This window comes from Cytobacillus sp. (assembly GCF_964223445.1).
Classification (GTDB): domain Bacteria; phylum Bacillota; class Bacilli; order Bacillales; family Cytobacillaceae; genus Cytobacillus.
On record NZ_CAXQGS010000021.1, the window covers coordinates 1 to 56792 of the forward strand.

Below are 56792 nucleotides of genomic sequence, written 5' to 3' on the forward strand. Positions count from 1 at the left end.
GCAAAAGTAACCCTTTATGTAAACGATCAAGCAAAGAGCCTTCTGGAGTCAATTCAGGAAAATCTTCAGCAGATCTTTATCGTTTCTGGATTTGAAGTAGCAGGCGGCCTGTCAGATGCTCCTAAAAATGCTGTGAAATTTGAAAACACTGCAATAGTTGTTTCTAAAGCAGAAGGGGAAACTTGCGATCGCTGCTGGACAGTTACTCCAGACGTCGGCCAGATAGAAGGCTATGACACTCTTTGCCCTCGCTGTGCTGAGGTTGTAAAAAATAATTATAGCCACTTGGCTTAAATACTGGCAGTCCCTCAAAAATTGGGGGACTGTTTTTTAATTGGACTTCTTCAAATCCTTTTTATAAGGGCTGTATTCGCAAGGTTTGTTGCTTTTGTATTATATTTACTGAGTTGATTGTAGCGGAAGGTGCGAGATCCTCGAAAATGCTGGCGCATTTCCTTCGTGCGGTGCTTATTCGAGGATGCTTATTCAAAGTCCTGCGGGAGTAGCGGGACAGGTGAGACCACGCAGGCGCGCAACGTCGAGGAGGCTCACCGCCGCCCCGCGGAAAGCGAGCAGCCTGGAGCGGAAATCAACGGACAACATTGATAAGCGAAAAACAACAATTTATACGAAAAGAGTCTTAATAAATAATTCCACCTTCACTAAATGTTGTGCCGTTTGCTAAAAGTTTATCCGTGTCTGAAATCCGTTCCGAGAAAATAATAAAGTAAACATCAGAGAACGGAGGAAAAAGCATGGATGCAAAAGCAGAAGGGCTATATACAGAACTCCGTAATACAAGACAGGAAATACTGGAAAGGCTAATGGAAGGCAATAGTTCCGCTTTGATAAAACCGATTTTATTGGAAGAGCTGCATGATATTGAACAAACACTCAGCAAAATTGAATCTGGAAGTTTTGGCAAATGTGAAATTTCAGGTGAACTGCTTCCGCAAGATTTGCTGCAGGTGATCCCTACTTTAAAAACAATGGAGGACTGCAGCAGGCTGGGGAAATTCTACAGAAAATCTATTTTCCACTGAGTTTAGGCGTGTGCTGTGTTTTTTATTCAGTTTGTGCTAAAATGCAAAGGTAATGATATGAGATATGGGATATGGGGGTTGCCTTTGTGTTTTATTACATAATTGCATTGTTCGTGATTGCACTTGATCAGTTTACGAAGTGGCTGATTGTAAAGAACTTTGAATTAGGGGAAAGTGTTAAAGTTATTGAGGACTTTCTTTATATTACATCGCACCGCAACCGTGGCGCTGCCTGGGGCATCCTGCAGGGGCAAATGTGGTTTTTCTACGTAATAACCGTTATTGTCATAATTGGTATCATTTATTACATTCAAAAAGCTGCCAAAGGCAAATTGCTGCTTGGAGTCTCTTTGGGCCTGATGCTGGGCGGAGCGATTGGAAACTTTATTGACAGGGTATTTAGAAAAGAAGTGGTGGATTTCATTAACACTTATATTTTTGGATATGACTTCCCCGTTTTCAATATTGCTGACTCGGCTCTGGTTAGTGGTGTAGGGCTACTGATGATTCAGATGCTGCTTGAAGAGAGAGAAGCAAAGAAGAAGGAGAAATCTTATGGAGAAAATGGAACACATCATTCCTGAAGAACAGGCAGGAGAAAGAATAGATAAAGTGTTATCCACATTGAATGCGGATTGGTCAAGAACGCAGGTTCAGCAATGGATTAAAGACGGCAATGTTCTTGTAAACGGGCAGAAGCCGAAAACCAATTACAAATGTACGGCAAATGATAAAATTGAAATAACAATACCTGAACCTGAAGAATTGGATGTTGTGCCGGAAAAAATGGAGCTGGATATTTATTATGAAGATAAAGATGTCCTGGTGATAAATAAACCAAAAGGAATGGTGGTCCATCCGGCAGCCGGGCATGGCACTGGCACTCTTGTAAATGGACTTATGGCACATTGCACAGATCTTTCAGGAATAAATGGGGTCATGAGGCCAGGAATTGTTCACAGAATCGATAAGGATACATCGGGACTTCTTATGGTTGCAAAGAATGATATGGCACATGAAAGTCTTGTGAACCAGCTGATGAATAAAACCGTTACACGTAAGTACCGTGCCATTGTCCATGGAGTCATTCCCCACGATTATGGTACGATTGATGCCCCAATTGCCCGCGATCCCAAAGACCGTCAAAGCATGACCGTTGTTGACAATGGAAAACATGCGGTTACGCATTTTCAGGTCCTTGAGCGTTTCAGGGATTTTACACTGGTGGAATGCCAGCTTGAAACGGGAAGAACCCATCAAATCCGTGTTCATATGAAATACATTGGCTATCCTCTGGCAGGAGATCCTAAATACGGTCCAAGAAAGACTCTTGATCTTGGAGGACAAGCACTGCATGCAGGTGTTCTTGGATTTAATCATCCAAGAACAGGTGAGTACCTGGAATTTGAAGCACCTATGCCTGCTTATTTCGAAGAGCTATTAGGTAAACTGGCAAATAATCGTTGACAACTGTCCAACTGTGCTATATGATGACTATAGTTGAATAAGTCCTTTAAAACAGTCCCGTGAGGCTGGGAAGGAAACGGATTGAATAAGGAGCATGGTATCCTTATTCTGCAGCAATAAAATCGTTTACCCTCTCGCCAGATCGGTGAGAGGTTTTTTGTATATAACATTAACTGAAGAGAATCAGATAATAGAGGTGATCAGAATGCCGCAGCAAAAGGCAATAGTTTTGGATGACCAGGCAATCAGGAGAGCGCTGACAAGGATTGCTCATGAAATTATAGAGAAAAATAAAGGGATCGAAAATTGCATCCTGATTGGAATCCGTACCAGGGGGATATACCTTGCGAACCGCCTGGCGGAGCGGATCGAACAAATCGAAGGTGCCAAAATTGATGTAGGCGAACTTGATATTACTCTATATAGAGATGATCTTACGAAAAAGACTGAAAATCAGGAGCCGCTTGTCAAAGGCTCAGATGTTCCAAAAGATATAAATGAACAGAAAGTGATACTGGTCGATGATGTTCTTTATACAGGAAGAACAGTTAGAGCCGCCCTTGATGCGCTGATTGATATCGGACTGCCATCGAAGATTCAGCTGGCAGTCCTCGTGGACCGGGGCCATAGAGAGCTTCCGATAAGAGCTGATTATGTTGGAAAAAACATTCCAACCTCCAGTTCGGAAAAAATTGTTGTCGAGCTGAAGGAAGTGGATGAAAGCGATCAAGTTAGCATTTTTGAAAATTAAATAGCCCTTTTAAATACAGTCCAGAGAGGCTGGCAAAGGGGGACTCAGCAAAATCAGTCTATCTTTTGCTGTGCTCTTTTACCCTCTTTGCGACTCTGGCAAAGAGGGTTTTTTAATAAATTGAAGAGGAGAGATTGGCATGCATAAGCCTATTCTAGATATAAAAGATGTTCCAAAACCAGCCCATTGGCTGACATTAAGTTTACAGCACTTATTCGCAATGTTCGGAGCCACTATACTTGTACCTTTCTTAGTAGGATTAAATCCTGCCATAGCTTTAATCTCAAGCGGACTTGCAACCATAGCTTTCCTCATCATAACAAAATGGCAGGTGCCGGCATATTTAGGGTCATCTTTCGCTTTCATTGCTCCAATCATCGCAGCAAAAGCTGCTGGCGGACCAGGTGCTGCCATGATCGGAAGCTTTATGGCAGGACTAGTATATGGAGCCGTAGCGTTGATCATCAAAAAAGCGGGCTACCGCTGGATTATGAATCTGCTTCCGCCAATCGTGGTCGGCCCGGTAATCATTGTAATCGGATTGGCATTAGCAGGCACAGCAGTCGGAATGGCCATGAACAACCCTGAAACGGGTGAATACAGCATGGTGCATTTCTCAGCAGCGCTCATCACTTTAGGTGCAACAATCATCTTCTCCATCTATGCAAAAGGAATGCTCAGCATGGTGCCGATTCTTGCAGGTATCATAATCGGCTATGTATACTCACTGGCAGTGGGCCTGATAGACTTCTCGCTTGTACAGCAGGCATCCTGGTTCGAGATGCCGGAATTCTTAATCCCCTTCGCTGATTATGAAGTGAGGGTAACCCTTGATCTGGCTCTTTTAATGATACCAGTAGCTGTTGTGACAATCTCTGAACATATCGGCCATCAGCTTGTCCTTGGAAAAGTAGTTGGGAGAGATTATATTAAAGAACCGGGACTTCACCGCTCCATCCTTGCTGATGGAACAGGAACAATGATCTCGGCATTAATCGGGGGTCCGCCAAAGACAACTTACGGTGAAAACATAGGCGTACTGGCCATCACGAAAATATACAGTGTCTATGTACTGGCAGGTGCTGCAGTCATCGCCATCATCTTCGGATTCATTGGTAAGGTAACTGCACTAATCAGCTCGATCCCAACTCCAGTAATGGGCGGCGTGTCGATCCTTCTGTTCGGGATCATCGCTTCATCAGGATTAAGAATGCTTGTTGACAGCAAAGTGGATTTTGGAAACAACCGTAACCTGGTTATTGCTTCGGTCATCCTAGTACTCGGAATTGGCGGAGCCCATATCGAAATTTGGGCATTTAAACTGGAAGGAATGGCACTGGCAGCGATCAGCGGCGTTCTCCTGAACCTGATTCTTCCTGGCAGAGAAGAGGCCAAGGAAGATATGTTTGAAGCTGAAAACGAAAAAAAAAATAATGTAGCTTAACGCTTTTTAACTAAGTTCAGAGAGACTTAAAAGGGTGTTGGCGGCAAGCAGGCTATACGGGAACAGTGTATCCGTATATCTGGCTGCCTCAACTATGCAGCACCCTGACCAAATTGTCAGGGTGTTTTTTTACTGAAAGAGGAGGGATAATCTTGAAACATTTGCTCACTACCTCAGAGTTAGAAATTAATGAAATCAATAAAATCCTGGAGGATGCACAATACTTTTTAAACGGCGGGACATGGAGTCCTGAACAAAAGGTGTTTGTCGCAAATCTTTTTTTTGAAAACAGCACAAGGACAAAATGCAGCTTTGAAGTGGCGGAAAGACGGCTTGGACTGGACATAATCCCATTTGAAGTCAGCACATCAAGTGTATCCAAGGGCGAATCATTATACGATACGGTAAAAACGCTTGAAGCAATCGGTGTTCATGCAGTCGTCATCCGCCATAGCCTGGATCGATACTTTGACGAATTGGCAGGTAAAAGCGGTGTTTCCATCCTGAATGCAGGGGACGGCTGCGGCCATCATCCAACACAATCACTGCTTGACCTGCTGACAATTAAACAGGAATTCGGTTCCTTTGTAGGATTAAAAGTAGCCATCATCGGTGATATTGCCCATAGCCGTGTCGCAAGATCCAATGCAGATGCACTTGTACGGCTCGGTGCGAAGGTTGTTTTTTCAGGTCCAAAAGAATGGTTCAATGAAGAATTGCTTGAAAATGGCATGTATGAAGATGTTGACACAGCAATTGAAACTTCTGATGTTGTCATGCTGCTGAGAATTCAGCATGAGAGACACGAATCGAAAGCCAATCAAACGGCTGAAGAATACCACCTGGCATACGGCCTTACAGATGAGCGTGAAAGAAAAATGAAGCCAAACAGCATTATCATGCATCCGGCCCCTGTAAATCGGGGTGTAGAAATAGCAGATTGCTTGGTGGAATGCGAGCGCTCCAGAATCTTCAAACAAATGCAAAATGGTGTGTACATTCGAATGGCTGTACTAAAAAGATCAATTGAACATATTGAAGGGGGAGCTAATCATGTCAACATTAATCAAAAATGGCCAGTTGCTTACTAAGGAAGGGAATTTTGTAAAGACCGACATTTACATAGAGTCAGGAAAAATCACCGGGATAGGTGCAGGTATCGAGAAAAAGGCACAGGAAGTGATTGATGCAGAAGGCTTATTGATTGCACCAGGCTTTATAGATCTGCATGTACACTTGCGTGAGCCTGGCGGTGAAAAGAAGGAAACCATTGAAACTGGCACAAAGGCAGCAGCCAAAGGCGGTTTCACAACGGTTGCGGCGATGCCGAATACCCGGCCTGTACCTGATACGAAGGAACAGCTTGAAAAATTGAACAGCCGAATTGAAGAGACTGCGTTGGTCAAGGTTCTGCCGTATGCATCGATTACAATCCGTGAGCTTGGCCAGGAATTAACAGATTTTAAAGCACTGAAAGAAGCTGGAGCGTTTGCTTTTACTGATGATGGAGTTGGGGTGCAATCAGCTGCCATGATGCTGCAGGCAATGAGGAACGCCGCAGAGATCAGCATGCCGATTGTTGCGCACTGCGAAGAAAATACCCTCATTAACAAAGGCTCCGTACATGATGGAGTTTTTGCTAAAGAGAATGGTTTAAATGGTATTCCTTCCGTCTGTGAATCAGTGCAAATCGCAAGGGATGTACTCCTTGCCGAAGCTTCTGGCTGCCATTATCATGTCTGCCACATCAGTACGAAAGAGTCTGTCAGGGTGGTAAGAGATGCAAAGCGTGCAGGCATCAAGGTAACGGCCGAGGTGACACCTCATCACCTCCTTCTATGTGAAGAGGATATCCCGGGTTTGGATGCAAACTTTAAAATGAATCCTCCACTTAGAGGTGCAGATGACAGAGCTGCCTTAATAGAAGGGTTGCTGGACGGTACGATTGATTTTATCGCGACCGACCATGCACCTCATACTGCAGCAGAAAAAGAAGAGGGGATGGAGCTGGCGCCTTTTGGAATTGTTGGACTTGAAACAGCCTTTCCGCTCCTTTACACACACTTCGTCGAGAAGGGAATATTCACACTAAAACAGCTGATTGATTTTTTAACAATCAAGCCAGCTGAGGCATTCGGCTTACAATCAGGAAGAGTGGAAGAAGGTAATATAGCAGATCTTGTCCTGCTTGATCTAAACCGCCAGGAAAAAATTGATCCATCCCAGTTCTTATCAAAAGGGAAAAATACGCCATTTACTGGCTGGGATTGTAAAGGGTGGCCGGTTATGACAATAGCAGGCGGAAAAATTGTTTGGAACAGAGGGAGTGTAAGAGCATGAAAAAACAGCTGATTCTGGAAGACGGGACAATTTTTATTGGAAAAGGGTTTGGAAGCGATACGAATTCGATTGGAGAGGTCGTATTCAATACAGGAATGACGGGTTATCAGGAAATCCTCTCTGACCCTTCCTACTGCGGACAAATTGTAACATTGACATACCCTTTAATCGGAAATTATGGAATTAATCGAGATGATTTTGAATCAATCTCTCCTGCAATCTCCGGGTTCATTGTTAAAGAAGCAAGCGAGTTTCCTTCAAACTGGAGAAATGAACAAACAATTGATGAATACTTTAAGATGAAAAACATCCCCGGAATTGCTGGGATTGATACTAGAAAATTAACAAGGATTATCAGGCAGCATGGTACGCTGAAAGGTGCTATATGCAGCATAAATGAAAGCCCGGAATTAATCATCGAAAAACTGCGTGCAACAAAGCTTCGGAACGATCAGGTTAAGCAAGTTTCCACTAAGACACCTTATCCGAGCCCTGGCCGCGGCAGAAGGGTAGTCCTTGTGGATTTTGGCATGAAACACGGTATTTTAAGAGAACTGAACAAACGGGATTGTGATGTGATTGTGGTACCTTATAATACAACAGCTGAAGAAATACTCAGCATGAGCCCGGATGGGGTTATGCTTTCAAATGGACCTGGAGACCCGAAGGATGTTCCGGAAGCTATCACAATGATTAAAGGTCTGTTAGGAAATGTGCCGATTTTTGGGATTTGCCTGGGACATCAGCTGTTTGCCCTTGCATGCGGTGCCAATACAGAAAAAATGAAATTCGGCCATCGCGGTTCAAACCATCCGGTTAAAGATCTGCAAACCGGAAAAGTAGCTTTAACATCTCAAAATCATGGATATTCAGTGGAAGAAAACTCAGTTTCGGGTACTCTTCTGGAAGTAACACATATTGCATTAAACGATGGAACGATTGAAGGCTTAAAACATAAAGAAGTCCCTGCGTTCACTGTGCAATATCACCCTGAGGCTTCACCGGGACCAGAGGATGCAAATGGATTATTTGAACAATTCCTGCAAATGATTGAATCACATAAAGAGGAAGGTGCTGCAGCATGCCAAAGCGTACAGATATAAAAAGCATTTTAGTAATCGGATCAGGACCAATTGTTATCGGGCAGGCAGCAGAGTTTGATTATGCTGGAACACAGGCCTGCATTGCATTGAAAGAGGAAGGTTATCGCGTCATTCTTGTAAACTCAAATCCTGCTACCATCATGACAGATACTGAAATTGCTGACGCAGTATATATAGAGCCGCTTACGCTGGAATTCGTCAGCCGCATCATCCGAAAAGAACGCCCTGATGCCCTTGTGCCTACTCTTGGGGGGCAGACAGGATTAAACCTGGCAGTAGAGCTTGCTGAATCAGGAGTTTTGGATGAATGCGGGGTTGAAATCCTAGGTACAAAATTATCTGCTATTCAAAAAGCGGAAGACCGGGATCTTTTCAGAAATCTGATGAATGAACTTGGCGAGCCGGTGCCTGACAGTGAAATTATCCATAACCTGGAGGAAGCGTATAAGTTTGTAAATAGGATTGGCTATCCGGTCATCGTACGCCCTGCTTTCACATTGGGGGGAACAGGCGGGGGAATCTGCCATGATGAAGAGGAGTTAATCGAAATTGTGACTAGCGGCTTGAAGAACAGCCCTGTAACACAGTGCCTGCTGGAAAAGAGCATTGCGGGCTTCAAAGAAATTGAGTATGAAGTGATGCGTGACTCCAATGACAATGCGATTGTTGTCTGCAATATGGAAAACTTCGATCCTGTAGGTGTCCACACAGGTGATTCCATTGTAGTAGCTCCAAGCCAAACTTTGAGTGATCGTGAGTATCAGCTGCTAAGAAACACTTCATTAAAAATTATCCGGGCTCTTCAGATCGAAGGAGGATGCAATGTCCAGCTGGCACTTGATCCGGATAGTTTCAATTATTACATCATCGAAGTTAACCCGCGTGTCAGCCGTTCATCAGCACTTGCATCAAAGGCAACAGGCTATCCGATTGCCAAATTGGCAGCCAAGATAGCGGTGGGGCTGACACTTGATGAAATGATGAATCCTGTCACAGGAAAAACATATGCCTGTTTTGAACCGGCGTTGGATTATATTGTCTCAAAAATCCCGCGCTGGCCGTTTGATAAATTCGAATCGGCTAACCGTTCGCTTGGAACCCAAATGAAGGCTACAGGTGAAGTAATGGCTATAGGGCGCACATTTGAAGAATCTCTTCTGAAAGCAGTCCGTTCACTTGAAGCAAACATTTATCATCTTGAGCTGAAGGACGCTGACCAAATTTCTAATGAACTGATCGAAAAGCGGATTCGAAAAGCAGGCGATGAACGTTTGTTTTATATCGGAGAAGCCATCAGAAGGGGAGTTACCATCGAGTTGATCCATGAATGGAGCAGGATTGATCTATTCTTCCTTCATAAGATTAAGAAAATCGTAGATTTTGAGAGTGTATTAACAGAAAATCCTTTTGACCCTGAAACAGGGAAAGCTGCAAAGGAAATGGGATTTGCCGACCTGGTAATTGCGAGGTTCTGGGATTCAAGTGAAATGGCAGTTTACAGCTGGAGAAAAGAACAGGATATTGTACCGGTTTATAAAATGGTTGATACGTGTGCGGCAGAATTTGAATCTGAAACACCGTATTTCTATGGAACATACGAGGAAGAGAACGAATCGGAGGTAACTGGCCGCAAAAGTGTTGTTGTCCTGGGCTCAGGTCCAATCCGGATTGGCCAGGGAGTGGAGTTTGACTACTCAACTGTCCATGCAGTATGGGCAATCAAGGAAGCAGGCTATGAAGCAATCATCATTAATAATAATCCGGAAACTGTCTCTACTGACTTTAGCATCTCCGATAAGCTTTATTTTGAGCCGCTTACGATTGAAGATGTTATGCACATCATTGACCTTGAGAAGCCGGAAGGTGTAGTTGTGCAATTTGGCGGACAAACAGCTATTAATCTTGCAGCGGATCTTGTAAAGAGAGGTGTCGAAATTCTCGGGACTTCTCTTGAAAACTTAGACCGGGCAGAAGACCGTGATAAATTTGAGCATGCCCTTGCAGAGCTGGGCATTCCGATGCCAAAAGGAAAAACTGCCCTATCTGTGGAGCAGGCAGTAGCGATTGCCGGTGAAATCGGTTACCCCGTGGTTGTCCGACCATCATATGTACTTGGCGGAAGAGCCATGGAGATAGTTTATAAAGAAGAAGAGCTTCTGCATTATATGGAAAACGCTGTAAAAGTGAATCCGGAGCACCCAGTATTAATCGACCGGTATCTGACTGGGAAGGAGATTGAAGTGGACGCCATTTCGGATGGAGAAAATGTGCTCATTCCAGGCATCATGGAGCATATTGAAAGAGCTGGAGTGCACTCAGGAGATTCCATAGCAGTCTATCCTCCGCAAAACATTTCCGAGGCAATCAAAGACAAGCTCGTTGAGTATACCGAGAAGATGGCTAAGGGCCTTGGCATTATAGGACTCCTGAATATCCAGTATGTAGTGGCAAAAGGGGAAGTATTTGTCCTTGAAGTCAACCCGCGTTCAAGCCGGACCGTTCCTTTCTTGAGCAAGATTACAAATGTGCCAATGGCCAAAATCGCCACGAAGGTTATCATGGGCCAAACTTTGGCTCAGCAGGGCTGCGGTTCCGGACTTCTGCCGGAGAGAAAAGGCGTGTTTGTAAAAGTACCGGTGTTCTCATTTGCGAAATTAAGAAGAGTAGACATCACTTTAGGGCCTGAAATGAAGTCAACTGGAGAAGTTATGGGGAAAGATTCAACGCTTGAAAAAGCCCTTTATAAAGGCCTTGTTGCTTCCGGCATGAAAATCCAGCCGTTTGGAACAGTATTAATGACTGTCGCAGATAAGGATAAAGAAGAAGCTCTGCAGCTGGCAAAGAGATTTGTATCCATCGGCTACAGGCTAATGGCGACAAGCGGAACAGCTTTATTCCTTAAAACTGCGGGCATTCCTGTAAAAGTGACTGGAAAAATAGGGTCAGAAGGGCCAAACCTTCTGGATGTGATTAGAAATGGCGAAGCCCAATTTGTGATAAATACTCTAACAAAAGGAAAACAGCCTGCCAGAGATGGCTTCCGCATCCGCCGTGAATCTGTGGAAAATGGGGTGCCATGCCTTACTTCTCTAGATACGGCAGAAGCAATCCTTCAAGTAATCGAATCAATGAATTTCTCAGCAGATGCGATGGATAAATCAGAACAAGTCCGGGAGGCGGTTTTATCTTGATCAGACAGGAACAATGCACTGTAATATCGCAAAAAAAACTAGCAGAAAACATTTTCGAGCTCACCCTACAAGGTGAGCTTGTTCATGAAATGAAGGAGCCCGGGCAATTTGTACATTTGAAAATTTCCGGGGGGTATGACCCGATGCTAAGAAGGCCGATCAGCATTGCTGAGATTTTACCTGATGAAAGCCAGTTTAAGATGATATACCGTGCTGAAGGCAGAGGAACGAATATGCTTTCAGAAAAAAAACCTGGCGATTACGCAGATGTACTGGGGCCGCTGGGAAATGGGTTTCCTATCAGTGAAGCAGGCCGGGGGGATACAGCACTTCTTGTGGGAGGAGGAATCGGAGTACCCCCTCTATATGAGTTGTCAAAACAGCTTGTAAGCCGTGGTGTTAATGTGATTCATATCCTTGGCTTTCAGTCAGCAAGTGCCGTTTTCTATGAAGAAAAGTTTGCACAGCTGGGCGGGACCTATGTGGCTACAGCTGATGGAAGTGCAGGAACAAAAGGCTTTGTTACAGATGTTATTAAAAGATTTAATATTAATTTCGATGTTTTATATTCCTGCGGCCCGACTCCGATGCTGAAGGCGCTTGAAAATCAATACTCTCATAAAAACGTATACCTGTCATTAGAAGAACGGATGGGCTGCGGCATAGGGGCGTGCTTTGCATGCGTTTGCCATACAGGGGATGACCCTGATGGATACAGTTATAAAAAAGTCTGCAGTGACGGACCAGTCTTTAAAGCAGGGGAGGTAGTTCTATGAACTCGATAAATGTCAGTCTGCCTGGACTGGAATTAAAAAATCCAATCATGCCTGCATCTGGATGCTTTGGCTTCGGCAGAGAATTCAGCCAGCTGTATGATTTGAGCCAATTGGGTGCGATCATGATCAAGGCGACAACCTTTGAGCCCCGTTTTGGAAATTCAACACCAAGAGTGGCTGAGACCTCTGCAGGGATGCTGAATGCAATTGGGCTGCAGAATCCAGGCCTGGAAAAAGTGGTGAATGATGAGCTGGTCTGGCTTGAGCAATTTGATGTACCGATTATTGCCAATGTAGCCGGTTCGCAGGAAGAAGATTATGTTGCAGTTGCCAAAAAAATTTCTGCAAGCCCTAATGTACATGCACTTGAACTCAACATTTCCTGTCCGAATGTAAAAACAGGCGGAATTGCATTTGGCACTATTCCTGAAATTGCTAAAAACTTAACGAAAAAAGTAAAAGAGGTTTCAGAGGTACCTGTTTATGTGAAGCTTTCACCAAATGTCACAAATATTGTAGAAATGGCAAAAGCAGTGGAAGACGGCGGAGCTGACGGTTTAACGATGATTAACACGCTTGTTGGCATGAGAATAGATCTAAAAACAGGCAATCCGATTTTGGCAAATAAAACTGGGGGACTTTCAGGGCCAGCCATTAAGCCTGTCGCGCTCCGGATGATATATGAAGTGAGCCAGCGGGTGTCCCTTCCGATCATCGGAATGGGCGGCATTGAATCAGCAGAGGATGTCATTGAATACTTTTATGCAGGTGCAAGTGCAGTAGCGGTTGGTACAGCTAACTTCGTTGATCCTTTTGTGTGTCCAAAAATTATCGATGGGCTGCCAGAGCTTATTGGGAAGCTGGGATATGAACATATTTCAGAATGTGTAGGAAGGAGCTGGAAGAAACATGAAAAAGCCGCTCATTATTGCTCTTGATTTTCCGGGAAAAATGGAAGTTAATCATTTTCTGAAAAACTTTGAAAATGAAAAATTATTTCTAAAGGTCGGCATGGAGTTATTTTATCAGGAGGGGCCTTCTATCGTTCACGATTTAAAAGAACAAGGACATGAGATTTTCCTTGATCTCAAGCTTCATGATATTCCTAATACCGTTAAAAGTGCCATGAAGCGACTTGCGGGGCTTGGCTGCGATATGGTTAATGTACATGCCTCAGGTGGGAAAGCCATGATGGAAGCAGCATGTGAAGGACTTGAAGCCGGGAGCTCAGGGAAAAGGCCGTCTTGTATTGCTGTGACGCAGCTGACAAGCACATCCGAACAGCAAATGAAATCAGAGCAATTAATTCCTGCTTCATTAAACGAATCTGTTCTTCATTATGCCAATCTTGCCAAAGAAGCAGGACTTGACGGAGTAGTATGTTCAAGCTTTGAGGCAAGGGAAATAAGTTCGCGAATAGGATCTTCTTTTTTGACTGTAACACCGGGAATACGCCTTTCATCTGACGACTCCGGAGATCAGAAAAGAGTAGCCACACCTGAATTCGCCAGAAATGAAGGGGCTTCCGCAATAGTAGTAGGCCGATCGATTACCAGAGCGGAAAATCCTTTTGAAAAGTATATGCTATGCAAGCAATCTTGGGAGGGCGTTCTAAATGAAGCGTAAAATAGCAGAAAAATTATTAGATATAAAAGCAGTTGCATTAAACCCAAACGATCCATTTACATGGTCTTCGGGATTGCGTGCTCCAATTTATTGTGATAACCGTCTCACATTGTCTTATCCTGAAGTTAGAAAAGAAATTGCTGCCGGCCTTCAGGCAATCATTCAGGATAAATTTCCTGAGGCAGAACTAATTGCAGGAACAGCAACAGCGGGTATTCCGCATGCTGCCTGGGTAAGTGACATTATGGAACTGCCAATGTGCTATGTCCGATCCAAGGCAAAGGGCCATGGGAAAGGGAAGCAAATTGAAGGAAAAGCTGACAGAGGCCAGAAGGTTGTTGTTGTTGAAGACTTAATTTCAACAGGAGGAAGTGCCATTACTGCTGTCAAGGCTTTAAGAGAAGCAGGCTGTGAAGTGCTGGGTGTTGCGGCTATCTTTACATACCAGCTGGAAAAAGGAAAGGAAATGCTGGACGAAGAGAAAATCGAAGCATATACTTTGACTGATATTGAAGCTCTGACAGAAGTAGCCGTTAAAAATGGCTATATCCAGGAAAAGGATATGAAGAAGCTGATTGAATGGCGAAAAGATCCTGCTGAGTGGGGAAAAGTAACTCAATAAAGCAGTTTTTGACAAATAAAAAAAGCAAGCGTCTGAGCTTGCTTTTTTTATTTGTTTACATACGTTGTTTTAATGACAGAACAGTTTCATCATCAGGCGTAACGTAAACGGTTTGCTGTTGGTCATATATGACAAATCCAGGTTTCGCACCACTTGGTTTTTTTACATGACGGACTTGGGTGAAGTCAACAGGAACCGAACTGGAATGGCGTGCTTTGCTGAAGTATGCTGCTAGGGATGCAGCTTCAAGAATTGTATTTTCTGCTGGTTCCTTGCTTCGGATAACCACATGTGAACCGGGGATATCCTTTGTGTGCAGCCATATCTCATCCCTTGCGGCCAATTTGTTCGTTAAATAATCATTCTGCTTATTGTTTTTTCCAACCAGAATTTCCGTTCCATCTGAGGCGGTATAGCGGTCAAGTACAGGCTTAAGGTTCTGCTGTTTCTTGTTGCCCCGTTTTTGCCTTTCTCTAATATAACCTCCTTCAACAAGCTCCTCTCTTATTTCAGCAATGTCTCTTGTTGATGCAGTTTCCACTTGCTGCAGAAGAGAATCAAAGTATGACGCTTCCTCTTCTGCTTTCTTTATTTGCTCTTTTACTGCGATTACGGCATTTTTTGCTTTTTGGTATCTTATAAAATATTTTTGTGCATTCTCTGATGGGGTCATCAGGGGATCCAAAGGAATGGTAACTGTCCCGCCATTTTCATCGTAATAATTGATGACTTCGGTTTCCTTCATTCCCTTGTGAATCGCATAAATATTGGCTGTGATCAATTCTCCATACAATTGATGTTTATCAGCATTTTCCGCTTCATGCAGGGTTTTTTTCAGCTTCTCAATTTTTTTCTCATTCTTTTCTTTCTCATTTACTATGAAACGTTCAAGGTCATTGGACTGCTGTTTGACCCGGTCTCTTTCCGCTTTACCAAAATAAAAGCGGTCCAGCATTTCGCTCAAGGTATTAAATTCCCGGCTTTCCCCTTTTATATGCTGGAGGGGCAATAAATAAAAGCTTTCTTTTTGTTCGCCAGCTGTTATGGCCGGTCTTATAGCATGGTCTTTTAGGGAGCTTAATAAATGCTGGAAGCTATTTGGAACAGTTGTCCTGTTAACAAGGCCAGCCTGGTGTATAACTTCTTTTGCAAGTAGCGGTGAGATTCCTGCGAAGTTCGCTACTAGCTGTTTATCAACTTTCCCGCTGTTAAAATCGATCTTTCGCAATAAATCGTTTTTATCTGCCTCAAAAGGATTCATTTTATCCTGAGAAGGGGGGAGAATGTACTCCTGCCCGGGCAAAATCGCACGATGGCTATTAACAGCAAAAGAAACATGTTTGATGCTGTCGAGAATAATATTGCGGGATTTATCCACCAGCGTAATATTGCTGTGCCTGCCCATTATCTCAACAATCAGCTGTTTATAGGATATATCACCAATCTCATTCCTGCCTTTAACTTCAAACACGATTATACGGTCAAGCCCGATTTGATGGACATCTTCAAGTATGTAGCCTTCCAGATGCTTTCTTAAAAGCATGCAGAACATCGGCGGCTCTGAAGGGTTATCGTGTGCTTCATTAGTAAGCTGGACTCTCGCATAACTTGGATGAGCTGATAGCAAAAGCCTGTGATTCCTCCCATTTGACCGCACAACTAAAATAATTTCATTCTTATAAGGCTGCTGAATCTTATTAATTCTGCCGCCCTTTAAAGTATCTATAAGCTCTTTCGTCATAGCTCTTGTAAACAAACCATCAAATGACATATTGGAACATCCTCTTCTATTAAAAATAACAGCCTATCACTTGCTGCAGATATACATTATTCTTTCATTTAAATAATATAAATCAAGTTTTAAGGCTTGGCTTCAAGTCTGCACAAGGCGCTTCCGCTTTTCTAATACTGTCTAGCTCCAGGCGCCATCGGCTCGAGGTCATAAGCTTGGCTAGTTTCGGCTCCTAGGGACTCGAGGCATAAGCTGTTCCCTTCCAGAAGGAAAGAACACCTTCTTACAGGAACCGTCTTTTGCTAGTCGTCCCTGGGCAGTCGCCTCCACATTTCTTTCAATCCGTTCAAAAGGTTAAAGAACAACCTTTCAGCCGGCTCGTCTTATGCTTGAGGCCCGCAGGACAAGGAAGGCTTCGTCAGCATAAACATCGCACGACCGAAAGCGTCAGCTTTTGGGAGGATGTGGGTCATGCAGACGTTGCCACAGGACGTGGCGTTTTTAGTCTGCGTGCCTTCATTAAGCGGGCGCCTTCCGCTTTTCTAATAATAATAGCATTTTTTTGGACAGGGCTGAATATGCTTTCTTTAGAGTGAGATTGGACAACTCTGCTTCACTTGATTTACCAGAAGAAGCAGGACGGTCTGCCATCTGGCGGATTCTCTTAAAGTCTGGCTGTGAGTGCTGATGAATTTCTTTACTATTGTATCCCTTCTCCATGCAGCTCATGGCTTTTCTCAAACTACAAAGGAGGAAGTGTGATGTCCGGATGAAGTTCCATGAAATGAATGAAAGGGAGGTTGAGCAAGCCTTAAATACAGATATTAAGGCGGGCTTAACAGAGGATGATGTAAAAAAACGGCATAAACAATATGGGTATAACGAGTTGAAAGAGGGAGAAAAGCAGTCGGCTTTACTCTTATTTTTTAGTCAATTTAAAGATTTCATGGTTCTTGTCCTATTAGCAGCAACCTTAATATCGGGGCTGCTTGGTGAATATATTGATGCAATTGCCATTATTGCAATTGTAGTCATAAATGGCTTCTTGGGCTTCTTTCAGGAGAGAAAAGCGGAAAAGTCTTTACACGCACTTAAGGAATTATCAGCTCCTCAAGTTATTGCTTTACGTGAAGGACAATGGAAAAAGATCCCCTCCAAAGAAGTGGTGGCAGGGGACCTATTGAAAGTTGCAGCAGGGGATAGGATTGGAGCGGATATGAGAATCGTAGAGTCCAATAGCCTGGAAATTGAGGAATCCGCTTTGACGGGAGAATCTCTGCCTGTCCAAAAGAGAACCGGTTCCTTGAAAACTGCAAATCTGGCTATTGGGGATATGGAGAACATGGCTTTCATGGGAACTATGGTAACACGCGGCAATGGGCTGGGTGTAGTTGTCGGAACAGGGATGAATACTGCCATGGGACAGATTGCTGATCTTCTGCAGAATGCGGAAACCATGACCACTCCGCTTCAGCGAAGATTGGAACAGCTGGGCAAAATCCTCATAACGGCAGCTATTTTACTGACTGTTCTTGTCGTTGTGGCTGGTGTTGTGCAGGGGCAGGAATTATATACAATGTTCCTTGCTGGCGTTTCTTTGGCAGTAGCAGCCATTCCAGAAGGACTCCCGGCCATCGTAACAGTAGCTCTGTCGCTTGGGGTACAAAGAATGATAAGAAAAAAAGCAATCGTCCGAAAGCTGCCAGCGGTTGAAACACTGGGCTGTGCATCTGTGATATGCTCAGACAAAACCGGCACAATGACTCAAAACAAAATGACTGTCACGCATCTCTGGAGCGGCGGGAAAGAGTGGAGAGTTGATGGTATCGGCTATGAGCCCCAGGGCCTATTTTATAGAAATGAGAATCAAATTGAACCGAAGAGTGATAAGGCACTCCAGCAAATGCTGATGTTTGGCATGTTATGCAACCATGCTGAAATACAGCAGAAAAATAATGAGTATGTGATTGATGGAGATCCGACCGAAGGGGCTCTGCTGGTAGCGGCCATGAAGGCGGGCTATAATCGGAGCAGTCTTTTAAGTCAATTCCAGATTATCAATGAGTTTCCGTTTGACTCTGCCCGAAAAATGATGAGTGTTGTGGTAAAGGACCATAATGGAAGGCAATTTATTGTAACCAAAGGAGCACCCGATGTATTAGTCGGGAAAAGTGAATCGGTTCTTTGGGAGGGCAGGCGGCAGATTCTTTCGGGGGAGCTCTCAGGTGAAATTCAGGGAGCTATAGAAGATCTAGCTTCTCAAGCCTTAAGAACAATAGCAATTGGCTATAAGGAAATCCCTTCAAAAAATGTCATTCTTGATGAAAAAGAGGCTGAGAAGGGATTAACATTTATCGGGCTTCAAGGGATGATTGATCCGCCAAGGCCAGAGGTTAGGGAAGCAGTCAAGGAATGCAAGGAAGCAGGAATTAAAACCATTATGATCACAGGGGATCATGTGATTACAGCACAGGCTATTGCTAAGCAGTTAGGCATTTTAACACAAGGCTCTAAAGTCCTTCAGGGCAAGGATCTGGCTGAGATGCCGGTTGAAGATCTTGAAGATGTGGTTGAAGATGTCGCAGTATTTGCCAGAGTATCACCTGAGCATAAATTAAAAATTGTAAAGGCACTCCAGAATAGAGGTCATATTGTTGCCATGACAGGTGATGGAGTCAATGATGCCCCTGCCATTAAAGCGGCAGACATCGGAATATCAATGGGCATTACAGGGACCGATGTTGCGAAAGAGGCATCCGCACTGGTACTGCTCGATGATAATTTTGCTACCATAAAAGCGGCAATAAAAGAAGGAAGAAATATTTACGAGAATATTCGAAAGTTTATCAGATATCTGCTTGCATCAAATGTTGGTGAAATTCTGGTTATGCTGTTTGCCATGCTACTTGCCCTTCCGCTGCCCTTAGTGCCAATCCAGATTCTCTGGGTGAACTTAGTAACGGATGGACTTCCGGCAATGGCTCTTGGCCTTGACCAGCCAGAGGAAAATGTGATGAAGCGAAAGCCAAGGAGCCCTAAGGAAGGTGTTTTTTCAAGAGGGCTTGGCTGGAAAGTGGTGTCCAGAGGATTTCTAATTGGACTTGTGACATTACTTGCATTCATTTTTGCCTATAGGGCAAATCCTGATCATCTTGCTTATGCACAGACAGTAGCATTTGCTACATTGGTAATGGCACAGCTGATTCATGTATTTGATTGCCGCAGTGAAAAATCAGTGTTCTCAAGAAATCCTTTCGGCAATAAATATTTAGTCTGGGCCGTCATTTCGTCCCTTGCTTTAGTGCTGATGGTCATATACTATCCGCCACTTCAGCCAATTTTCCACACCGTCCCTATTGAATTGCGCGACTGGTTTATGATCACAGGACTCTCAGCCATTCCAACATTTTTACTGGCAGGCACATTTTTGGCAAGAAAAACAAAATGAAATATGTTATAATCCTTTAGGTAGTAGAGAAGAACTCTATTACCTTTCTTTTTTGCGCAAACATAAATATCTTTGTCATTACTTGATTTTTATACATAGACTGCACAGGCATCATGCCGCTAACTGAAAGTAATAGTGCTTTTTACAAGCTGTGCTTTTCCCAAAAGGAAGTGTGAGAAATGGCAGTAAGCATGACTGGTTATGGAAGAAGCAAGAAAGATTCCGGGCAAAGATCCATTACGGTTGAGATTAAGACTGTAAACCATCGTTTTTCCGAGTTTCAGATAAGAATGCCCAGACAGCTGATGCATATTGAAGACAAAATAAAGAAAATGCTTAACAGGCATATCAAAAGAGGCAGAATTGAGGTTTATATCACCATTGACGGCGATGGCCTGTCCAGCAGGAAAGTTAATGTTGACTGGGAACTATTAGATGAATATTATCAATACATAACTGCAATTCAAACAAAGTACCAAATCCAAACGGATCTATCCATCGGGGATGTTATACGCGAAGAATTGATTGGCATAGAGGAAAAGGATTCCGGCAATGAGGAATTGAGCCAGCTGGTCCTTTCTGCAACTGAAGAGGCGTGCCTGCAGTTAACGGATATGAGGAGGCTTGAGGGGGATGAACTGGAAAAAGATCTCCGTAGCCATCTTAGTCTTTTAAGCAGCAGAGTCCTCAAGCTGAGAGAGTATGCACCACTGGTCGTGCAGTTTTACCGGGAGAGATTGGAAAAGCGTATGAGAGAATTTCTTGATGGCCAGGTGGATGAACCGAGAATCTTAACAGAGGTAGCGATGTTCGCTGATAAAGCGGATATCAATGAGGAGCTGACAAGGCTGCAAAGCCATATAAGCCAGTTTGAGAACACACTTCAGCTTACAGATCCTGCTGGCAGAAAGCTTGACTTTATTCTGCAGGAAATGAATAGAGAGGCCAATACGATCGGCTCTAAGGCAAATAGTGCAGAGATTGCTGCCGAAGTGGTTGAAATAAAGAGTTTATTGGAAAAAATGAAGGAACAAGTTCAAAATATTGAATAGCAGTTGTTTAGATTGCGGCTCTGAGGGTCAAAATAAATAACTGATGATTGGAGGACCCAAATGTCAATTAAACTGATCAATATCGGATTTGGCAATATTGTTTCTGCCAACCGGATAATATCAATTGTCAGTCCAGAATCTGCCCCGATTAAACGGATCATTCAGGACGCACGTGACCGGGGCTCTTTAATAGATGCTACGTATGGCAGGCGCACCCGGGCTGTTATCGTCATGGACAGTGACCATGTTATTTTGTCTGCGGTCCAGCCGGAAACTGTTGCGCACCGATTAAATGACCGTGATGAAATTGTTGAGGAAGGGTAGGATTTTATAAATGAATGAAAAAGGATTATTGATTGTTCTATCCGGACCCTCAGGTGTAGGAAAGGGAACAGTAAGAAAAGAGATATTTGCTCAGCCTGATACTGCGTTTGAATATTCTATATCAATGACAACGAGATCTCCGAGAGCGGGAGAAGTCAATGGAGTTGATTATTTTTTCAAAACGCGTGAGGAGTTTGAAGAGCTGATCAGGCAGGATAAGCTGCTTGAATATGCAGAGTTTGTCGGGAACTACTACGGAACGCCGGTTGATTATGTAAGAGAAACATTGGACCGGGGCAAAGACGTTTTTCTTGAAATCGAAGTTCAGGGTGCACGTCAGGTACGCGAGAAATTCCCGGACGGCTTGTTCATCTTCCTGGTTCCGCCTAGTTTATCTGAGCTTAAGAACCGTATTGTAACCAGAGGGACGGAGACAGAAGATATAATCAACAATCGCATGAGTGCAGCGAAAGAAGAGATTGAAATGATGAACTTATATGATTATGTTGTAGAGAATGATCAAATCGATCTTGCCTGTGAAAGAATAAAATCCATTGTAGTTGCAGAACACTGCCGCAGGGAACGTGTAGAACCTAAATACAAAAAGATGCTGGAGGTAGAATAAATATGCTTTATCCTTCTATTGATTCTCTAATGACGAAGATTGATTCCAAATATTCACTTGTTTCTGTTGCTGCCAAGCGTGCCCGCAAGCTTCAGCTCCATGCCAAACCGCAGCTTGAGAGCTATAAATCACATAAAAATGTGGGGAAAGCACTTGAGGAAATCCATGCAGACCAGCTTCATTACCGACTGGGTGAAAAGACGGCAAATGAATCATACGAGTAAAATCGCTGAATAACAACCTTTTAAAAGGTTGTTATTTTTGTTTGAGGTTTTATTAGATGAAAATTCACTGCTCTTCTTGCATAATAAAACTATCATGAAAGCTAATAGCCATTAATGGCCAGTGCTTCTTATAGAAATATATAGCCAGGCCGCTTTTCATAGAGATGAATTATTTTTGAGATTGGTGGGGTCATATAATGCTGAGTGGAAAGAAAATATTATTATGCGTAACCGGCGGAATTGCTGTTTATAAAGCTGCAGCCTTAACGAGCAAGCTTACGCAGGCCGGAGCGCATGTGAAAGTTATCCTAAGTGAATCGGCCGCAAAATTTGTTGCACCATTAACTTTTCAGGCTCTTTCAAGACATGATGTTTACACCGACACTTTCGATGAAAAAGATTCGAAGGTTATTGCTCATATAGACCTGGCTGATTGGGCCGACTTGATCCTCGTTGCTCCGGCTACAGCAAACGTAATCGGAAAGCTGGCCAATGGGATTGCAGACAATATGATTACAACAACCCTTTTGGCGGCATCATCACCGATCTGGATTGCGCCTGCAATGAATGTACATATGTACAGCCATCCGGCTGTCCAGAAAAATATTGAAACCTTATATCGTTTTGGCTGCAGATTTATAGAGCCTTCAGAAGGGTATCTTGCATGCGGCTATGTTGGAAAAGGAAGACTGGAAGAACCAGAGAAAATTACAGAAACAATTGGTGAATTTTTTAAGTCTTCCAGATTGGATCTAACTGGACGGAAATTGGTCATAACTGCCGGTCCAACTAGGGAAAAAATTGATCCTGTCCGTTATATTACCAACCATTCTTCGGGCAAAATGGGTTATGCAATTGCGGAAGCAGCTGTATCTGCAGGAGCTGAAGTTGTATTGATATCCGGTCCGGTTACAATTAATGCTCCTGCCGGCTTAAAACTGATAAGGGTAGAATCTGCCGAGGAAATGTATCAAGCAGCAATAAGCGAATTTGATCTTGCAGATGTTGTCATTAAGACCGCTGCAGTCTCCGATTATCGTCCAAAGGTGCCTTCTGACCAAAAAATGAAAAAACAGCCTGGGGATGAAGTACTGGAGCTTGAAAGAACAAAAGATATATTATTCGAACTGGGACAAAAAAAGAAGAAGCAAATCCTTATAGGGTTTGCGGCTGAAACCGAACAGGTTGATGAGTATGCACAGGGCAAGCTAAAAAGGAAAAATGCCGATATGATTGTTGCCAATAATGTAACTGCTGAAGGCGCAGGCTTTGGAACGGATACTAACATAGTGACATTTTTCAAAAAAGATGGGTCTTTAGAAAAGCTCCCCCTTATGTCAAAAAAGGATGTAGCTGTAAAAATTCTTGAAGAAGCTGCGACCTTGCTAAAGGATGAGCATGAATGAATATTGCTAGTGTAATTGTCGATGTACCTGCCAAACAGACTGACCGGGCATTTGACTACAAAATACCCTCTCATCTGAAAGGTATCATTCTCCCCGGCATGAGGGTTGTCGTTCCATTTGGACCAAGAAAGATCCAGGGGTTTGTAACAGCATTAAAAGCAGAGTCGGATTTTCAGCAGTTAAAATCCATTTCAGAGCCAATGGACTTAAATCCAGTTCTTAACCAGGAGCTTTTGACACTTGGTGAATGGCTGACTGAAAAAACATTATGCTACAAAATTTCTGCCTTTCAGGCTATGCTGCCTGCAGCATTGAAGGCAAAATATGAAAAGAAGCTTGTAATGGCAAGGAATGCAGATTGTAAACTGCTTCCTGAAAAATTATGTACTCTCTTCCAGAAAACTGAAGAAATTACATGGGATGATGCAGTAAAGAGCGGAGCTTTGCCGCTTCTTCAAAAGGAAGCATCCCATGGAAATATCGAGATTATATACCAAGTAAAAGAGCGGGTGAAAAAGAAGAAAGTAAGGCAGGTATTCGCGGCTGCTGCCCCTAATAAGCTTGCTGATTACCTTAAGCAGCTTCCAGGCAACGCAACCAAACAGAAAGAAGTACTTGAGTATTTTCTTCATGCGGAGGGACCGGTCGATCAGAAAGAGTTATTTTCCTTGCTTGGAATAACCTCTTCCACCATAAAAGGGCTCATGCAAAAAGGGCTGCTTGGCCAAAGGGACGTGGAAATTTACCGAAACCCATTTGGAGACCGCGAATTCGAAAGAACTGAACCGCTTTCTTTGACCGATGGACAGAGAAAGGCCATAATCCCCATCCTTAATTCTATTGAAGATAACAGGCATGAAACTTTTTTGCTTTATGGGGTAACAGGAAGCGGAAAAACTGAGGTGTATCTGCAATCCATTCAGCGAGTGCTGGAGGATGGCAAAGAAGCCATTGTCCTTGTTCCTGAGATTTCCTTAACTCCGCAGATGGTCAAACGCTTTAAGGGAAGGTTTGGCAATCAGGTTGCCGTCATGCACAGCGGCCTTTCAGCGGGGGAAAAGTATGATGAATGGAGAAAGATTCAGCGGAAGGAAGTCAAGGTTGTTGTCGGAGCGCGATCGGCTATCTTTGCCCCTTTTGAAAACCTCGGAATCATTATCATTGATGAGGAGCACGAAACCAGCTATAAGCAGGAAGAAAACCCAAGATACCATGCAAGGGATGTCGCCATCAAGAGAGCGGGAAATCATAAATGTCCTGTGGTGCTTGGCAGTGCAACTCCCTCCTTGGAATCTTTTGCGCGAGCACATAAAGGAGTTTACCATCTCCTCACTCTCGAAAATAGAATGAACAATCAGGCTCTTCCTTCCGTTGATATCATTGATATGCGGGAAGAGCTGCGTGAAGGAAACCGCTCGATGTTCTCAAGAAAGCTTCTCGAAAAAATTAAAGACCGACTTGAAAAAAAAGAGCAGATTGTATTATTTCTAAATAAAAGAGGGCATTCCTCATTTGTTATGTGCAGGGACTGCGGGTATGTTATTAATTGTCCTCATTGTGATATATCTTTGACTTATCATCAGTATAACCAGCAAATGAAATGCCATTATTGCGGCTATGAGGCACCCGTTCCGAATGCTTGCCCGGAATGTGAAAGTGAGCATATCCGCTATTTCGGAACCGGCACCCAGAAAGTGGAAGAGGAATTGGCAAAAATTCTGCCGGAAGCGAAGGTAATCCGTATGGATGTCGATACAACCAGCAGGAAAGGTGCACATGAAAAGCTCCTGGATCAATTCCAGGAAGGGCATGCAGATATTCTTCTTGGGACTCAGATGATTGCTAAAGGCCTTGATTTCCCCAATATTACATTAGTAGGCGTACTCTCGGCAGACACGATGCTGCACCTGCCTGATTTCCGCTCTTCTGAAAAAACCTTTCAGCTCTTGACTCAGGTAAGCGGGCGTGCTGGAAGGCATGAATTGGAGGGTGAGGTAATTATTCAGACCTACACTCCTGAACATTATAGTATTGAACTGGCGGGGGAGCAGGATTACGATAAATTTTATGAAAGAGAAATGATGGTCCGCAAAATTCATAGATATCCCCCTTTCTACTATATATCCCTTGTCACCGTCAGCCACGAGGAATTAATGAAGGCTGTTTCGGTAACTGAGAAGATCACGCAGTACATTCAGTCAAAATTATCTGCAGAGAGCATAGTCCTTGGTCCAGTTGCATCGCCGATACCGCGGATCAATAATAGATATCGGTATCAATGTCTGATAAAATACAAGCGGGAGCCGGAACTTTGCCAAGCGCTGAAGAAAATTCTGAATAATTATCAGCAGGATATGGCCACTGGGGGCCTTTACGTCTCCATTGACCTGAATCCATATATTTTAATGTAGTTTCTTAAAGCCTTAATAAGATTTTAATGTTTGAATTTTGAGAAGTGCTGTCCTCGCAAGGAACGCTTCGACAGCTTCATATCGCACGACTGGGCGTCAGATTTTTTGAAGGAGCGGCTCAAGAACTTCCGCTTTTGTGGTTATGAATAAATCCGAATTGGTTGAAAATAGATAAAAATGGAGGAAATGTTTTGGCGGTAAAAAAAATTGTAACTTATCCGGCTGAGATTCTGGAGGCAGAATGCGAACCCGTTAAGGTGTTTGATAAGAAGCTGGGCAAATTGTTAAATGATATGTATGATACGATGATCGAATTCGATGGTGTCGGGCTTGCTGCTCCACAAATCGGAATTAGCAGGCAAATTGCCATTGTTGATATAGATGATGATTTCGGAACAATTGAAATGATTAATCCGCAAATCCTTGAAATAAATGGGGAACAGACAGGCCCTGAAGGGTGTTTGAGTTTTCCTGGGTTATATGGTGAAGTAACAAGGCCTGAATATGTCAAAATCAAGGCGCAGGATCGCAAAGGGAAATATTTCACACTCGAGGCTGAGGATTTCCTGGCAAGAGCGATCCTCCATGAAATTGATCATTTAAATGGGGTGCTATTTACCTCAAAAGTTACAAGATACTTGAACGAAGAAGAGTTGGAAGGATTGGAAGCTGAATGACAAAAATCGTATTTATGGGCACACCCGATTTTTCAGTGCCTGTACTGAAGCAAATAATAAAGGACGGATATGAAGTAATCGGAGTGGTTACTCAGCCTGACAGGCCCGTTGGAAGGAAAAAGGTCCATACTCCCCCGCCTGTAAAAGTTGAAGCAGTAAAACTGGGAATCCCTGTGTATCAGCCCGAAAAAATCCGCAAGCCAGAAGAGCTGGAGAAAGTTCTTGCTCTTAAGCCTGATCTGGTTGTTACAGCTGCGTTTGGGCAAATTTTGCCGAAGGAGCTTTTGGATGCACCCAAGTTCGGCTGCATTAATGTACATGCATCATTGCTTCCTGAATTGCGAGGCGGTGCACCCATTCACTACTCCATTCTGCAGGGGAAAGAAAAAACAGGAATCACCATTATGTATATGGCTGAGAAGCTTGATGCCGGTGATATTTTAACACAAGTGGAAGTGCCGATTACGGAAAAAGATACAGTTGGCACTCTTCACGATAAACTTAGCGCTGCAGGGTCAAAACTTTTATCTGAAACCCTGCCAATGCTCCTGAATGGTGAACTCACTCCCATCAGGCAAAATGATGAAGAAGCCACTTTTGCTTATAATATTAAAAGAGAACAGGAAAAAATCGACTGGGGCAAAACTGGAGAAGAAATCTATAACCACATTAGAGGGTTAAACCCATGGCCGGTTGCTTATACCACTTTTGACGGCAAAGTGATTAAAATCTGGAACTCGGAGAAGGTTAAATCTGCTGAAAGCATAAAACCGGGAACAATTATCAGGCTTGAGGAAGATGGAATCGTTGTGGCAGCAGGGAATGAGACATCCATTAAAATTACTGAGCTGCAGCCTTCCGGTAAGAAAAAGATGCCAGCAGAACAATTTTTAAGAGGCTCAGGGTCCCATCTAACTGCCGGCGGCCGTTTCGGAGACACCGAATGAAAAAGCTAAAAAAGAAAAATGTAAGAGAAACTGCACTGGAACTTCTTGAAGCCATTGAAAAAAATCAGTCCTACAGCAATCTTTTACTGAATAACGCCATAAAAAAGAACGAAATAGACCAGAAGGATATCGGGCTTCTTACGGAGTTGACTTATGGTACCCTTCAGCGCCGGATGACACTCGATTTTTACCTGCAGCCGTTTCTGGCAGGCAATAAAAAAATTGAAAGCTGGGTAAACCAGCTCTTAAGACTTACTCTGTATCAGATGGTTTATCTTGATAAAATTCCCGACCGCGCAGCTATTTTCGAGGCAGTAGAAATAGCAAAACGTTGGGGGCATAAAGGGATTTCCGGCATGGTCAACGGCGTGCTCAGGAATATTCAAAGGAAGGGACTTCCTGATCTTGAACAAATTGAAGACAGTGTTGAGCGTCTTTCCATTGAGACCAGCCATCCCGAGTGGCTGGTAAAAAGATGGGCCGATCAGCTTGGGTTTGAAGAAACTAAGAAAATGTGTGAAATAAATTTGACTGCTCCACTGCAGACTGCAAGGGTAAATGAGGTAAAGGCTTCCAGGGAAGAATGCCTGTTACTTCTAAAGGAAGAAGGATTTGAAGTGGAACCAAGTCCGTTTATACCAATTGCCATTAAATGTTTAAGAGGTAACCTGGCCAATTCCCGTGCCTTCAAAGATGGCCTGATTACGATTCAGGACGAAAGCTCCATGCTTGCTGCTTATGCCCTTGGAGGAAACAAGAATGAAAAGATCCTGGATGCCTGCGCAGCTCCCGGAGGAAAAACCACTCATATAGCAGAAAAACTGCAAAATACCGGACAGGTCATTTCATTGGATCTTCACGAACATAAAGTAAAGCTGATTAATGATAATGCCGATAGACTGGGACTATCAAATATTAAAACAAATGCCCTTGACAGCAGAAAAGTCCAGGAGCATTATGAAAAAGAATCTTTTGACCGCATTTTAGTGGATGCCCCATGTTCAGGCCTTGGAGTTATGAGAAGAAAGCCGGATATGAAATACACAAAAAAAGAAGATGATTTATATCATCTCCATAAGATTCAAAGAAATCTGTTGAATGCCGTTTCACCTTTGCTGAAAAAAGGTGGTATTCTAGTTTATAGTACGTGTACAGTGGACAAGGAAGAAAATCAGCATGTTGTCCAGTCATTTTTAAAGGAAAATGCGGAATTTGAGGGGGACGTATCTGTTCGTGAGCGAATGCCTAACCCAATTGCTCCGTTTATAGAGAGTTTTGAACTGCAGATATTACCGCAGGATATTGGTTCGGACGGGTTTTATATTGCCTGTCTGAGAAAGAAGGTGCAATAAATGGAACAAACAGCAGCAGAGAAAATAACAGCAGCCGAACAAAAACCATCCATTTATACTTTACAGCTGCTTGAGCTGAAGGATTGGCTTAAAGAAAATAATGAGAAAGCTTTCAGGGCTGAGCAAATTTTTGATTGGCTATACACAAAAAGAGTCACATCATTTGAGGATATGACGAACCTGTCAAAAGGGTTAAGAGATACGTTATCAGCAAATTTTTCGCTGACAACTCTTAAAACGATCATTCAGCAGGAGTCAGCTGATGGGACAATAAAGTTTTTATTTGAACTTCATGATGGCTATTCAATTGAAACGGTACTGATGAGGCATGACTATGGTAATTCGGTATGTGTAACTACTCAGGTTGGCTGCCGAATCGGCTGTACATTCTGTGCTTCAACTTTAGGCGGATTAAAACGCAATCTTGAAGCAGGAGAAATCGTTGCTCAGGTCGTAAAAGTACAACAGGCACTAGATGAGACAGATGAACGGGTCAGCTCGGTTGTTATTATGGGAATTGGTGAGCCATTTGATAATTATGACAGTATGCTGTCATTCCTGAAAATTATCAACCATGATAAAGGGCTGAATATCGGTGCACGCCATATCACTGTTTCGACAAGTGGAATCATCCCAAAAATCTATAAATTTGCAGATGAAAATATGCAGATCAATTTCGCGATTTCATTACATGCTCCAAACACCGAAATCAGAAGCCGCCTAATGCCAATCAATAGAGCTTATAAGCTGCCGGACCTTATGGATTCAATCAGGTATTATATAAATAAGACAGGCAGACGGGTGAGTTTCGAATATGGGTTATTCGGAGGGGTCAACGACCAGGTGGAACATGCTGAAGAGCTGGCGAAGTTAATAAAAAATGTAAAGTGCCATGTTAACCTGATTCCAGTAAACTATGTGCCTGAACGAGATTATGTAAGGACACCAAAGGATCAAATTTTTGCTTTTGAAAAGACACTGAAGAACCACGGCATTAATGTAACCATTCGCAGGGAGCACGGTCATGATATAGATGCAGCATGCGGACAACTTCGTGCAAAGGAGCGAAAAGAGGAGACGAGGTGACAGAATGAAAGCTGTTTTTATGACAGATCAAGGCAAAGTCAGGCAGCATAATGAAGATAATGGCGGCATCTATGTGAACAGCAAGGGGCAGCGCCTTGCCATCGTAGCAGATGGCATGGGCGGCCACCGGGCTGGCGATGTGGCAAGCGAAATGACATTAACAAGTTTAAAAGGATTCTGGGATGAGACAGATGACTTTCAGACTGCCGAAGAGGCGGAGGGATGGCTGCTGAAGCATATTGCAGAGGTCAACACCATTCTTTATGAACATTCGAAAGAAAATGAACAATGTGAAGGCATGGGAACAACTGTTGTTGCTGCAATATGTACAGATCGTTTTGCCACGATTGCCAATATCGGTGACAGCAGATGTTATATCTTGAATGAATCGGGTTTTCAGCAGCTGACGGAGGACCATTCCCTGGTGAATGAGCTTGTAAGGTCCGGGCAGATTACGAAGGAGGATGCTGAGCATCATCCAAGAAAAAACGTGCTCCTCCGGGCATTGGGGACTGAAGCAGCGGTTGAGATGGATATCAAGACCATTATTTTTGAAGAAGGCGACTTATTATTATTATGCTCCGACGGATTGTCCAACAAGGTACCTGTGGCTGAAATGAGTGAAATCCTCAAAAGTGGACGTACTCTTGAGGAAAAAGCCGCAGTGCTGATTGATCAGGCCAATGATAATGGCGGCGAAGACAATATTACGCTCGTGATTGCTGAGTATGATGAAAGCAATGAGAGCGGGATGATAAATGATGATTAAGGGAAGAAGATTAAGCGGCCGCTATAAGATTCTTGATATGATTGGCGGAGGAGGCATGGCAAATGTCTACCTTGCCCATGACATGATTCTGGATCGCGATGTTGCCGTGAAAGTGCTTCGGATGGACTTTGCCGAAGATGAAGAATTTATCCGCCGTTTTCATCGTGAAGCCCAGTCTGCTACCAGCTTAGCCCACCCGAACATCGTCAATATCTATGATGTTGGCGAGGAGGATTCAATCTATTATATTGTGATGGAATATGTAGATGGACAAACCTTAAAGCAATACATACAGCAAAACAGCCCGATTCGTATAGATGATGCGCTGGAAATTATGAAACAGCTGACCTCTGCCATATCTCATGCACATCAAAACCATATTATACACCGGGATATTAAACCGCATAATATTTTGATAGATAGGCATGGTAATGTTAAGATTACTGATTTTGGAATTGCCATGGCATTAAGTGCAACCAGTATAACCCAGACCAATTCTGTGTTAGGCTCTGTTCATTATCTTTCTCCGGAACAGGCCAGGGGGGGAATGGCCAACAGAAAATCTGATATCTATTCCCTTGGCATTGTTATGTTTGAGCTTTTAACAGGCAGGCTTCCGTTCTCAGGTGAATCCGCTGTATCAATAGCTCTCAAACATCTGCAGTCAGAGACGCCTTCCCTTAAGAGATGGAATCCCTCCATACCGCAAAGTGTTGAAAATATCGTTTTAAAAGCGACAGCTAAAGATCCTTTTCACAGGTATGATTCCGTTGAAGAAATGGAAGAGGATATCAGAACAGCTCTTGAACCCGAAAGGCTTCATGAAGAAAAGTTTATGGTCCCGATTGACGATGATGCTACAAAGGCTATCCCTGTTATTACAGATGACCGCCCATATCAAAGCATGGACGAAACACTTGTGCATGCAAAGGATCCAAAGGGAGACACGCAGCCTGTGGCAAAACCTCTCCCTGAAAAGAAGAAGAAGGAAAAAAAGAAGAAAAAGAAAAAAAAGAAATGGCCAATTATTCTAGTGTCAGTCTTTTTGTTTATGGCTGTATTAGGCGTGCTGGCCATAACTGTGTTCCCCGATCTTATTGAGCCAAAGGATGTCCAGGTTCCTGACGTGTCCGGTAAAGAGGTGGAAGATGCAGTAGCAGAGCTTATTGCCGCAGGGTTTACGGTTAGGGATACAAAGCCGATAAGTGACCCTGATGTGGAAGAAGGTCTGGTGGTTAAAACCGATCCGAAAGCAGGCAGAACCGTCAAAGAAGGAACTTCCATTGATATCTATGAAAGCACTGGCAAAGAAAAATTTGAATTAGCCGATTACCAGGGAAGGCAATATGATGATGTAGTCCGATTGCTTGAAAGCAAAAATTTTAAAAGCATTGAAAAAACAGAAGAAAATAATGAGAGTGAGCCACCTGGGACCATCCTGGACCAAAACTTCTCAGAAGGCGACCTTATCGTTCCTGATGATACGGAATTGATTTTCACTGTAAGCAAAGGCCCTGCGCCAATTGCCTTAAAAGATCTGCGCGGTTATAACGAAAAGGGTCTGCAGGAGTATGAAGAATCGTCCGGATTGAAAGTAGAGTATGGTGAAGAAGAATATCATGAGGAAGTCCCTGAAGGACTAGTCATCAAACAGGACCCGGCACCAGGCACAAACCTGACAAGGGGACAGAAAGTGACAGTGATTCTTTCAAAAGGGAAAAAAGAACTTCTTCCTAAAACTGAAAATATTGAGATCAGCGTTCCATATGAGCCTGCAGCCGAAGGTGAGCCAAATGAAGTTCAGATTATAATCAAGGATATGAATAATCCTGGCTCTGAACCAGTTCATACGGAGCTGATTTATGAAGATACTGTAATACCAATTGATATTACGATTGCTCCTGGACAGAATGCTACTTATAAGGTTCTGCGGGATGGACAGGTTTTTGAGGAAAAGGAAATCCCTTATCCGGAAGAAGAATCATAAGCAAGGAGTGTTGCTATGCCTGAGGGCAAAATTATTAAAGCCTTAGCCGGGTTTTATTATGTTTTAAGCGGAAATGAAACCATTCAGTGCCGAGGCCGCGGAGTTTTCCGGAAAAATAAGGTTAACCCGCTAGTCGGTGATGAAGTTGTGTTTCAGGCAGAAAGTATTACAGAAGGATACATCTTAGAGGTAAAAGAACGGAAAAATGAGCTGATACGTCCCCCGATTGCAAATGTTGATCAGGCCATTCTTGTATTTTCAGCTGTTGAACCAGGCTTCAGCACCTCTTTATTAGATCGTTTCCTGGTGCTGGTTGAATTCAATTATATAAAGCCAATCATCTGCATTACTAAAATAGACCTGACAGACGAGGATGAGTATAAGGAAATTCAGCAATATGCATCAGATTACCGCAAAGCCGGCTATGATGTTTTGCTGACCTCCTCGGAAACAGAAGAAGGTGTTAAAGAATTAATGCCATATCTGGAAGGCGAGATATCCGTTTTTGCAGGACAGTCAGGTGTGGGGAAATCTTCTTTGTTAAATGTTTTAAGACCAGACTTGGAGCTGAAAACAAATGATATTTCTTCACATTTGGGCAGAGGAAAGCATACAACCAGGCATGTAGAGCTGATAGAGGTTGGAAAAGGGCTTGTTGCTGATACACCGGGATTCAGCTCCCTTGAATTTACAGATATCGAATTGGAAGATCTAAATTATTGCTTTCCAGAAATTCAGGAGAAAAGCGATCTATGCAAATTTAGAGGCTGTCTGCATATGGCAGAGCCGAAATGCGCTGTAAAGGCCGCCAGTGAAAACGGTGAAATTCCTTCCTATAGATATGAGCACTACAAAACCTTTCTGCAGGAAATAAAAGATAGAAAGCCGAGGTATTAATTCATGATAAAAATTGCACCTTCTATTTTATCGGCAGACTTTTCTAAATTGGGAGAAGAGATTAAAGATGTAGAGATCGGCGGCGCTGATTATATTCATGTTGATGTAATGGACGGCCATTTTGTACCGAATATTACAATTGGCCCTTTAATTGTTGATGCAATCCGTCCTGTAACAAAGCTGCCCCTGGATGTTCATTTGATGATAGAAAATCCAGATAACTACATTGAGGCATTTGCTAATGCGGGGGCAGATTATATCACTGTACATGCAGAAGCTTGCAAACACCTTCACAGAACAATTCATTTAATTAAATCTTTTGGCGTCAAGGCAGGTGTGGTTCTTAACCCGGCTACACCAGTTAATATGATAGAGCATGTTATTGATGATATTGATATGGTATTGCTTATGTCTGTTAATCCTGGTTTTGGAGGACAAAAATTCATCCATGGGGTTCTTCCTAAGATTGAGGCCGTTAAGAAAATGGCTGACGCAAAAGGTCTAAATATTGAAATTGAAGTGGACGGCGGAGTGAATGAAGAAACAGCACAATTGTGCATTGAAGCTGGAGCCAATGTGCTTGTTGCCGGGTCGGCAATTTATAATCAGAAAGACAGAGCCGGGGCGATTGCTGCTTTAAAAGGTTCAAAATAAAAAAGGGCCAGCTGGAATACAGCTGGCTTTTTATAATTTAAGATATGATAGGAGCAATGTGAAATGATTATAAATATTTTAGCTGGCGGCCCTGAGGATTTGCTGCCTGAACTGTCTTCGTTCAGTGTTGCTTGTGACTTCTGGATCGGAGTAGATAGAGGAGTGCTTACTCTTATTCAAAATGGCATACAGCCGAAAATGGCATTTGGCGATTTTGATTCTGTGTCAAATGAAGAACTATTAACTATTGAAGAAAATGTAAAAGAGCTGAACAGATTCATGCCGGAGAAAGACGAAACCGACATGGAGCTTGCCCTGAATTGGGCACTGGGCCAAAATCCTGAAAAAATCCGTTTGTTTGGCGCCACAGGGGGCCGGCTTGACCACTTATTTGCAAATATTCAGCTGTTAATAAAGCCTGTACTTGCAGAAAACTTTGTTCCTGTCGAAATTATTGACCAAAAAAATAAGATTTATATTAAGGGTCCAGGTGAATATAGCATAAAGCAAAATCCATATTTCAAATACATTTCTTTTGTCCCTATCACGATGGAAATTAAAGGCCTCACTTTAAGAAATTTCAAGTATCCGCTCACATATCGGACCGTCCCTGCAGGTTCTACTCTTTGTATCAGCAATGAACTTATTGATGATTGTGGTACTTTTTCTTTTACTGAAGGCATATTAATGGTTGTAAGAAGCAAGGATTAAGTGCCGGGCCAGTGCTGCCCTGCAAGGTTCTGGGAAGCTGGATATGAGTCTTGGCATGAATTGCTTTCTGATCATTTTTTTTTAATCATGAGTACTCATCTTTCATTATTTGAATAAGATGGTAAAGACGATTTAAGGACAGAATGGATGCGTAGATTGTGAGGAGGGACACGAGTAATGAGATTTTATACAATCAAACTTCCTAAATTTTTAGGGGGCATTGTGCGTGCCATGTTAGGGACCTTCAAAAAAGGGTAAACGCCCATAAATGAAAAAGAAAATAGCATCAAAAAACTGGGCACCTCTATGGGGTGCTTTTATTTTTTGACTGAATGGGGGAGAATGATAGTGGATTATAAAAAGGGCAAATAAAAAGGACATCCTAAAAGGATGTCCCTGAGCAGATTAAACGCGCTCAACTTTACCTGATTTAAGTGCTCTTGCAGAAACCCAAACACGTTTAGGTTTACCGTCTACAAGAATACGTACCTTTTGAAGGTTAGCACCCCAAGTACGCTTGTTAGCGTTCATTGCGTGAGAACGTGCGTTACCTGAAGTTGTTTTTTTACCAGTTACAACACATTTGCGTGGCATGTATGTTTCCCTCCTTACTAAAAGCATAAGCTGAAACTATTTTTCAATGCTTTCATTTGCAATAGTCAGATTCATCCATCTGAATTAATGTGGAATTCCTTTTCGGATTTCGACATTAAAAGATACTTTAATAATTTATCATACAACCCTTCTGATTGCAATAGTTTGCTTTCAAGAAAATTTCCTTGACATAGGGGCATGGAACATGAGCTATAATAGAGATGGGGAAGTATGACTTTCAATATTACAGCCCATATAGTAAAATATCATAAGGTATGCATAAAGCTTTGGAGTTAGTAACGCTGCCCAGCTGAAAAGGATGCATTAATCCTATAACAGCAAGCTTGCCTCCATATTACAATTAATGGGGAACGCCAGCGCTTCCGTTAAGCGGGAGTGCCTGAAGAAGCTTTTATTAAAAGCAATTTCCAAAGGGGGAACGAACCATGTCCATCGAATTAAAAACGAATTTCGGGCAAATTGATATCTCTAATGACGTAATTGCAACAATCGCAGGCGGAGCAGCAGTTGACTGCTACGGCATCGTAGGGATGGCCTCTAAAAATCAAATTAAAGATGGCCTTACAGATATACTTCGAAAAGAGAATTTTACTCGCGGTGTAATTGTCCGCCAGGAAGAAGATGAAGTACATATCGACATGTATATTATTGTAAGTTACGGAACGAAAATTTCCGAGGTTGCCCACAATGTGCAATCTAAAGTGAAATACACCCTTGATAAAACAGTTGGGCTAAGTACGGACTCGGTTAATATTTACGTTCAGGGAGTTCGTGTAACGAACCCGTAGTGAGGAGGAAAGACTTGTGTCAAAAAGAGATTTAGATGGGAAGCTTTTTGCCGAAATGGTCATACAAGGAGCGAACCATTTATCTGCTAATGCAAAATTAGTGGATGCGTTAAATGTTTTCCCTGTTCCTGATGGAGACACAGGAACAAATATGAATTTGTCAATGACTTCCGGTGCAAAGGAAGTAAAAGCTAATATTCAGGAACATATTGGTAAGGTGGGCTCTGCTCTTTCTAAAGGGTTGCTGATGGGGGCACGCGGGAACTCTGGAGTAATTCTCTCCCAGCTGTTCCGAGGGTTCTCAAAGCACATTGAACAGAAATCATCCATAAATGGCAAAGAGTTTGCTGATGCCTTGAATTCAGGTGTAGAGACTGCTTATAAAGCAGTGATGAAGCCTGTTGAAGGAACGATCTTAACCGTTGCGAAAGATTCCGCCAAAAAAGCGGTGCAGGCTGCAAAAAATGAAGATGATATCGTAGTGATTATGGAGGAAGTTTTAAAAGAAGCCCGGGCTTCTTTAAACCGTACTCCGGATCTTCTTCCAGTCTTAAAGGAGGTTGGGGTTGTAGACAGCGGCGGCCAGGGTCTTGTTTTTGTTTATGAAGGATTCCTTGCCGAGCTCAAGGGCGAAAAACTTCCTGATACACCAGCAGCCCTTCCAAAGATGGATGACCTGGTTAGCGCGGAACACCATAAAAATGTTCATAGTTTTATGAACACTGAAGATATTGAATTTGGTTATTGCACTGAGTTTATGGTAAAGTTCGAAGCTGAAAAGCTATCTGCCAATCCTTTTTCAGAAGACAAGTTCCGCCAGGACTTAAGCAAATATGGCGACTCACTTCTTGTGATTGCAGATGAACAGCTTGTTAAAGTACATATCCACTCTGAACAGCCTGGAGATTGCCTGACATACGGACAGCGCTATGGCAGCTTAGTCAATATGAAGATTGAAAACATGCGCCAGCAGCACACTAATTTGATCGAAGATGTCCCTACACCATTGGCAGCTGAAGCTAAGCCAAAGGAAAAGCAGGTGTACGGAATAGTGACAGTATCAATGGGCAGCGGTATTGCGGATCTTTTCCGAAGCATAGGTGCACATGCAGTCATTGAGGGCGGCCAGACGATGAATCCCAGTACGGAAGATATCGTAAAGGCCATCAAAGAAGTGAATGCCAAGAAAGTAATCATTTTGCCAAACAATAAGAATATCATCATGGCTGCACAGCAGGCTGCAGAAGTGACTGAAGAAGAAGCAGTGGTTGTTCCTTCCAAGACAGTTCCTCAGGGAATGGCAGCCCTGCTTGCTTTTAACCCAAGTGCCGGACTCGCGGAAAATGAAGAAGGAATGACAGGCGCCCTTCAGCATGTGAAGACTGGCCAAATTACATTTGCAGTCCGTGATACAAGCATCGATGGCCTTGAAATTGAAAAAGATGATTTCATGGGCATCGCAGATGGGAAAATTGTTGTCAAGAACAAGGATAGAGTGCAGGCTGCCAAAGATCTTCTCGATGGAATGATCGATGAAGACTCTGAGATCCTAACCGTATTAAAAGGTGAAGATGCGGCAGAAGAGGAAATGGAGGCACTTATCAGCTATATTGAAGATAAGTATGAAGATGTTGAAGTCGAAGTCCATGATGGCAAACAGCCGCTGTACTCTTTTATTTTCTCAATTGAATAACTAATAAACAAAGCGAGGGCCCAGCCTTCGCTTTTGCCATTTTAAACGTTTATATTTTAGCGAGCTTCGGAAAAATTTATTATTTGGTTAAAGATTACTTACTTGCCTATTTAAATGATAATGTGCTAGTTATAAAGCAGGCGCTGCATAAGCCTGCAGTTAAAAGTAATTGAGCAGGGAGGGGTGGCGGACTGCCTTGAGAAAATATATTTGGCAGCCGTTCAATAAACGTGAATCCAAATTATAATCAGTCTGTTACAGCTGTTAAAGGCATCGGAGAGGAAACAGCAGTATCACTTGCTGAAATGAACATAAATACTGTAAAAGATTTGCTTGAATATTTTCCATATAGATATGAGGATTACAGGCTCAAGGACCTGGAAGAGATTAAGCATGATGAAAGAGTAACTGTGGAAGGAAAGATCCACAGTGAACCTTCACTCGCCTATTATGGAAGGAAACGGTCCAGGCTGACTGTGAGAGTTCTTGCAGGCAGATATCTGATACAAGTGGTCATGTTTAATCAGCCATATATAAAGAACAAAATTACATTGAACGAAACTGTTACTGTGACAGGCAAATGGGACCAGCACCGCCAAATCATAACAGCCAATGAATTTAAAATAGGAAATGCCTCCAATAACAAAGATTTTGAGCCGGTTTATGCGGTGAAAGGAAGTATCACGGTCAAGGGAATCAGACGTTTTATAAAACTGGCTTTCTCACAGTATGGGAATGAGATATCAGAAACTTTGCCTGAAAAATATCTTTCGCAATATAGGCTTTTGAATAGGCGAGATGCTATGAGATCGCTCCATTTTCCTGCCAATGATCAGGAACTTAAACAGGGAAGACGGCGCTTTGTTTATGAAGAATTCTTCTATTTTCAATTAAAAATGCAGGCACTAAGAAAGATTGAAAGAGAGCAGTCTAAAGGGGTTGCGCAAGCTTATAATCTTTCGAGGCTTATAGAGTTTATAGACTCTCTGCCATTTGCCTTAACCAGTGCCCAGAAAAGGGTGGTTAATGAGATTCTGTCTGATATGAAATCGCCTTATCGGATGAACAGGCTATTACAGGGGGATGTTGGTTCCGGTAAAACGGCTGTTGCGGCGATCGCCCTATTTGCCAGCAGGACAGCAGATTTCCAGGGAGCATTAATGGTGCCGACCGAAATCCTTGCAGAGCAGCATGCGGAATCTTTAAAAACGATGCTTAAGCCATTTGGCTTACGATGTGAACTCCTGACAAGCTCCGTAAAGGGAAAGCGCAGAAGAGAAATTCTTCAGCATTTAAAGGATGGAGAAATTGATGTTCTTATAGGCACACATGCACTCATCCAGGAAGAAGTGGAATTTAATAAACTGGGGCTTGTTATTACTGATGAACAGCATAGATTTGGTGTCGGGCAGCGGCGCATCCTCAGGGAAAAAGGCGAGAGTCCGGATGTTCTGTTTATGACTGCCACGCCAATCCCGAGAACATTGGCCATTACTGTTTTTGGGGAAATGGATGTTTCCATCATAGATGAAATGCCGGCAGGGCGAAAAGCGATTGAAACTTATTGGGCAAAACCTGAAATGCTGGACAGAGTTCTTGGTTTTATGGAAAAGGAGCTTTCAGCAGGTCAGCAGGTATATGTGATCTGTCCCCTTATTGAGGAGTCAGATAAACTGGATGTTCAAAACGCTATAGATGTCCATGCAACATTGATGCATCATTTTCATGGCCGCTATGATGTCGGCCTCATGCACGGCAGGCTTCATCCAGATGAAAAGGAAAATGTTATGAAAGCTTTCAGCCGAAATGAAAAGCAGATTCTTGTTTCAACGACGGTTGTCGAGGTGGGTGTAAATGTTCCGAATGCAACGATGATGGTGATCTATGATGCGGAGCGCTTTGGACTTGCACAGCTTCATCAGTTGAGGGGCAGGGTAGGAAGAGGAGATAAACAATCTTATTGTGTGCTTCTGGCTGACCCGAAATCGGAAGTTGGAAAAGAACGCATGAAAATCATGACAGAAACCAATGATGGTTTTGCTCTAAGTGAAAAAGACCTTGAGCTGAGAGGTCCTGGAGACTTTTTCGGAAGAAAACAAAGCGGGTTTCCGGAATTTAAAGTCGCTGATATGGTCCATGATTACCGCGCGCTCGAAACCGCCAGAAACGATGCAGCTTCTCTTGTTGAATCACATGAATTTTGGCATTCAGATGAGTACCGGCCATTGAGAAATTATTTAAAGGAAACAGGAGTGCTGGAAGGGGAAAAACTGGACTAGGCACAAGGTAAACAAGCAGATTGCAGAAAAGTTCTTTCTTGCAATCTGCTTTTTTTGATTATATACTACTATTAGTACCTAGTCTTAATATCTCGGACGGTGGGATTTTTAATGAAAAGAAATAAAAAAGAACGCCAGAATTTATTAACGGACACAATAAAAGAAAATCCATTTGTCACGGACGAGGAACTTGCAGAAAAGTTCTCTGTCAGCGTCCAGACAATCAGGCTCGACCGCTTGGAATTATCTATTCCGGAATTGCGGGAGAGAATCAAGCATGTTGCTGAAAAAACTTTCGAGGATGAAGTCCGATCTTTACCCATAGAAGAAATAATCGGTGAAATAATAGATATAGAATTGGATAAAACGGCAATATCCATTTTCGATGTGAAAAATGAACATGTTTTCAAGCGGAATGGAATAGCCCGGGGTCATCACTTGTTTGCCCAGGCTAACTCACTGGCGGTTGCAGTAATAAATGATGAATTGGCATTGACAGCAAAAGCCAATATTCAATTTACAAGGCCAGTGCGATTAAGTGAACGTGTGATAGCAAAAGCCAAGGTTCTTACAATCGATATTGATAGCGGAAGGACGATTGTTGAAGTCAATAGCTTTGTAAATAATGAACAGGTATTTAAGGGCGAATTCGACATGTTCAGAAAAAAATAATCACTAAAGGATGAAACATCATGAAAATTTCCATAGACGCAATGGGGGGCGACAATGCCCCAAAGGAAATTGTCCTTGGCGCAATGAAAGCTGCCGCGGAGTTTAAGGATATACACATTACCCTTGTTGGCGATGAGTCAAAAATAAAGGAATACCTTACTTCAAACGAGCGTATTGAAATTTTACATACAGATGAAGTCATCTTGCCGGATGATGAACCAGTAAGGGCTGTGCGCAGAAAGAAAAATGCTTCAATGGTGCTTGCAGCACAGCTTGTCTCAGATGGTAAAGCGGATGCATGCATTTCCGCAGGAAACACGGGTGCTCTTATGGCTGCAGGCCTTTTTGTGGTAGGAAGGATAGAAGGCATTGAACGCCCGGCATTATCACCTACACTTCCAACGATAGGCGGGGAAGGGTTCCTTTTGCTGGATGTAGGTGCGAATGTAGACGCGAAACCTGAGCATCTTCTTCAATATGCGATTATGGGATCCATATATACAGAAAAGGTCCGGGGTGTCTCCAATCCGAGAGTGGGCCTTCTAAATATCGGAACTGAAGAGAAAAAAGGCAATGAGCTGGCGAAAAATACATTTGACCTTCTGAAGAATGCTGATATCCATTTTATCGGCAATGTGGAAGCGCGCGATTTGCTTGAAGGAGCTGCAGATGTTGTAGTGACAGATGGCTTTACCGGAAATATGGTGCTAAAGACAATTGAGGGTACTGCTCTATCTGTATTTAAAATGCTAAAAACAGCTCTGACCAGCAGCTTTAAAACGAAATTGGCAGCAGCTGCCTTAAAGCCTGACTTATACCAGCTTAAATCCAAGATGGATTATTCGGAATACGGCGGTGCTGGATTATTCGGATTAAAGGCGCCGGTTATTAAGGCTCATGGTTCCTCAGATGCAACAGCTTTATTCAGTGCAGTCAGACAGACCAGGAATATGGTAGAAAACAATGTCGCTCAAACGATTAAGGAAGCAGTTGAAAAAGAAGCAGAAAAATCAGCCATTAAATAAACTTATTTTACTTGGGGGGAAGCACGATGGGTAAAATCGCCTTTTTATTTCCTGGGCAGGGATCGCAGGCTGCAGGAATGGGAAAAGCACTAGCAGAACAGGATGAGAAAGTAAAATCATTTTTCGAGAGTGCTGATCAAAAACTTGGCTTTTCACTATCAGAACTTATTTTTGAAGGGCCTCAGGAAAAATTGACGTTAACAACAAATGCCCAGCCAGCTTTGTTGACTACTAGCATTGCTATCCTCGATTACTTTAAAAGGTCGGGCGTAGCACCTGATTTTGTGGCTGGCCACAGCCTTGGTGAATATACTGCACTCGTTGCATCGGAAGCTATATCCTTTGAGGACGGTGTTTATGCTGTCCGTAAAAGAGGAGAGTTCATGGAAGAAGCAGTTCCTAATGGCGAGGGAACAATGGCAGCGGTACTGGGACTTGACAGGGACAAGCTTACTGCAGTCACAGAAGAGGTATCTGCAGGCGGCAATCCGGTTCAGCTCGCAAATTTAAACTGTCCTGGACAGATTGTGATTTCAGGTTCAAGGGCAGGTGTTGAACTAGCTTCTGCAAAGGCTAAAGAAGAAGGTGCCAAGCGTGTGCTTCCACTGGAAGTAAGCGGTCCATTCCATTCTGAATTAATGAAGCCTGCTGCGGAGAAGTTCAGGCAGATCCTGGACGAGATTGAAATCAAAGATGCATCTGTTCCTGTCATTGCCAATGTTACGGCTTCTGAAATGACTTCCGCTGCAGAAATAAAAAGCAGATTGATTGAACAGCTCTATTCTCCTGTACTCTGGGAGGATTCAATCCGCAAGATGATAGAGCTTGGAGTAGACACATTTATAGAAATAGGACCTGGAAAAGTACTGTCAGGCTTAGTGAAAAAGGTAGATCGTTCCCTTAAAACGTATGCCGTTTCCGATGCTGAATCCTGCCAGACGGTTACAGAATCCTTGAAGGAGGAATTGAGATGAAGCTAGAGGGAAAAGCCGCTTTAGTAACGGGAGCTTCCCGCGGAATCGGAAGGGAAATCGCTTTGGGTCTTGCTAAGCAAGGTGCAGATATCGCGGTTAACTATTCCGGAAGTGAGGCAAGGGCGAACGAAGTAGTTGATGAAATAAAAGCATTAGGCAGAAATGCATTTGCTATCCAATGCGATGTATCCAGCAGTGATTCCGTGGCAAGCATGGTAAAAGAAACAGTAGATAAGTTTGGCAAGCTTGATATTCTGATTAATAATGCTGGGATTACGAAGGATAACCTGATTATGAGAATGAAGGAAGACGAATGGGATGATGTAATTAACATTAACCTGAAAGGTGTATTCCTTTGTACAAAAGCTGTTACAAGGCAGATGATGAAACAGCGCAGCGGGCGTATTATCAATATTTCTTCGATTGTTGGAGTAAGCGGCAATCCTGGTCAGGCTAATTATGTCGCCGCCAAATCAGGTGTTATTGGCCTGACAAAGACCTCTGCAAAGGAACTTGCATCAAGAGGCATAACGGTCAATGCCATTGCACCAGGTTTTATCACAACTGATATGACTGATAAGCTGAACGAGGATGTAAAAGAGCAGATGCTTAAGCAAATTCCATTGGCGCGTTTTGGCGACCCTGCAGATATTGCGAATGTGGCAGTGTTTCTTGCTTCCGAGGACAGCCGCTATATGACAGGGCAAACCCTTCATGTTGATGGCGGAATGGTCATGTAACTTGTAACAGGCTTGTAATGCAAAAAACTTTTATAAAACCTTTCAATTAAGTCTAAAAATAATCTATAATACTTGAGGGGAGGTGAACAAGCATGGCAGAAGTATTAGAACGTGTAACAAAGATCATCGTGGACCGTCTTGGTGTTGAAGAGTCTGAAGTTAAATTGGAAGCTTCTTTCAAAGATGATCTAGGTGCTGATTCCCTTGACGTAGTAGAATTAGTAATGGAATTAGAAGACGAGTTCGACATGGAGATTTCTGACGATGATGCTGAAAAAATCGCAACAGTCGGTGACGCTGTAAATTACATAAAAGCTAGCCAATAATCGTTAGTTGAACCACTCTGCAGTGAGGGTATGCCCCTCGCTGCAGCAATTTTTTTATCGCAGTCTAACGGGCAGTAAGACTCCCGTTTCTAGACTTAGAGGAACTCAAAAACTAATAAGCGTGAGCCAAACTGCCCGTAATGGCCCGATTGGTTCAACTAACAATCATTGTGGAAAAGCACCCCACTGATTGAGTTTCAATTTATCAGCAGATGTTTACTGTCCGGTGTTACCTGTGGCATTGAAGGCAGCATGAGAAAAATCTGCAGCCCGGAAGCAGGTGGCTGTGGACAGTAAATATGTAAGGCAAAAGCTCCGTTGAATAACGGGGCTTTCTTCTGTGAAGATGGCTGTACCCAAATGAAACTAAAATTGCTTTGGTAAATAGAAGTTTTTTTGCGTTTTTCATCTTTATTCCGTAAACTTAGGGAAGACCATTTAAGCTTTTTACTTATGCAGAATATTAATTTTTAGCAAGGTGGATGCATTATGCGCAGCAATAAGGATAAGGAAAGAAAATCATTTCGCGCAATCGAAAAACAATTTAAAGAATTCCAGACGGAAATCGGAATTCAATTTGAAAATGAAAAATTATTAAAACAGGCTTTTACCCATTCATCTTATGTGAATGAGCATCGGAGAAAGCCCTATGAAGACAATGAAAGGCTGGAATTTTTGGGTGACGCTGTCCTGGAACTGACTGTTTCAAAGTTCCTTTACCTAAAATATCCTATGATGAGCGAGGGGGAATTAACAAAGCTGAGGGCCGCGGTTGTCTGCGAACCCTCCCTGGTCTCATTTGCCCACGAATTGTCATTCGGCAGCCTTGTACTGCTTGGAAAAGGGGAGGAAATGACAGGGGGAAGAACCCGTCCTGCCCTGCTTGCAGACGTATTTGAAGCCTTTATAGGTGCACTATACCTGGATAAAGGATTAGATACGGTTGTCGGTTTTTTGGAAAAAGTTGTTTTTCCAAAGATTGATTCAGGTGCTTTTTCGCATGTGATGGATTTCAAGAGCCAGCTGCAGGAACTTGTTCAGCGGGATGGTGCAGGTGCAATTGAATATAAAATCCTTCAGGAAAAAGGGCCTGCTCACAATCGTGAATTTGTTTCCACTGTTTCCCTAAATGGCAGGGAGCTTGGGACAGGCACTGGCCGATCAAAGAAAGAAGCAGAACAGCATGCAGCCCAAATGGCCCTTGAAGTATTGAAGAATCATATCAAGTGACATCAAAGAATAGAAACTTGGAGGAGACAGAGGGGGAGCAGGGTTGTTTTTAAAAAGGCTTGATGTTATTGGATTTAAGTCATTTGCTGAGCGGATTACGGTTGATTTTGTTCCTGGCGTCACGGCAGTTGTAGGTCCAAATGGAAGCGGAAAAAGCAATATAACAGATGCCATACGCTGGGTATTGGGTGAACAATCAGCTAAGTCCCTTCGCGGCGCGAAAATGGAGGATGTCATATTTGCGGGCAGTGATTCCCGGAGAGCGCAGAATTTTGCTGAGGTGACACTGACCCTTGATAACGGCGATCAGGGTCTGCCGATCGAGTACAGCGAGGTCAGTGTTACAAGAAGGGTCTACCGATCTGGAGACAGTGAATACCTAATCAATAAGCAAACATGCAGATTAAAAGATATCGTAGATTTATTTATGGATTCAGGCCTTGGCAGGGAAGCTTTTTCAATAATAAGCCAGGGCAGGGTAGAGGAAATTCTAAACAGCAAAGCTGAAGAACGCCGGACGATATTCGAAGAAGCGGCTGGTGTGCTTAAATATAAGACAAGAAAGAAAAAAGCGGAAGGCAAACTTTCTGAAACCCAGGATAATTTAAACAGGGTGAATGATATTCTTCATGAACTGGAAAGCCAGGTAGAGCCTTTGAAAATTCAGGCTTCGATTGCGAAAGATTATCTGCAGCAGAAGGAAGAGCTTGAGAAAATAGAAGTTGCCCTTACAGTCTATGAGATAGAAGACCTGCATTCAAAATGGGAGCAGCTTTCACGTCAGCTTGAACGGCATACAGAAGATGAAATGAAGCTATCGGCAGTTATTCAGAACAAAGAAGCCAAAATGGAAGAGTTAAAGGATCATATTGCTGCAATCGATGAATCAGTAAATGATTTACAGGACGTACTCCTTCATGCCAGTGAAGAGCTTGAAAAACTGGAAGGCAGAAAAGAAGTCCTAAAAGAGCGAAAAAAAAATGCCAGCCAGAATAAAGACCAGCTTCATCGAAATATGGAAGAACTTTCTTCGAAGATAACTGAGTTAAAAGAGCAAGAAGAAAAGCAGTTGACTCTCAAAGGAAAAGTAAAGGCAGAAGCAGTTAAACTTCAGAAAGCATTAAAGGAAAAGCAGGATCAGCTCAAACTCTTCAGTGAAAATACGGAAGAGAAAATTGAATCGCTGAAAAGTGATTATATTGAAGTGCTGAATAGCCAGGCGGCTTCAAGAAACGAACTGCAGAATATTGAACAGCAGCTCAGCCAGCAGGGTCAGCGCAGTTCTAAGCTTGAGATGGATAACGAAAAGTATATTGCCGACCGCAAGAAAAACGAAGAGAAAAAGCAAAAGATACAATCAGAACTTGAAAGCCTGCAAAAAGAAATAGAGAGTCAGGTACATGTGTTCCGCAATGAAGACCGCAAGCTTGAATCATTAAAGAATAATTATCAAAAGCAGGAAAAAACATTGTATCAGGCTTATCAGTATTTGCAGCAGGCAAAATCCAGGCAGGAAATGCTTGAAGAAATGGAAGAAGACTTTTCGGGCTTTTTCCAAGGTGTAAAGGAAGTATTGAAAGCAAGGGGCAGCAAGCTGCAGGGAATTGAAGGAGCCGTAGCGGAATTAATTCAGGTGCCAAAAGAGTACGAAACGGCGATTGAAACGGCTCTTGGCGGTTCCATGCAGCATATCATCGTACAAAATGAGCAGGATGGGAGAAGTGCCATCCAATTCCTGAAAAAGAATTCATACGGAAGAGCAACTTTCCTGCCGTTAAGTGTAGTGAAGGGGAAAAGGCTTAATACCGGGCAACTGCAATCGGTTCAAGCCCATCCCGCCTTTATTGGTGAAGCTGCTTCGCTGATCCAGTTTGAAGGAAGGCATCAGTCCGCTATTGAAAACCTGCTTGGCAATGTTGTTATTGCCCGTGACCTTAAGGGAGCCAATGAACTGGCGAAGCTTCTTCAATACCGTGTGAGACTCGTTACTATTGATGGAGATGTGGTTAATCCCGGCGGGTCCATGACGGGAGGAGCCATGAAACAGAAAAGCACTTCTATTCTTTCACGCAAAGGTGAACTTGAAGAGCTGAAATCACGAATTGTGGACATGGAATCCAAAACAGCTAACCTCGAAAAACAAGTGAAACTGCAAAAAAGCGAAATTCAAAAACAGGAAACACGCATTGAACAGCTTAGAAAAACAGGTGAAGAGCTTCGTTTGATGGAACAGAGGGTAAAAGGAGAGCTTCTGGAAGTAGAGTTTGAGGAGAAAAGCATTAATGAGCGCTTATCTCTTTATGATATGGACAAAGCACAGTTTTCGGAAGATAGAGAAAGACTGCTGAACAGAAAGAGTGAGCTTGCAGATCTATTGGAGCAGCAGCAAAAACAAATAGCTGATCTTGATAATGAGATTAAAGCATTAACAGAAAGAAAAAACACCCAGCAGACTTCAAAGGAAACTGTTGTATCTGAAATAAATGAGCTGAAAATCAGCTTCGCTTCCAAAAATGAACAGCTGAATCATGCTGAGGACAAACTAGCCGCACTAATTTCTGAGCTTGCTGTTAACAGGGATAAGCTGAAGACAGTAAAAGAGGATTTAGAACTGCTATCATCCGAAATGACGAATAGCTCTTCAGGTGAGCAGCATCTGGAAGAGGCAGCACAGCAAAAATTAAAGGAAAAGAATGAAACGCTTGAATTAATTGCTTCAAGAAGGGATGAGCGCTTAAAGCTCCAAACATCCTTAGAGGAACTGGAACTTGAGGCAAAAGAATTAAAACGCCAGCATAAAGGCCTGGTAGAAGTTTTGAAAGATGAGGAAGTTAAGCAGAACCGGCTTGATGTTGAGCTGGAAAATAGGCTGAATCATTTAAGGGAAGAATATCTGCTGTCTTTTGAAGGTGCTAAAGAGGAATATCCGCTGGATATTGAAATTGATGAAGCGCGAAAAAAAGTAAAACTCATAAAGCTGGCAATCGAAGAGCTTGGGGCTGTGAACCTTGGGGCAATCGAAGAATATGACAGAGTATCTGAACGATATGAATTCCTGCTTGAACAAAAAACAGACCTTCAGGAAGCAAAAGATACGTTATTCCAGGTTATCGATGAAATGGATGTTGAAATGAAAAGGCGATTTGAAGAAACGTTCGAAGGGATCCGTTTTCATTTTGAGTCGGTTTTCCAATCTTTATTCGGTGGCGGCAGAGCCGATTTACGCTTGACCCAGCCTGATGATTTATTGAATACAGGTGTGGAAATTGTCGCACAGCCTCCAGGCAAGAAACTGCAGAACCTCGGATTATTATCGGGAGGAGAAAGGGCGCTTACTGCAATTGCATTGCTGTTTTCCATTTTGAAAGTACGTCCTGTTCCATTCTGTATCCTTGATGAAGTAGAGGCAGCCTTGGATGAAGCAAACGTGCAAAGGTTCAGCAAATACTTAAAGAGATACAGCGACGAAACCCAGTTCATCGTTATCACCCACAGAAAAGGAACAATGGAAGAAGCGGATGTCCTTTACGGTGTAACCATGCAGGAATCCGGTGTTTCCAAACTGGTATCTGTACGTCTGGAAGAAACCAGGGAACTAATTACTCAATAGCAGCTTTAATGCGGGACAGCTTATAACACTGTTCCGCACCTATACATATTGCTTTTAAAAGGAAGTGAAAACATGAGTTTCTTTAAAAAACTAAAAGAAAAAATCACACAGCAGACAGATAGTGTTACTGAAAAATTTAAAGACGGATTAACCAAAACGCGCGATAATTTTTCAAATAAGGTAAATGACCTTGTTTCAAGGTATCGTAAAGTGGATGAGGAATTCTTTGAGGAACTGGAAGAAATCTTAATTGGGGCGGATGTTGGATTCGACACTGTCATGGAATTGGTTGAAGAGCTGAGAAGGGAAGTAAAGCGCAAGAATATTCAGGATCCTCGCGATGTGCAGGCTGTCATCTCAGAAAAGCTTGTAGAAATTTATGACAGCGCAGGCGAAACCTCCACAGAATTAAATATTCAGTCTGAGGGACTAACTGTTATCCTGTTTGTTGGTGTTAACGGAGTCGGAAAAACAACGACGATAGGAAAACTTGCCCATAAATTCAAAACTGAAGGGAAAAATGTCCTGCTTGCAGCAGGCGATACCTTCCGTGCGGGAGCGATTGAACAGCTTGAGGTGTGGGGCGAACGTGTCGGCGTTGATGTTATTAAGCAGGGAGCTGGCTCTGACCCTGCAGCTGTCATGTATGATGCCGTTCAATCTGCAAAGTCGCGCAAAGCTGATATATTAATCTGTGACACTGCGGGACGTCTGCAGAACAAAGTCAATCTGATGAAAGAATTGGAGAAAGTGAAGCGTGTAATTGAAAGGGAAGTACCTGGTGCCCCGCATGAGGTATTGCTTGTTCTGGACGCTACAACTGGACAAAATGCCATGATTCAGGCTAAGACCTTCAAGGAAGCCACTGATGTTTCTGGTATTGTTCTTACAAAGCTGGATGGAACTGCAAAGGGAGGCATCGTTCTTGCAATCAGAAATGAACTTGAAATCCCGGTGAAATTTGTAGGTTTAGGAGAAAAAATGGATGACCTGCAGGAATTCAATGCAGAACAATATGTCTATGGGCTCTTTGCCGACATAGTCGAAAAAGAAGTAGAAGAAGAGGAACAATAAGAATAGAAAAACAGCCGGAGAGCGAGTTCTCCGGCTGTTTTTCTATCGAAAATGATATATATTTCAATTTAATAAATAGTTTGAAATTTATATTTTTTAGTGTAAAATTACACTATGCTGATAAATTTATTTCAAATGAGGTCCTGTAAACGAATTAAATAATTATCCACAGGAACTTTTTGTCAGTAAGCTGCGTCTATACTATGGAAGAAGTCATCAGGCTGTAATAAATTGTAGTTTTAAAGACTGCCTATAAAAAAACAAAAGGCTGATACTTACGATTTTTAATGGGGGAGAGATTGGGTTGTACAGAAAATTAAAAGTGATCATTATGGCTATATTCTGCTTTGTGTTAATGATTTATCCATTCCAATCAGCAGAAGCTGCCAGCACAGACATCAAAGTTTCTCTAGATGAGGGCTTTGGCGGAAAAGTGAAAAGAGGAGAGGGGTTTCCTCTGAGGATTAAGATGGAAAATACAGGAGAGGCATTTAGCGGGGATTTGCTGATAAGTTACCATCCATCTTACAATACGAGCGGTGCGGTTACTGTAAAAGTAGAGCTTCCTGCCGGAACAGCTAAGGAATACCTGGTTTCCATCCCTGGCATGACAGAGGACCACCCTTCCATGTATCAGAACATTCCATTGCTGACTCTTTATGAAGGAGATTGGAAAGATGGAAAAAAGGTTAGTTTTAAAGGCGAAAATACATTAAAGCCGAAATTTATAGATATGGCAACTGAAGTAATTGGTGTTCTCAGTGAAAACTATGACCGTGTAAAAGAATTGAGGACACTTCCTTCAAAAACGATGATTGAACTCAATAAGGAAGATTTGCCGGATGAAGCGACAGGATTGGAAACACTCGATTATTTGCTGATTGATGAATACAAGATTTCCCAGCTTAGTGACAAACAGCAATCTGCTATAAGGGAATGGGTTTACAACGGTGGAGCATTGATTGCCGGAGGCGGACCTGATGCAAGTGGTGCCTATGGAGAGCTATATTCATTGCTGCCAATGAAATCTCAAAACGAATCCGCTGGTGCAGTGAAATTCCTGCAGGCGGCAAAGGGAGAGGAGCCGGATTTTAAAGAGCTCAACTTCTATACTGGTCCAGTTGATACGGGTACGGAAGTTATCGCGGAAAGCGAAGATCTTCCAGCAGCGGTGAAAAAGGAGTATGGAAGCGGGACGGTCCTGCAGACAGCTTTTTCACTTGGAGATGAGCCTTTATCTTCATGGCAGGGATACGACACATGGTTTGCCGACTTTATTAAACAGTCATCAGGTGCGGCCATTGGATCCAGCCCATATTCTCAGGATTACCTGGACCAGCTTTATTGGGAATTTGCAGAAGTGAATGAATTCTTCCCTGCATCCAATTTTTCTATAGGGCAGCTTATTGGGCTTTTTGCCGGTTATATTATTCTGATAGTGCCTGTTCTTTATTTTGTCTTAAGAAAGCTTGATAAGCGGGAGCATTCCTGGTGGATCATTCCTTCCATCGCCATATTAATGGGGACAGCTGTCTTTGGAATGGGAGCAAAAGACAGAATTTCTCAGCCTCAGCTGAACCAGATGGGGATCTATAAAGTGAATAACAATCTGCTTACCGGATATCAGGCTTCAACCCTGCTTTCAAATAAAAGCGGTGAATATATCCTCTCAATGCCCAAAGGTGAATTTAATGCAGTGGTTTATTCAAACAATTCCACTTCATCAGATCCCTTTAGAAGCGGAATTATGGCTGAAAAGGTAAAAAACAATGAGATTATTTTCCCTGAGGTAGAATATTGGTCATCCAAAACAATATACGGAAAGGCCAAGACCGAGTTCAATGGGAAGTTTAAAGCGGACCTCACCCTTAAGGAAAAAAGATTAACTGGAACAATCAAAAACGAAAGTGAGTATGATTTTGAAGAATTATATATATGGTCAGGCAATGAAGCGATCAAATTAGGGCCAATCAAGAAAGATGAGACAATTAAAGTGGATAAAACCACAAAACAATCCCTGCTGAGCAGACCATATGGAGGAACTTTTAATGGCGCATACCCTGCCAATGGTCAAAATGATATAAATAGGTTAAGAAGAGAAAAGCTGGAATATGCATCCACTACATTTCTGCTTGGGGATGTTGCTCAGCCAGTCATTGCGGGAATCACAAAAGAATCAATTATTGATGTAGCCATGAGAGGGAAAAAGGAAAAACAGAATAACACAAATATGATCCTTCAGCCATTTGAGGCCATAAATGAGTTCTCCGGAGCCTTTACACTGAAAGATGGAATGATGGCAGCTGATTGGAATGTGATTCAGGGCCAGATTTATGAAAAAGGCATGGGCAGCACGAATGCAGAAATGATGCTTGAAGACGGAGAATATGAATATATTCTCAGCCTCCCGAAGCAGCTGAAAGAGAAAACATATAGATTAGAAGAAATATCGGTAAGGATCAATAGCCAAAACGTACAGTATTCAATAAAAAACCAAAAGACAGGTGAGTGGCTGCCGATTGAATCGGATCAAAGGAGCGTAAAGCTGACAAGTAAAGATGACTTAACCCAGTTCGTTTCGAAAGAAGGCCGTTTTATTATGAAGCTGAATAAATCAGCTCAGGGTGATCCATTCGTTCAATTGCCTGCTATTACGATCAAAGGGGAGGTGGCGAAATGATCGAAATTATGGATTTATCAAAAAGATACGGAAAATTTACAGCACTTGATTCTTTAAATTTAAATATAGAAAAAGGCAGTGTATTTGGTTTTGTCGGACAGAATGGTGCAGGAAAATCCACAACCTTCTCCATTTTGGCAACCTTACTTGCTCCCACTTCGGGCTCTGCTTACGTAAACGGGTATGATGTTCAAAAGGATTCAAAGCTCGTGAGGAAGCAGATAGGCTATATGCCGGATTTCTTCGGGGTTTATGACCAGCTTAAGGCTGATGAATATCTGCACTTCTACGGTGCGAGTTACGGAATACCATTTGCAGAACGTGAGAAGCTGATACCGCAGCTTCTCGACCTTGTCAACTTGTCAAATAAAAGAGAATCATATGTAGACCTATTATCAAGAGGCATGAAGCAGCGCCTCTGCCTGGCCAGGTGCCTTATCCATGATCCTGAAGTGCTGATTCTGGATGAACCTGCATCAGGACTTGACCCAAGAGCTAGGGTTGAAATGAGGGAAATATTAAAAGAATTGAAAAGCATGGGCAAAACTATTTTAATCTCTTCACATATTCTGCCTGAACTTGCAGAAATGTGCGATACCATAGGTATTATTGACCAGGGAAAACTGGTGGCTCAGGGGTCTGTTGCTGATATTCAGTCACAGCTGAGGGGAGAAAGGCTGATCATAGTAAAAGTTCATGGAAGCTCGGAAAAGGCCGTCTCTTTCTTTGAGGATGATCCTAATATATTTAAATTGGCTTTACTGGAGGACGGAGCATCGTTTCAGTTTATTTATAAAGGGACAGCTGAAGAACAAACAGATCTGCTGAAAAGAGCCATTTTAAATAATTTAGCGATCACCAGCTTTGCTGAAGCAGAAACGGATCTGGAAGATGTCTTTATGGAAATTACAAAGGGAGTTGAGCTGACATGAAGAATTTAGTCGTAAATCCTGTTCTGAATAAAGAGTTTAAGCTCCGCTTCCGCAGCTTTAAAAGCTACCTTGGGGTACTCTTTTACCTCCTGGCATTAGGCCTGATCATTGTTGGATTTATCTTTATAGAATCATTGTCAAATAACATGCAGGGCTTTTTTAAACCTGATCAGAGCCGGACAATGTTTATGGTCCTATCAATATTGCAGCTTGGCTTGATTCTGTTTATTACTCCCGGTTTAACAGCAGGGGTTATCAGCAGTGAAAGAGAGAGGCAGACCTTAAATATCTTGCTTACAACGACCCAAAGCTCTTCTAGCATTATTTTGAGTAAGCTGATTTCTTCCATTTCATATTTGATTTTGCTTATTGCGGCAAGTTTGCCTCTTTATAGCTTTGTGTTTTTATTTGGAGGTATTTCCCCAGGTCAGCTGCTTACGACAATGGGATTTTATTTATTTACCATCCTGGTTTATGGAAGTCTCGGGATATTATTTTCAACGCTCATTAGAAAAACAATTGTCTCGATGGTTACCACCTATGGGGTTACTTTATTCCTAGCTGGAGGAACGGCATTCCTGACTTTGATTTTTATGCAATTAACCAATGCATATGGCTATACAGGGACTCAGCCAACAAATCCTCTTGCATACTTCCCGGCTATGCTTAACCCGGTCATTATTCTAATGAGCACATTTGAGCCGGAAATGACCAATGAAATTGCCAGATCAACTGGCATTGAATTTCCTTTATGGATTTCATACTTAATATCGTACACTTTGATTTTCATTGGAGCAATTCTGCTGAGCATAAAAAAACTCCGTCCCAATATGAAAAAGGGCTAGTATTTATTCGGGCAAATCCCTGGAGACGGGATTGCCCGTAAATTTTAATAAGGGAATGATATCGGTGGAAAACCGCAATCAATATCTTAGACTTTTAAAACCGGTAAAAAGACAGCTCCTATTTCAGCTGTTCGTTAAGGAATTCCAGGTGTTCCTTTTATCAGCGGCTGTCTTAGCCTTTTTACTTATGATAGCAGCAAGATTTTTTGTTATCCCATTTCTGCAATACTATCTCCTGATGATTTTATTTCTGTCTGCTCTTTATGCAGCTTTTCGAATTTGGAAGAAGCGTCCTGGCATGATCCAGGCTGCATCATTGTATAACACATTTGTAGCGGAAGACAGGGTCATTACGGCCCATTCTTTCCTTCATGATGATGGCATTCTTGCAAGATTGCAGCTGGCAGATGCAGTAAAGCATATGAAAAAGGTGCACCATCATGTTTTAGGCAGGAAGAAGAATCTCCTTCTTCCCAAACCTTTTTTAATGTTTGTGGCTTTTCTTGGTCTTGCAGTCCTCTTATACATGGTTCCAGGTGAGAAAATGGAATTAGCTTTAAAACAGGAAAAAGAAATCAAGATTGTTGAAAAAGCAATGGAAGAACTAGAGAAAAAAGCTGATAAGGAAAAAAATCCTAAAGTGAAAAAAGCATTAGAGGAAGCAAAAGACAAGATTGCAGAAAAAAAGTCAGCTGATGAAGCTTTGAAGGAATTAGCGAAACAAACAAAAAGCTTGGATTTAAAAGCAATGAAAGAAAAAGAAAGATCAATAGCCCTCGAAAACATGAAAAACAATCTTGATAAGAGCGGGTTAGAACAATTAAGCCGGAAGCTGAAAGAAAAAGATTTGGCTTCCTTCAGGGAAGAGTTGTCAAAGCTTGATAAGCAGAGGACGGAACTGGATGAAGATCAAAGAAAGGCTTTGAAGGAGATTACTGGCAGTGATTCGCAGTTGTCTGAAGAAGAGCTCTCAAGTCTCCTGGATCAGCTCGAAAAGGCATTGCAATCAGAAGAGCTTTTAAAACAGCTGGCTGCAGCACAAGAAGCCCTGCAGAGCTCAGGTGTTTCATTACAGCAGCAAATGGCTTCGAATGGAATGCCGCCTAACCAGCTCGCGTTTTCGCAGCCTGGCCAGACAGGCAGTTCAGGAAACGCTTCAAATACGTCTCAGCAGGGGCAGCAGAATAATTCAAATCAGCAAAATAATCCAAATCAAGCTGGCAATAGCACAAACAGTGGCAATGGCAGCGGAGCGGCTTCAGGCAGCGGCTCAGGCAATGGATCCGGCTCAGGCAATGGTTCGGGTTCTGGTACCGGATCTGGATCTGGTACCGGGGCAGGCTCAGGGAATGGGTCAGGCAGCGGTCTTGGAGGAGGTGCCGGGCTCGGACAGGGAGCCAGGGATCTGCTCACCATTCCATCTGGCATGGAAGGGAAGACGAATATTGAAAATGACAACGGCAGCCTTGGACAGGGGAGTACAGGACAGCAGTTTGAAGGGGAAGGTCCTGTCTTAAAAGGGAATATCAGACCGTACAGTGAAGTGTTTGGGAATTATGAAAAGGCATACAGGCAAAGTACGGACCGGTACAAGCTTCCGGCTGATTTAGAGGAAATCGTTAAAAGTTATTTTACTAGTATAGATCCTGACAAGGAGTGAATGCAATGTCGGTAATACAGGAAAAAGAACAGCAATTCGCACAAGCAACAGCTATTATTGCAAGAGTAAAAGATGAAATTCAATCATTTATAGTCGGCCAGGAAGAAGTGGTCGAACATGTACTATGGAGCATATTCTCAGGAGGGCATGTTTTGCTTGAAGGATTGCCAGGACTTGGTAAAACTATGCTGATTAAAACCATTGCTGAAGTACTTGATCTTAAATTTTCACGTATTCAATTCACCCCTGATATTATGCCATCCGATATAACTGGAACCATGCTGCTTCAGCCTGATGAAGCCGGCAGGCAAACATTCAGTTTTCATAAAGGGCCCATTTTCGCCAACATCATCCTGGCAGATGAAATTAACAGGGCAACACCAAAAACACAAAGTGCCCTGCTCGAGGCAATGGGAGAAAAAACGGTCACGATTATGGGCGAAACCAAAAAGATGGAAAAGCCATTTTTTGTACTTGCAACTCAAAACCCGATTGATATGGAAGGGACTTATCCCTTGCCGGAAGCACAAACGGACCGGTTTTTATGCAAGGTGAATGTTGTGTATCCGACGAAAGAAGAATTAAAAGAAATTGCCAGGAGGACTACGGGGACGCAAAAAATCCATTTAAATAAAGCTGCCGGATTGAAGGATGTCATTGCTCTTCAGGAGCTTTCGAGAGAAATTCTCCTATCAGATGAAATCCTGGATTATGCCGTTTGGATGGTCACTGCCACGCACCCGGATTCAGAGGGGGCACCAGAAACAGTGAAAAAGCACGTCCAATATGGGAGCGGTCCACGCGGCCTTCAGAGTCTGATAAGTATGGCAAAAGCAAGAGCCATGTGCTCCGGACGATTCCATGTATCAATAGGGGACATTAAAAACGTTGCCTATCCGGTTTTGCGGCATCGTCTTATTTTGAGCTTCTTGGGCATCTTACGGAAACGAATGCATTCTAGGCAGCTGTCATACCATTTTTGAC

50 protein-coding genes are annotated in these 56792 nt (G+C 42.8%); 47 read left to right on the top strand and 3 right to left on the bottom strand.

The annotated features are described in order from the left end of the window. The 14 genes from ACEQ1T_RS02425 to pyrE all read left to right on the top strand — a co-directional run. Positions 1–294: zinc finger domain-containing protein (locus ACEQ1T_RS02425; protein ID WP_370221608.1), on the top strand; the 294-nt coding region annotated here is incomplete at its 5' end. Positions 295–755: 461 nt separating this feature from the next. Beyond that, complete coding sequence (locus tag ACEQ1T_RS02430; RefSeq protein WP_206836195.1) at positions 756–1043, top strand: hypothetical protein; 288 nt, start codon at positions 756–758, stop codon at positions 1041–1043. Positions 1044–1129: 86 nt separating this feature from the next. After that, positions 1130–1627, top strand: a complete 498-nt coding sequence (gene lspA, locus ACEQ1T_RS02435) for a signal peptidase II (protein WP_370221609.1) — start codon at positions 1130–1132, stop codon at positions 1625–1627. Continuing rightward, positions 1599–2510, top strand: a complete 912-nt coding sequence (locus tag ACEQ1T_RS02440) for an RluA family pseudouridine synthase (RefSeq protein ID WP_370221610.1) — start codon at positions 1599–1601, stop codon at positions 2508–2510. Before lspA ends, ACEQ1T_RS02440 begins: the two co-directional genes overlap by 29 nt. A gap of 205 nt (positions 2511–2715) precedes the next feature. Next, positions 2716–3261, top strand: coding sequence for a bifunctional pyr operon transcriptional regulator/uracil phosphoribosyltransferase PyrR (gene pyrR / locus ACEQ1T_RS02445; RefSeq protein ID WP_370221630.1), 546 nt, complete (start codon positions 2716–2718; stop codon positions 3259–3261). Between the two features lie 139 nt (positions 3262–3400). Next, entirely contained in the window at positions 3401–4705 is a 1305-nt protein-coding gene (locus ACEQ1T_RS02450; RefSeq protein ID WP_370221611.1) for a solute carrier family 23 protein, read from the top strand. A 152-nt stretch (positions 4706–4857) separates the two neighbouring features. Next, positions 4858–5796 carry an aspartate carbamoyltransferase catalytic subunit gene (locus tag ACEQ1T_RS02455; RefSeq protein WP_206836205.1) on the top strand — a complete coding sequence of 313 codons (939 nt, stop codon included), beginning with the start codon at positions 4858–4860 and terminating at the stop codon, positions 5794–5796. After that, entirely contained in the window at positions 5759–7045 is a 1287-nt protein-coding gene (locus tag ACEQ1T_RS02460; protein WP_206836209.1) for a dihydroorotase, read from the top strand. Before ACEQ1T_RS02455 ends, ACEQ1T_RS02460 begins: the two co-directional genes overlap by 38 nt. Then, complete coding sequence (locus ACEQ1T_RS02465) at positions 7042–8148, top strand: carbamoyl phosphate synthase small subunit (protein WP_370221613.1); 1107 nt, start codon at positions 7042–7044, stop codon at positions 8146–8148. Before ACEQ1T_RS02460 ends, ACEQ1T_RS02465 begins: the two co-directional genes overlap by 4 nt. Continuing rightward, positions 8127–11339 (top strand): carbamoyl-phosphate synthase large subunit, encoded by a 3213-nt coding sequence (carB, locus tag ACEQ1T_RS02470; RefSeq protein ID WP_370221614.1) that lies wholly within the window; start codon positions 8127–8129, stop codon positions 11337–11339. The genes ACEQ1T_RS02465 and carB overlap by 22 nt, the downstream gene beginning before the upstream one ends. Continuing rightward, a complete protein-coding gene (locus ACEQ1T_RS02475; protein ID WP_370221631.1) occupies positions 11339–12115 on the top strand; it encodes a dihydroorotate dehydrogenase electron transfer subunit in 777 nt (258 codons plus the stop codon). The genes carB and ACEQ1T_RS02475 overlap by 1 nt, the downstream gene beginning before the upstream one ends. Continuing rightward, on the top strand, positions 12112–13053 hold the full coding sequence (locus tag ACEQ1T_RS02480; protein WP_206836221.1) for a dihydroorotate dehydrogenase: 942 nt from the start codon (positions 12112–12114) through the stop codon (positions 13051–13053). Before ACEQ1T_RS02475 ends, ACEQ1T_RS02480 begins: the two co-directional genes overlap by 4 nt. Then, the gene (gene pyrF / locus ACEQ1T_RS02485) at positions 13025–13741 is read left to right on the top strand and encodes an orotidine-5'-phosphate decarboxylase (protein WP_370221615.1); all 717 of its coding nucleotides are present in this window, start codon (positions 13025–13027) and stop codon (positions 13739–13741) included. Before ACEQ1T_RS02480 ends, pyrF begins: the two co-directional genes overlap by 29 nt. After that, positions 13731–14363, top strand: coding sequence for an orotate phosphoribosyltransferase (gene pyrE / locus ACEQ1T_RS02490; protein WP_206836226.1), 633 nt, complete (start codon positions 13731–13733; stop codon positions 14361–14363). The genes pyrF and pyrE overlap by 11 nt, the downstream gene beginning before the upstream one ends. Positions 14364–14418: 55 nt before the next feature. On the opposite strand, the gene ACEQ1T_RS02495 is transcribed toward pyrE, so the two are convergent. Then, a complete protein-coding gene (locus tag ACEQ1T_RS02495) occupies positions 14419–16134 on the bottom strand; it encodes an NFACT family protein (RefSeq protein ID WP_370221616.1) in 1716 nt (571 codons plus the stop codon). Between the two features lie 480 nt (positions 16135–16614). After that, positions 16615–16824 (bottom strand): hypothetical protein, encoded by a 210-nt coding sequence (locus ACEQ1T_RS02500; protein ID WP_258743748.1) that lies wholly within the window; start codon positions 16822–16824, stop codon positions 16615–16617. Positions 16825–16864: 40 nt separating this feature from the next. On the opposite strand from ACEQ1T_RS02500, the gene ACEQ1T_RS02505 reads away from it, so the two are divergent. The 17 genes from ACEQ1T_RS02505 to spoVM all read left to right on the top strand — a co-directional run bounded on the left by ACEQ1T_RS02505 (position 16865) and on the right by spoVM (position 34923). Continuing rightward, positions 16865–19543: a calcium-translocating P-type ATPase, SERCA-type gene (locus tag ACEQ1T_RS02505; protein WP_370221617.1), complete on the top strand. Its 2679-nt coding sequence runs from the start codon at positions 16865–16867 to the stop codon at positions 19541–19543. Between the two features lie 179 nt (positions 19544–19722). Further along, complete coding sequence (locus ACEQ1T_RS02510; protein ID WP_206836233.1) at positions 19723–20595, top strand: YicC/YloC family endoribonuclease; 873 nt, start codon at positions 19723–19725, stop codon at positions 20593–20595. Between the two features lie 60 nt (positions 20596–20655). Beyond that, entirely contained in the window at positions 20656–20919 is a 264-nt protein-coding gene (gene remA / locus ACEQ1T_RS02515; protein WP_009330821.1) for an extracellular matrix/biofilm regulator RemA, read from the top strand. Positions 20920–20929: 10 nt separating this feature from the next. Continuing rightward, on the top strand, positions 20930–21544 hold the full coding sequence (gmk, locus tag ACEQ1T_RS02520) for a guanylate kinase (RefSeq protein WP_206836237.1): 615 nt from the start codon (positions 20930–20932) through the stop codon (positions 21542–21544). A 2-nt stretch (positions 21545–21546) separates the two neighbouring features. Further along, on the top strand, positions 21547–21768 hold the full coding sequence (gene rpoZ / locus ACEQ1T_RS02525) for a DNA-directed RNA polymerase subunit omega (RefSeq protein ID WP_206836240.1): 222 nt from the start codon (positions 21547–21549) through the stop codon (positions 21766–21768). Between the two features lie 197 nt (positions 21769–21965). Next, on the top strand, positions 21966–23174 hold the full coding sequence (coaBC, locus tag ACEQ1T_RS02530) for a bifunctional phosphopantothenoylcysteine decarboxylase/phosphopantothenate--cysteine ligase CoaBC (RefSeq protein ID WP_206836243.1): 1209 nt from the start codon (positions 21966–21968) through the stop codon (positions 23172–23174). Continuing rightward, positions 23171–25585 carry a primosomal protein N' gene (gene priA, locus ACEQ1T_RS02535; protein WP_370221618.1) on the top strand — a complete coding sequence of 805 codons (2415 nt, stop codon included), beginning with the start codon at positions 23171–23173 and terminating at the stop codon, positions 25583–25585. The genes coaBC and priA overlap by 4 nt, the downstream gene beginning before the upstream one ends. A gap of 191 nt (positions 25586–25776) precedes the next feature. Further along, on the top strand, positions 25777–26262 hold the full coding sequence (gene def, locus ACEQ1T_RS02540) for a peptide deformylase (RefSeq protein WP_206836249.1): 486 nt from the start codon (positions 25777–25779) through the stop codon (positions 26260–26262). Further along, positions 26259–27209, top strand: a complete 951-nt coding sequence (gene fmt / locus ACEQ1T_RS02545) for a methionyl-tRNA formyltransferase (RefSeq protein WP_370221619.1) — start codon at positions 26259–26261, stop codon at positions 27207–27209. The genes def and fmt overlap by 4 nt, the downstream gene beginning before the upstream one ends. After that, positions 27206–28561, top strand: a complete 1356-nt coding sequence (gene rsmB / locus ACEQ1T_RS02550) for a 16S rRNA (cytosine(967)-C(5))-methyltransferase RsmB (protein ID WP_370221620.1) — start codon at positions 27206–27208, stop codon at positions 28559–28561. Before fmt ends, rsmB begins: the two co-directional genes overlap by 4 nt. Further along, positions 28562–29647 (top strand): 23S rRNA (adenine(2503)-C(2))-methyltransferase RlmN, encoded by a 1086-nt coding sequence (gene rlmN / locus ACEQ1T_RS02555; RefSeq protein WP_206836258.1) that lies wholly within the window; start codon positions 28562–28564, stop codon positions 29645–29647. A 4-nt stretch (positions 29648–29651) separates the two neighbouring features. Beyond that, positions 29652–30416 carry a Stp1/IreP family PP2C-type Ser/Thr phosphatase gene (locus tag ACEQ1T_RS02560; protein ID WP_206836263.1) on the top strand — a complete coding sequence of 255 codons (765 nt, stop codon included), beginning with the start codon at positions 29652–29654 and terminating at the stop codon, positions 30414–30416. Then, positions 30409–32403: a Stk1 family PASTA domain-containing Ser/Thr kinase gene (gene pknB, locus ACEQ1T_RS02565; protein WP_370221632.1), complete on the top strand. Its 1995-nt coding sequence runs from the start codon at positions 30409–30411 to the stop codon at positions 32401–32403. The genes ACEQ1T_RS02560 and pknB overlap by 8 nt, the downstream gene beginning before the upstream one ends. A gap of 15 nt (positions 32404–32418) precedes the next feature. Then, entirely contained in the window at positions 32419–33300 is an 882-nt protein-coding gene (rsgA, locus tag ACEQ1T_RS02570; protein ID WP_206836265.1) for a ribosome small subunit-dependent GTPase A, read from the top strand. A 3-nt stretch (positions 33301–33303) separates the two neighbouring features. Beyond that, complete coding sequence (gene rpe, locus ACEQ1T_RS02575) at positions 33304–33954, top strand: ribulose-phosphate 3-epimerase (RefSeq protein ID WP_206836268.1); 651 nt, start codon at positions 33304–33306, stop codon at positions 33952–33954. A gap of 63 nt (positions 33955–34017) precedes the next feature. Next, the gene (locus ACEQ1T_RS02580; protein ID WP_370221621.1) at positions 34018–34665 is read left to right on the top strand and encodes a thiamine diphosphokinase; all 648 of its coding nucleotides are present in this window, start codon (positions 34018–34020) and stop codon (positions 34663–34665) included. Positions 34666–34842: 177 nt separating this feature from the next. Next, a complete protein-coding gene (gene spoVM / locus ACEQ1T_RS02585; protein WP_019381739.1) occupies positions 34843–34923 on the top strand; it encodes a stage V sporulation protein SpoVM in 81 nt (26 codons plus the stop codon). A gap of 147 nt (positions 34924–35070) precedes the next feature. Here spoVM and rpmB read toward each other — a convergent pair whose 3' ends face one another. After that, entirely contained in the window at positions 35071–35259 is a 189-nt protein-coding gene (rpmB, locus tag ACEQ1T_RS02590) for a 50S ribosomal protein L28 (RefSeq protein ID WP_019381740.1), read from the bottom strand. 446 nt (positions 35260–35705) lie between these two features. Here rpmB and ACEQ1T_RS02595 point away from each other — a divergent pair, with 446 nt between their 5' ends. The 16 genes from ACEQ1T_RS02595 to ACEQ1T_RS02670 all read left to right on the top strand — a co-directional run bounded on the left by ACEQ1T_RS02595 (position 35706) and on the right by ACEQ1T_RS02670 (position 56791). After that, complete coding sequence (locus ACEQ1T_RS02595; protein ID WP_009330806.1) at positions 35706–36068, top strand: Asp23/Gls24 family envelope stress response protein; 363 nt, start codon at positions 35706–35708, stop codon at positions 36066–36068. A gap of 16 nt (positions 36069–36084) precedes the next feature. Next, positions 36085–37761: a DAK2 domain-containing protein gene (locus tag ACEQ1T_RS02600; protein WP_370221622.1), complete on the top strand. Its 1677-nt coding sequence runs from the start codon at positions 36085–36087 to the stop codon at positions 37759–37761. A gap of 230 nt (positions 37762–37991) precedes the next feature. Next, positions 37992–40040 (top strand): ATP-dependent DNA helicase RecG, encoded by a 2049-nt coding sequence (gene recG / locus ACEQ1T_RS02605; RefSeq protein WP_370221623.1) that lies wholly within the window; start codon positions 37992–37994, stop codon positions 40038–40040. A gap of 111 nt (positions 40041–40151) precedes the next feature. Then, positions 40152–40712 carry a transcription factor FapR gene (fapR, locus tag ACEQ1T_RS02610; protein ID WP_206836280.1) on the top strand — a complete coding sequence of 187 codons (561 nt, stop codon included), beginning with the start codon at positions 40152–40154 and terminating at the stop codon, positions 40710–40712. 20 nt (positions 40713–40732) lie between these two features. Next, positions 40733–41737, top strand: coding sequence for a phosphate acyltransferase PlsX (plsX, locus tag ACEQ1T_RS02615; RefSeq protein WP_206836283.1), 1005 nt, complete (start codon positions 40733–40735; stop codon positions 41735–41737). 26 nt (positions 41738–41763) lie between these two features. Further along, entirely contained in the window at positions 41764–42711 is a 948-nt protein-coding gene (fabD, locus tag ACEQ1T_RS02620; protein ID WP_370221624.1) for an ACP S-malonyltransferase, read from the top strand. Next, a complete protein-coding gene (fabG, locus tag ACEQ1T_RS02625; RefSeq protein ID WP_206836289.1) occupies positions 42708–43451 on the top strand; it encodes a 3-oxoacyl-[acyl-carrier-protein] reductase in 744 nt (247 codons plus the stop codon). The genes fabD and fabG overlap by 4 nt, the downstream gene beginning before the upstream one ends. A 92-nt stretch (positions 43452–43543) precedes the next feature. Then, on the top strand, positions 43544–43777 hold the full coding sequence (locus ACEQ1T_RS02630) for an acyl carrier protein (RefSeq protein ID WP_009330799.1): 234 nt from the start codon (positions 43544–43546) through the stop codon (positions 43775–43777). 489 nt (positions 43778–44266) lie between these two features. Beyond that, complete coding sequence (gene rnc, locus ACEQ1T_RS02635) at positions 44267–45007, top strand: ribonuclease III (RefSeq protein ID WP_206836291.1); 741 nt, start codon at positions 44267–44269, stop codon at positions 45005–45007. Between the two features lie 43 nt (positions 45008–45050). Further along, positions 45051–48617, top strand: a complete 3567-nt coding sequence (gene smc, locus ACEQ1T_RS02640) for a chromosome segregation protein SMC (protein ID WP_370221625.1) — start codon at positions 45051–45053, stop codon at positions 48615–48617. Between the two features lie 72 nt (positions 48618–48689). Continuing rightward, positions 48690–49691 carry a signal recognition particle-docking protein FtsY gene (gene ftsY / locus ACEQ1T_RS02645; protein ID WP_370221626.1) on the top strand — a complete coding sequence of 334 codons (1002 nt, stop codon included), beginning with the start codon at positions 48690–48692 and terminating at the stop codon, positions 49689–49691. Between the two features lie 304 nt (positions 49692–49995). Then, positions 49996–52371 carry a hypothetical protein gene (locus tag ACEQ1T_RS02650; RefSeq protein ID WP_370221627.1) on the top strand — a complete coding sequence of 792 codons (2376 nt, stop codon included), beginning with the start codon at positions 49996–49998 and terminating at the stop codon, positions 52369–52371. After that, the gene (locus tag ACEQ1T_RS02655) at positions 52368–53303 is read left to right on the top strand and encodes an ABC transporter ATP-binding protein (RefSeq protein ID WP_206836302.1); all 936 of its coding nucleotides are present in this window, start codon (positions 52368–52370) and stop codon (positions 53301–53303) included. Before ACEQ1T_RS02650 ends, ACEQ1T_RS02655 begins: the two co-directional genes overlap by 4 nt. Next, positions 53300–54148 (top strand): ABC transporter permease, encoded by an 849-nt coding sequence (locus tag ACEQ1T_RS02660; protein ID WP_370221628.1) that lies wholly within the window; start codon positions 53300–53302, stop codon positions 54146–54148. The genes ACEQ1T_RS02655 and ACEQ1T_RS02660 overlap by 4 nt, the downstream gene beginning before the upstream one ends. Positions 54149–54203: 55 nt before the next feature. Continuing rightward, positions 54204–55808, top strand: coding sequence for a hypothetical protein (locus ACEQ1T_RS02665; RefSeq protein ID WP_370221634.1), 1605 nt, complete (start codon positions 54204–54206; stop codon positions 55806–55808). A gap of 5 nt (positions 55809–55813) precedes the next feature. Next, on the top strand, positions 55814–56791 hold the full coding sequence (locus tag ACEQ1T_RS02670) for an AAA family ATPase (protein WP_370221629.1): 978 nt from the start codon (positions 55814–55816) through the stop codon (positions 56789–56791). Position 56792 lies beyond the last annotated feature (1 nt).

Coding starts and splice junctions, on each gene's coding strand:
- ACEQ1T_RS02440 (WP_370221610.1), top strand. CDS start 1,599: ATGGAGAAAATGGAACACATCATTCCTGAAGAACAGGCAGGAGAAAGA.
- ACEQ1T_RS02430 (WP_206836195.1), top strand. CDS start 756: ATGGATGCAAAAGCAGAAGGGCTATATACAGAACTCCGTAATACAAGA.
- pyrR (WP_370221630.1), top strand. CDS start 2,716: ATGCCGCAGCAAAAGGCAATAGTTTTGGATGACCAGGCAATCAGGAGA.
- fapR (WP_206836280.1), top strand. CDS start 40,152: ATGAAAAGAAATAAAAAAGAACGCCAGAATTTATTAACGGACACAATA.
- priA (WP_370221618.1), top strand. CDS start 23,171: ATGAATATTGCTAGTGTAATTGTCGATGTACCTGCCAAACAGACTGAC.
- rpoZ (WP_206836240.1), top strand. CDS start 21,547: ATGCTTTATCCTTCTATTGATTCTCTAATGACGAAGATTGATTCCAAA.
- ACEQ1T_RS02595 (WP_009330806.1), top strand. CDS start 35,706: ATGTCCATCGAATTAAAAACGAATTTCGGGCAAATTGATATCTCTAAT.
- rsmB (WP_370221620.1), top strand. CDS start 27,206: ATGAAAAAGCTAAAAAAGAAAAATGTAAGAGAAACTGCACTGGAACTT.
- fabD (WP_370221624.1), top strand. CDS start 41,764: ATGGGTAAAATCGCCTTTTTATTTCCTGGGCAGGGATCGCAGGCTGCA.
- pyrE (WP_206836226.1), top strand. CDS start 13,731: ATGAAGCGTAAAATAGCAGAAAAATTATTAGATATAAAAGCAGTTGCA.
- ACEQ1T_RS02665 (WP_370221634.1), top strand. CDS start 54,204: ATGATATCGGTGGAAAACCGCAATCAATATCTTAGACTTTTAAAACCG.
- ACEQ1T_RS02630 (WP_009330799.1), top strand. CDS start 43,544: ATGGCAGAAGTATTAGAACGTGTAACAAAGATCATCGTGGACCGTCTT.
- ACEQ1T_RS02560 (WP_206836263.1), top strand. CDS start 29,652: ATGAAAGCTGTTTTTATGACAGATCAAGGCAAAGTCAGGCAGCATAAT.
- gmk (WP_206836237.1), top strand. CDS start 20,930: ATGAATGAAAAAGGATTATTGATTGTTCTATCCGGACCCTCAGGTGTA.
- ACEQ1T_RS02465 (WP_370221613.1), top strand. CDS start 7,042: ATGAAAAAACAGCTGATTCTGGAAGACGGGACAATTTTTATTGGAAAA.
- ftsY (WP_370221626.1), top strand. CDS start 48,690: ATGAGTTTCTTTAAAAAACTAAAAGAAAAAATCACACAGCAGACAGAT.
- spoVM (WP_019381739.1), top strand. CDS start 34,843: ATGAGATTTTATACAATCAAACTTCCTAAATTTTTAGGGGGCATTGTG.
- rpe (WP_206836268.1), top strand. CDS start 33,304: ATGATAAAAATTGCACCTTCTATTTTATCGGCAGACTTTTCTAAATTG.
- ACEQ1T_RS02500 (WP_258743748.1), bottom strand. CDS start 16,824: ATGAGCTGCATGGAGAAGGGATACAATAGTAAAGAAATTCATCAGCAC.
- rlmN (WP_206836258.1), top strand. CDS start 28,562: ATGGAACAAACAGCAGCAGAGAAAATAACAGCAGCCGAACAAAAACCA.
- coaBC (WP_206836243.1), top strand. CDS start 21,966: ATGCTGAGTGGAAAGAAAATATTATTATGCGTAACCGGCGGAATTGCT.
- remA (WP_009330821.1), top strand. CDS start 20,656: ATGTCAATTAAACTGATCAATATCGGATTTGGCAATATTGTTTCTGCC.
- rpmB (WP_019381740.1), bottom strand. CDS start 35,259: ATGCCACGCAAATGTGTTGTAACTGGTAAAAAAACAACTTCAGGTAAC.
- ACEQ1T_RS02510 (WP_206836233.1), top strand. CDS start 19,723: ATGGCAGTAAGCATGACTGGTTATGGAAGAAGCAAGAAAGATTCCGGG.
- rsgA (WP_206836265.1), top strand. CDS start 32,419: ATGCCTGAGGGCAAAATTATTAAAGCCTTAGCCGGGTTTTATTATGTT.
- fmt (WP_370221619.1), top strand. CDS start 26,259: ATGACAAAAATCGTATTTATGGGCACACCCGATTTTTCAGTGCCTGTA.
- pknB (WP_370221632.1), top strand. CDS start 30,409: ATGATTAAGGGAAGAAGATTAAGCGGCCGCTATAAGATTCTTGATATG.
- ACEQ1T_RS02505 (WP_370221617.1), top strand. CDS start 16,865: ATGAAGTTCCATGAAATGAATGAAAGGGAGGTTGAGCAAGCCTTAAAT.
- ACEQ1T_RS02670 (WP_370221629.1), top strand. CDS start 55,814: ATGTCGGTAATACAGGAAAAAGAACAGCAATTCGCACAAGCAACAGCT.
- fabG (WP_206836289.1), top strand. CDS start 42,708: ATGAAGCTAGAGGGAAAAGCCGCTTTAGTAACGGGAGCTTCCCGCGGA.
- plsX (WP_206836283.1), top strand. CDS start 40,733: ATGAAAATTTCCATAGACGCAATGGGGGGCGACAATGCCCCAAAGGAA.
- ACEQ1T_RS02495 (WP_370221616.1), bottom strand. CDS start 16,134: ATGTCATTTGATGGTTTGTTTACAAGAGCTATGACGAAAGAGCTTATA.
- ACEQ1T_RS02660 (WP_370221628.1), top strand. CDS start 53,300: ATGAAGAATTTAGTCGTAAATCCTGTTCTGAATAAAGAGTTTAAGCTC.
- ACEQ1T_RS02655 (WP_206836302.1), top strand. CDS start 52,368: ATGATCGAAATTATGGATTTATCAAAAAGATACGGAAAATTTACAGCA.
- ACEQ1T_RS02480 (WP_206836221.1), top strand. CDS start 12,112: ATGAACTCGATAAATGTCAGTCTGCCTGGACTGGAATTAAAAAATCCA.
- rnc (WP_206836291.1), top strand. CDS start 44,267: ATGCGCAGCAATAAGGATAAGGAAAGAAAATCATTTCGCGCAATCGAA.
- ACEQ1T_RS02460 (WP_206836209.1), top strand. CDS start 5,759: ATGTCAACATTAATCAAAAATGGCCAGTTGCTTACTAAGGAAGGGAAT.
- ACEQ1T_RS02450 (WP_370221611.1), top strand. CDS start 3,401: ATGCATAAGCCTATTCTAGATATAAAAGATGTTCCAAAACCAGCCCAT.
- ACEQ1T_RS02580 (WP_370221621.1), top strand. CDS start 34,018: ATGATTATAAATATTTTAGCTGGCGGCCCTGAGGATTTGCTGCCTGAA.
- pyrF (WP_370221615.1), top strand. CDS start 13,025: ATGAAAAAGCCGCTCATTATTGCTCTTGATTTTCCGGGAAAAATGGAA.
- carB (WP_370221614.1), top strand. CDS start 8,127: ATGCCAAAGCGTACAGATATAAAAAGCATTTTAGTAATCGGATCAGGA.